Consider the following 55882-nt stretch of genomic DNA (forward strand, 5'->3'; position numbering starts at 1 on the left):
TGGCACAAAGCCGCAGCACGGTGCCCTTCATCGCCGATGACATTATGGAGACCTTCGACGACGACCGCTCCGGCGCCGCTTTCACGCTGCTCGCCGATATGTCGCGCGTTGGCCAGGTGATCTATCTGACCCACCACCGCCACCTTTGCGACATCGCAAAGTCGGCTTGTCCGGATGCAAATATCATAGAGCTGTAGCCGCAAAGAGAGACCATGATGCCCGATGATCTGCACGCCATCGCCCGGGCCGACACCCCCGGCCTGATCCTGCATCCCGTCCTCGCGACAAAGGTCAATTTTGCCACCGCCCAGAACGGCGTGGCGGTCATTAAGCGTCTCTCAATCGAAAACCCCGGCCCCGATCCGGTCGCCGGCCTGCGCCTCACGCTAACGGCAAGCCCCGCGATCTTTCGCGAAAAGACCTGGACAATCGACCGGATCGCGGCGGGCACCACGCTCAATCTGAGTGACCTTGAAACCCCGCTCGACAATGCCCTCCTCGGCGGGCTCGATGAGGCGGAGATCGGCCAGATCGCCTTTCGCCTCAGCGCGGCGGGTCTGGAGGAAGTGACCGCCCCCCACCCCATTGAGATGCTGGCGCGCGACGAATGGGGCGGGCTGGCCGAGATGGATAATATTCTCGCGGCCTTCGTCTCTCCCAATCAGCCCATGGTCGCCCGCCTTCTGAAAGAGGCATCACAGCTTCTGGAGGCCGCAGGCCAGTCCGGCGCGATGAGCGGCTATCAGTCGAAAGATCCGCTGCGGGTCTGGATGATGGCGGGCGCAATCTGGTCGGCGGCGACCGGGCTGGGGCTGACCTATGCCGTGCCCCCCGCCTCTTTTGAACGCAACGGACAAAAGGTTCGCGACCCGGACCGGATCGTCTCGGAAGGACTGGCCACCTGCCTCGACAGCACCCTGCTGCTGGCCGCCGCTTTTGAAGCTGCCGGTCTGAACACCGCGGTCCTGTTCTCACAGGGCCATGCCTGGGTGGGTGTCTGGCTGGTGCAGAAAGATTTCGGCCGCCTCGTTGAGCCGGATGTGGTCACCGTCCGCAAAGCGGTCGTGGCGCGCGAATTCGTGACGCTGGAGACGACGCTTTTGACAAAGCGCCCTGGCATCGGCTTTGAAGAGGCGGTGCAGACCGGCCGCGATCACCTGTCTGAGGCGCGGGAGAGTGAATTCATTCAGCTGGTGGATATCAACCGCGCCCGGGCGGCCCGCATCCGCCCGCTCGCCAGTCACCGCGCCCAGGAGAGCGCCGCGACCGGGCAGATCAGCGCCGCGCCTGCCGCTTTGCCACGCCCGCTGGATCTGGGGCTGCTGCCGGGGGAAATGGTGGATGAGACCCCCGCCACCCCGCTTGGCCGGGTGGAGCGCTGGCAGCGCAAACTGCTGGATCTCTCGCTCGGCAACCGCCTGCTGAATTTCAAAGATACCCGGGGCGCGATCGCCATGGTCTGCCCGGATATTTCCGCAACCGAAGACCGTCTTGCCAATGGCGAGACCTTCCGGCTGCTGGCGCTGAAAGATGAGAACGCGGTCTCGGGCCGCGATGTGCCCGCCGAAGAGGCCCGGCAGATTGAGCAGGCGCTGGCGCGCGATGCTCTGGCACGCGGGCAGATCCCGGTGCCGCTGACCGCCCGCGAGATGATCAACCGGCTGACTGAGCTTTACCGCAAAGCCCGCAGCGATCTGGCAGAGGGCGGCACCAACACCCTCTTTCTTGCCGTCGGATTTCTGCGCTGGAAGCGCACCGGGGGGGACAGCCGGTCTTACCGCGCGCCGCTGCTGCTGCTGCCGGTGCGGCTTGAGCGGCGCTCGGCGCAGTCGGAATTCCGCCTGAGCCAGCTGGAAGATGAGGTGCGGATCAACTCGACCCTGCTGGAGATGCTGAAGCGCGATTTTGAACTGCGCCTGCCGGAGCTGGAGGGCGAGTTGCCGCGTGACGCCAGCGGGCTTGATATCGCCCGCATCATGGAGATCCTGCGCCAGCGGGTGCGCGATGTCGCGGGCTTTGAGATCGTTGAGGAATTCGCCCTCTCCACCTTTTCATTCGCGAAATATCTGATGTGGAAAGATCTGGTCGACCGCACGGGCTCGCTGCGCGAAAGCCCCATGGTCGCCCATCTGATCGACACCCCCGCCGAGGCTTTTGCCGGGGCCGGGACCGCCATGCCGCGCCCCTCAGATATCGACCGCAAACATGCGCCGGGCGATCTTCTGGCGCCGCTTCCCGCCGACAGCTCGCAACTCGCCGCTGTGCTCGCGGCGGCTGCGGGGCGGGATTTCGTGCTGATCGGCCCGCCCGGCACCGGCAAAAGCCAGACCATCACCAATATCATCGCAGACCAGCTGGGCCGCGGCCGGACGGTCCTTTTTGTGGCCGAAAAATCCGCCGCCCTTGATGTCGTGCACCGCCGTCTTGAGCGGCACGGGCTGGGCCATGCGGTGCTGGAGCTGCATTCCAATAAAGCCGACCGCAAAAGCGTGCTGACGCAGCTTGGCCGCTCCTGGGACCGCGCCACCTCGGCTCAGGCCGAGGACTGGATCCGGGTCTCAGAGGATCTTCGGCTGACCCGCGATCAGCTGAACGCCTATGTCGACGCGCTGCACCGCCCCGGCACCCAGGGCTTCAGCGTCTATCAGGCCATCGGCCGCTGCGCCGGACCCGCGCCGGGCTTTGCGCTGCGCTTTGAGAACAAAGACTGCCATGATCCGGCGGGCTGGCACCGGCTGTGCAACCTGGCCCGGGAGCTTGGTGAAAGGCACCGCATCGTCGCCGACCTCGATCAGGGCGGGCCGCTGTCGCTGCTCGATCAGGGCGAGTGGTCCTTTGGCTGGCAGGACCGCTGTCTGGCCGCCGCCCGGGCTTTGCGGGAGGCGCGCCAAAGTGCGGCGGATGCGCTTCAGGCGCTGGCCACAGGGCTGGGCCTGTCGTCGGGTCCCGCAGCAGAGGCGGATGCCGCGGCGGCCCTGACATGGCTGGCAGAGCAGCGGCTGAACCGGCCGGGCATTGCGCCTGAGGCCCTGAAGGATCCGGCAGCCGCAACCGCCGCCCTCGACGGTCTGACAAACGGGCTGGAGCGCGCGGCCCAGGCGCGGGCCGCGCTCGCAGCGCAGTATCCTGATGAGGGGCTGGACGGGATGCCGCTCGACGCGCTGGAGCTGCAGTGGCGTGAGGCGCAGAGCCGATCCTGGCCCTTTGCCGGAATGGCACAGAAAAAGCTGCGCCGCCTGTTGCAAAGCTACGCCCTGTCAGGGACCTGCGAGCCGACAAGCGATCTGGCCGCGCTGAAAAAGCTGCTGCAGGCGCGCCGGGACATCGCAGCCTCGCCGCTGCGTCCGCTGCCGGGGTTTGCACAGGAGGCGAGCGATATCGCCCGCCTGCGCTCAGAACTGGAGGCCGCTGCAGAGTTCCTGGCGCTAGAGCGCCATCTGCGCGCCGCCGGTCTGCCCGAGACCCTGCCTGAGACCTACCGCGGAGAGCTGTCGCGCGCCTCGGGCGGTCTCTTCGCCCCGCTTTTGCAGGCGGTCAGCCAGACCGCCCAAGCCGCAGCCGCAGCCCAGGCGGACTTCACAGCGACCGGCGGCGCCCCGGCGCAGGGCCGCGAAGATCTGCTGAGCGGGCTGGAGCCGCTGCAGCACCGCTTTGGCGACTGGCTGAAATGGCGCAGCTCGCGCGCAAAAGCCATCGGCGCGGGCCTTCAGCCCCTCGTGCTGGCCCTTGAGGACGGGCAGCCCCTGGCCGATACCACCCGCGCCTTTGAGCAGGCCTATATGGGCTGGTGGCTGCGCCTTGCGATGGACGCCGAACCCATGCTGCGCGGCTTTGCGCATTGGCAGCATGACGCCCTGATCCGCCGGTTCCGCGAGCTTGATGATGCCCTGGCCGGTCTCGCCTCGGGAGAGGTGATGCGGCGGCTGGGCAATGATCTGCCGCTGCGCGATTCCGTGCCGCGCGCCTCTGAGCTGGGCGGCCTGCGCCATCAGCTTGGCCTGCAGCGGCCCACTAAAGCGATCCGCACGCTGATCGGCGATATGCCGGGAAGTTTCACAAAACTTGCCCCCTGTGTGCTCATGTCGCCGCTGTCGGTGGCGCAATATCTTCCCGCCGGTCAGGCGCAGTTTGATCTGGTGATCTTTGATGAGGCCTCGCAGATCTCCACCTGGGATGCGATCGGCGCGATTGCGCGCGGGCGGCAGGCCATCATCGTCGGAGACCCAAAGCAGCTGCCGCCGACGAATTTCTTTGGCCGCAGCGACGAGGGCGCGGAGGACGGCGCAGAGATCGCCGAGTATGAAAAGGACATGCCCTCGATCCTCGATGAGGTGGCCGCCGCGGGCATTCCGACCCATCGGCTGAACTGGCACTACCGCAGCCGCGATGAGGCGCTGATCGCCTTTTCAAACCATTTTTACTACGATGGCGGGCTGGTGACCTTCCCCTCCCCTCTCTCCGGCAGCGAGGCGGTCCGGCTGCACCGGGTTCAGGGCGTCTATCAGCGGGCAAAGGGCTCCACCAACCCAGAGGAGGCGCGGGCGATCACCGCCTTCATCCGCAAACGCCTCGAAGCCTGGCTGAAGCGGCCCGAGGCGGCGCGCCCCACCCTCGGCGTCATCACCTTTAACGTGCAGCAGCAAGGGCTTATCCTTGATCTTCTGGACGCGGAGCGAAAGGCCAACCCCGCGCTTGAGTGGTTCTTCTCAGATGATCGTGAAGAGCCTTTGATCGTCAAAAACCTTGAGAATATTCAGGGCGATGAGCGCGATGTCATGCTGTTTTCGATCACCTTCGGCCCGGATCAGGCCGGGAAGATCACCATGAATTTTGGCGCCATGAACAAAGACGGCGGCGAAAAACGCCTCAATGTGGCCGTGACCCGCGCGCGGGCAGAGCTGCATGTGTTCGCCTCGCTCAGCGCCGATCAGATCGACACCAGCCGCACAGCGGCGCGGGGGGTTGCGGACCTCAAAGCTTTCCTCGACTTTGCAGCCCGGGGCAGCGTGGCGCTTGCGGCGCAGGATAGCGGCTCCGCCGGCCCCGCGGATTCGCCTTTCGAAGAGGCCGTCAGAGAGGCTCTGCGCGCGAAAGGCTGGGACGTTCACAGCCAGATCGGCGTTTCGGGGTTTCGGATCGATCTCGGCGTGCGGCACCCGGATCACGCCGGCGCCTGGCTGGCCGGCGTGGAATGCGATGGGGCGCGCTATCACTCCTCAGCGACCGCGCGCGACCGCGACCGCATCCGCCAGGCGGTGCTGGAGGGGCTGGGCTGGACCATCCTGCGGATCTGGTCGACCGACTGGTTCCGCGCCCCTGAGGCCACGCTTCAGCGGGTCTGTGACCGCCTCGCGGAATGTCTGACGGCAGACCGCGCAACCCGCGCAGCCGCCGCAGCCTCTGAGGCAGAAAGCGCCGTTCCTGACTCCCCGGCCGCATCCGAGGCTGACACCCTGTCTCCGCCGCTTCAGCCAGAGCGTGCGTCCCAGGCCCCCGCCAGAGAATCTGAGGTGGAAAGCGCCGCCCCGGACCTCCCGAAAGCCTCGCCGGCATCCGAGGCCGAGACCCTGTCTCCGCCGCCTCAGCCAGAGCGCGCAGCCCACGCCTCCGCCAGGGAAGCTGAGGCGGAAAACTCCGCCCCTGACCTCCCGAAAGCCTCGCCCGCATCCGGGGCCGATACCCTGTCTCCCCCGCTTCGGCCAAAGCGCGCAGCCCACGCCTCCGCCAGGGAAGCTGAGGTGGAAAGCGCCGCCGCTGACATCCCGACAGCCCCGCCCCCGTCCGAGGCCGGGGACGGCACCCCTGCCCTCGCTCATTGCGGTCCGTCAGGGCCCGAGGGCGGATCTGTCCCGCCGGGGACTGCGGCCCTTTCTGATGGCGAAGTCCACCCGGCGCCGATCCCTGAGCCGGAGCGTTTCTTTGATGCCGCCTATACGCCGCAGCTGACAGCGCTGATGGCCGCGGTTGTCGCCTCACAGGGACCACTCCCGGAAGCGACGCTCGCGCGCAAAATCTCGCAGCTTCACGGCTGGCAGCGCACCGGGGCGCGCATTCAGGCGCGCATTGCCTCTCTGCAGGGGGTTTTTGACACCAGCGATGAGGGAGGGGCCGCCTTTTTGTGGACCCCTGGCAGCCTCAGCGACCGGGTGCCCTTTAAAGGTCTGCAGGACCGCGCGCTGCGGGAGGTGTCCCGCGCCGAGATTGCCGAGCTGATCGACCGGCACGCCGCACGGATCGCTGCAGCAGAGGACCCCGACCTTGAACTGGCGCGGCTTATGGGGATCTCCCGCCTCACGCGGGATGCGAGAGACTACCTCAGCTCCTGCCGCGCCTGGCGCGGGATCGCCGCCCCGACCGCCGCAGAAGACCAGCATCACGCCGAACATTAACGGGTTTGATGGTTTGCCATGACGGCGTCCCGCTTTCCCTGCACCCCGCTTTGGGTGGGTGCAGGGGTGACGAAGGATATGCAGTGCAGCCTCCCCCTGTCGCCGCCGCGTGACAGAAGGCCAGCTCACCACCAGACAGAAGCCTGTTGCGATCTTCGCCATGCCGCTGACCAGCCCATCGGTGACCGTCTCTATCTGCATCCTTTGGGGTGAGCCTGTGTCCAATGGCTCTAAACATGTGGCTTTCTCCGCCCCCGAAACACGACGCTCCGGTGCGGCTCAGGACAAGGCGGCGGTCGAAGATAATCGCTCGTCAGGTCGTGAAAGCGGATCACCAGGAGATCCTGTGGCCCCGCCCTGCCTCTCAAATTGCTCTGGTGGACCGTTCTGAAAGCCATGGTTTTGTCCGCTGAGACCGTCACAGGCGCTGAGGGCGGCCCCATAGCGCGGCAGGCGGCAGGGGCGGGCCAGGCAACCCCGGTCACTGCGGAGCTTTTCATTTGAGATCAGCAAAGAGAGCCAGACAGAACCGCTCTGCCGGGTCCCGAGGGACACTTTGCTCCCCAAAGCCCAGGCCTTCAGCCGAAGACGTTCTGCAACAGCCCCTTGCGGGGAATCCACGCCTTGCCCGGCAGCCTTCAGGATCCTGTCATAGTTCCCGGCCCTGGTGTCAATCGGGGTTCCCGGGTCGGAAAGTCCGCCACCCCCGCGCCAGGCTGGCTCTCACGCACAGTCGCTGGCGGGATGTTCTGCTCCCCCTGACTGCTGCACCTTAACCCTGCAGGATCCTTTGGCACTGACCCAGGGCGTCATGACGGGTGCAGTTCCGGTCGCGTTGGCGGTCTGCAGCCGCAGGTGAGCGGGGGGCACGGGGTTCCGTACGCATATCAGAGGCAACGCGGCCTCTCGTCGGGGCAGGGTTATGTCTGCTCTCTGCGCATTCGGGCCTGCAATCTGCATGAACGTCCATTTCACGCCCGGGGGTCGGATCCGCGCTTCAGTCGGCGGTCCGCCTTCTCCGTCACCTTCGTCAGGCGCCTCGATGAGGGCGTCTGCGCCATATTGCGAGCGCCGGTTATAAAACTCCGCAGTGCGGATCCGGGGTTGGCTGCAAAGCGCGGATACAGCCACGCCGCCCTTGGCTTCCCCCGGCGCAGGCAGGATCTGCGGTTCGGTGAGCCTGGGCCCCTTTCATGGGGCTTTCCCCGATCAATGCCTGACGAAACCGCTTTCTTCAGACCGGATTGAGATGAGAGTGCGGGGGGGCCGCCATCCTTCTCCCGTCCCATGAAAAGATCACAGCATCAGCCCCTGAGATCAGACAGCGGGCACAACCTTCCCTGATCCGAAGCTGCCTGCCCTGCCAGTCAGCCGCGGCAGACCCTTGCGTTTGCGGCTTCAGTCTCAGTCCGGCTGTGACGATCCGGCTCAGCGCCTGTCCTGACGCTGAGAGCTTTCCCGTCCGGTGTCTGACAGCACCTGTGTCAGGCATGCAGGCGGCAAGAGCGCATCATTCGGAAGGAAAATAGCGCTCAGGAGCCGTCAGACAGGATCAGCTGCGTGGCGGCAGATGCGCCGGACCGATGGCCGGATCTCGGAAAGGCCAATGCGCAGGATGTCACTCTGACGAAATCAGCACATCATCGCCTTTGCAGCGGCAGGTCTGATCGGCTCAGGGCATATGCCACGGATCCGCAGGCCCCCCCTCTCCGAACCGATGAAGACGGCAAGCCCGGGTGACGCCTTTCCCTGGCCCGGCGCAAACGCCTGTTCGGAGGCAAACCGCAGGCGCGCCCCTCTCACCCCCCCGGAGCCAGGATGCCGCGTCTCAGACCTGCCCGCGGATCGGGCATTGCGCTGTGTCCTGGCTGCCCCATGCCGGGCTTTTTCGGGTTGCGTCTTGCACTTCCGGGGGCGGCGGGGGATGCCTGCTGCGAAGGGAAGCCGGAATGAGACTCACAGATTATCTTTACGGTCAGCGACCCGCCGTGGTGCTGGCGACCTATGCGCTTGGTCTGGCGGGGAGCCTGATCGCCATGGCCCTCGGGCTGCCGCTGCCGATGATGCTCGGCTCGCTGGTGGCGGTGGGGCTGGCTTCGGCGCTGGGGGTGAGGTTTTTCGGTGCGCATCCGGGCGTGCCGGAGAAATGGCGCATGGTGCTGCTGCCCATCGTCGGCACCGCGATCGGCGGCGGTGTGCCGGAAGATTTCATCGCTCAGCTGATGACCTGGTGGCCGACGGTTCTGGCGGTCTTTGTCTATGTGCCCCTGGCGCATTACCTCGGCTATCAGCTGTACCGCCGCTTCGGGCGTACCGAGCCTGCGACGGCCTATTTTGCCGCCATGCCCGGTGGCTTTATTGAAGCCATGGAGATGGGCCAGGAGCGCGGGGCTGATATGGCGATGCTCTCGATCCTGCAGTTTTTGCGGCTGATCCTGTGCATCCTTCTGGTGCCGATCCTGTTTTCGCTGATCTCGGGCCATGCGGTGGGATCTTCGGCCGGGGTGCAGATGCCGGGATCGGCGGCCCCTCTGGGGCTGTGGGACATTGCCATCCTGGCCTTCTGCGCCATCGCGGGCTTTTTTGGTGGCCGCGCCATCGGGCTTCCGGCGGCGGTGCTGGTGGGGCCGATGGCGCTTTCGGGGATCGCTCATGCCATGGGGCTGACGGCGGCGGTGCCGCCGGGCTGGACCATTCAGCTGACGCAGTTTGTGGTGGGCACCACGCTGGGGATGCGCTTTGCGGGCTTTGCGCTGCCGCGGATCTGGGCGGCGGTGAAGCTTTCCTTCGTCTATATCGTCATGACGCTGGCGCTGGCGCTGATCCTTGCGCTTTTGCTGGCTCCGGCGGCGGGGCAGCCGGTCTCGGCGGTGGTGCTGGCCTTTGCGGCGGGCGGCGTGACTGAGATGGCGCTGGTGGCGATCTCGCTGAACCTTTCGGCGGTCTATGTGACGCTGCATCATGTGGTGCGGATCATCGTGACGGTCTTCTTAGGCCGTTTTGGCTGGTCACTGCTGCGCAAAGCGGCGGATTAAGCGCCGCAGGTCCGGAACATTGGGGGAACGCGGGCTTCCCCTTGGCGCATGACGCGCTATATTGGCGATAACAAGCCGGGATAAGCCAATGACCGAGACCTCTCTGCCCCTCAGCCAGCGCGCCATGATGGCGCAGCGCCCTGCCCCCTACCTTGAGGGGTTGAACGCCGCCCAGCGCGCCGCCGTTGAGGCGCTGGACGGTCCGGTTCTGGTGCTGGCAGGCGCGGGCACCGGCAAAACCCGGGTGCTGACCACCCGGATCGCGCATCTGCTGAACACCGGCAAAGCGCGGCCCCATGAGGTGCTGGCGGTGACCTTCACCAATAAAGCCGCCCGCGAGATGAAAAACCGCATCAGCCGTCTGATGGGCGAAGCGATTGAGGGGATGCCCTGGCTTGGCACCTTCCACTCGGTCGCGGTGAAGATCCTGCGCCGTCATGCCGAACTGGTCGGGCTGAACAGCAGCTTTACGATCCTTGATACCGACGACCAGCTGCGCCTGATGAAACAGGTCATCATCGCCCGCGGCATTGATGAGAAGAAATGGCCCGCCCGGCAGCTGGCTTCGCTGATCGATCACTGGAAAAACCGCGGCTGGACGCCCGAGCAGGTCTCGGCGGCGGAATCGACCGAGTTCAACCGCCTCGGCATCACGCTTTACAAAGATTACCAGAACCGCCTGAAAAATCTGAACGCCTGCGATTTCGGCGATCTTTTGCTGCACTGCCTGACGATCTTTTTGCAGCATCCCGATGTGCTGGGGCGCTATCAGCAATGGTTCCGCTATATTCTGGTGGATGAGTATCAGGACACCAACGTCGCGCAGTATCTTTGGCTGCGGCTGCTGGCCCAAGGGTATCGCAACATCTGCTGCGTGGGCGATGACGACCAGTCGATCTATGGCTGGCGCGGCGCAGAGGTCGGCAATATCCTGCGCTTTGAGAAGGACTTCGCCGCCGATGAGGACAAGGGCCGCGCCGGCCCTCAGGTCATCCGGCTGGAGCAGAACTACCGCTCAACCCCGCATATCCTGGCGGCGGCTTCCTCAGTAATTGCCGGGAACCGTGAGCGTCTGGGCAAGACCCTCTGGACCGATCAGGCCGAGGGTGAGAAGGTCCGCCTGATTGGTCATTGGGACGGCGAGGAGGAGGCCCGCTGGATCGGCGAAGAGGCCGAGGCCCTGTCGCAGGGTCGCCGCCCTCAGGGCGTGGTGGGGCTGAACGATCAGGCGATCCTCGTGCGCGCCTCGCATCAGATGCGCGCCTTTGAGGACCGTTTCCTGACCATCGGCCTGCCCTACCGCGTCATCGGCGGTCCGCGCTTTTATGAGCGGCTTGAGATCCGCGATGCCATGGCCTATTTCCGCCTTGCGATCACGCCCTCGGATGATCTGGCCTTTGAGCGGATCGTGAATACCCCCAAGCGCGGTCTTGGCGATAAAGCCCAGGGCCTGATCCGCGATATCGCCCGCGGCCATGAGGAGCCGCTGTTGTCTGGCGCGCGCCGTGTGGTCGATGGCGCAATGCTCGGCGGTAAGGGCGGCGCGGCTTTGCGCAAATTCGTCCAGGATATGGACCGCTGGCATGATGAGGTGCTGAGCGCGCGCCCCGCGATCGCAGAAGACATGGTGATTGAGCCGGTGGTGCCCGATGCGGCGCCGCACCGCGATCACAACCACATCCGCCTGGCTGAGCGGATGCTGGAGGATTCGGGCTATATCTCGATGTGGCAGAACGACAAAACCCCCGAAGCCGAGGGCCGTCTGGAGAACCTCAAAGAGCTTGTGAAGGCCCTTGAGGAATTCGACAGCCTGCAGGGCTTCCTCGAACATGTCGCGCTGATCATGGACAATGAAAAGGATGAGGCTTCGGAAAAGATCACCATCATGACGCTGCATGGCGCCAAGGGGCTGGAATTTCCCGCCGTCTGGCTGCCTGGCTGGGAAGAGGGGATTTTCCCCTCGCAGCGCTCGCTGGATGAAACGGGAAATCGTGGCCTCGAAGAAGAGCGCCGTCTGGCCTATGTCGGCATCACCCGGGCAGAGCAGCTCTGCACGATCTCTTTTGCGGCCAACCGTCGGGTCTTTGGTCAGTGGCAAAGCCAGCTGCCCTCGCGCTTCATCGATGAGATTGCCGAAGAGCATGTCGATGTGCTGACCGCGCCGGGGCTTTACGGCGGCGGCTATGGCGCGGCGGCCCCCTCTTACGGCAAAAGCAGCGTTGAGACGCGGGCCTCTGAGGCCAATGTCTATAACTCCCCCGGCTGGCGCCGCCTCCAGACGCAAAGCGCAAAGCCCGCCACGCCGCCGCGCAAAATCACCCCGCCCGCGGCGCTCAATGGCGAGATCCTGCCCGATTTCGATCCCGGCGCGCGGGTGTTCCACCAGAAGTTCGGCTATGGCACCGTGGTCTCCGCCGATGGCGACAAGCTGGGCGTTGAGTTCGACAAGGCGGGCAGCAAGCATGTGATGTCGTCTTACGTCGTGGCCGCCGATGCGGCGAGCGACGTGCCGTTCTGACCGGAGCCCGCCGGAGTTTCGGTCCGGCGCTGATCCGGATGTGCAGACGTTCGGCTACGGCGTCGTGACCTCCGCCGACGGCATCGTCCCAGCTGCGGTGCCATCCGCCCTCCGGAAGACCGCCCCCGCACCGGGGGCGAACTCCCGGCCCGACGGCAACCTTGACGTGATGTCAGAGCCTATCCGTGATCCCATCTGCAAACTTCTCTCATCCCGCCAGATCGCCTAAAAGGTTAACGGACCACAGGAGACTCGCCTGTGAGGATCTGATCGGGGGAGACGGTTATGGAGACATTCGGAGGCATTGTCCTGTCTCTCGCGGCACTCGGCGCAATCTGGTTTGTCCTCTCGCTTCTGACGCGTGAAAATCGCAACGAAAGCCCGCCTGAGCAGCCCGCCTCCTGGTCGCAGCCAAAACCTGCGCCCCGGCCCGCGCCGCGACCCGCAGCGCCCGCTCCGGCCCGTGTCACCCAGACTTCTGATTTCCCGCCCGAGATCCTTTGCGGCAGGGCTTGGGTGGTGGACGGCGATACGCTGAAGATCCGCAACCGGCCGCTGCGCCTCTTTGGGGTGGATGCACCCGAGATGGACCACCCCTATGGCATCTCCGCGCAGCGCGCGCTGAAAAAGCTGTGCAGCGGCCATGAAGTCCGCGCCGCCATTGTGGGCTGTGATGACTACGGCCGCGAGGTTGCGAAATGCAGCCTGCCCGACGGGCGCGATCTCTCGGCAGAGATGGTAAAGCTTGGGCTGGCGATTGACTGGCCGAAGTTCTCCGGTGGCCTCTATACCCACCTCGAGGTCGAGGGCCTGCGCAAAAAGCTGTGGCTGGCCGATGCGCGCCAGAAGGGCCGGATGCATGTCTGGGAGAAATATGCCGCGGACCAGGCCCGCAAAGCGGCGGCCAAAGCGCGGGGCTGACGGAGGCCTGGCTGCGTCAAAATGTGTTAACGAATCCGTTCAAGCCGCCTGGGGTGGTCTCATTTAAGACAACTGATGAGACATAAATGCGTTTTCTGACCCTGACGGCTTTTGTCTGCGCCCTGCTTTTGCCCTCCCTGGCATCGGCCCATCGCGGTGGCTGCCGCAAATCCTCTCCGCCCGGGCAGTGCTGCCATATGGACAACCGCGCAGGCCGGGTGCACTGCCATTGAAAAGGGGCCCCGCGGGGCCCCTGATCCACCCTGATCAGTCGGTGCGATCGGGCGATAGCAGCGCATAGGCCAGACAGCCAAAGCCCAGAATCAGCGCCAGAAAGCCAAAGATCGCGTGAAACCCCGCGACCACCCCGCCTGAGGCCAGGGCCGTCTCATAGATCGGACGGGTCGCAAGCTGCACCAGCCCGGTCGAGCCGATGCTGCAGAGGTTCAAAATCGCCACCCCCCGCCCGACCATATGGGGCGGAAAGAACGCCCGCCCATGCGCCATGATCAGCGCAAAGGCCGTGCCGAAAAAGCCGCTGAGCGCAATCAGCGCCACCGCCATGCCAAGGCCCGGCTGCGGGTTCCACCACAAAAGGGCCAGGGCCAGAAAGCCCATCAGATTGCCGCCAAGGATCACTTTCTTGCGGCTTTTGACCAGCCTCTCCAGCGGCCCATAGAGCAGGCTGCCGAGTGTCATCGCCACGCCCATGATCAGCATATAGGTGCCGGTCGCGGCGGCATCCGCCTCATAAACCTTTGTAAAATAAGGTCCGCCCCAGATACCGCGCAGAGTGGCTGCGGGCGCATAGCCCACCGCGATGATAATCAGCACCCCCCAGAGCGCGGGCTGGCGGAAGATCGCGCCCCAGCTGCCGCCGCCTGCGGGCACTTCAGCCTTTGCGGGATCGCGCACAAAACACAGCACACCCAGCGCCGCAAGTGCAGTGACAACGCCCAGAATGCTCATCGCCTGCCGCCAGCCCAGCGCCTCAACCGCCAGCGACAGCGGCAGGGCCGCCCCCAGATTGCCAAGGCTGCCGACCCCGATCAGCAGGCCGCTGAGACTGCCAAAGACCGCCGCCGGAAAATTCCGCGCAAAGATATACATCGAGCCCATCAGCACCGGCGCACAGCCCGTCCCGATCAGCAGCATGGCGATATAGATATCCGTCGCACTTCCCGCCAGCGCGAACCAGAAGGCCCCTCCTGCCCCCCCGATCCCGAGCAGAAGAGAGACGGTCAGCCGCGGCCCGTAGCGGTCAAGCCCCAGGCCCACGGCGATCTGCATGGCCGCAAAGGCCAGAAAAAAGAAGCTCGACGCGGTGGCCAGCTCCCCCTCGGTCACCCCCGGATCAAGGGCCAGCGCCGGGGCCAGAACCGACAGAAAAGCACGGTAGAACTGCGACAGCACATAGCCCAGAACCAGGGCAAGTATCCCCATTTTCATAAAGTTGTTCCCCTCTCCGACCGGGAGAGTGGCGGCGGCACCGGGGCGATGCAAGACAAAGCGCGCAGGGACGGCGCGGAAGTTCAGAGCCGCTGTGGCTCCGAAGTGACGCCGGTCAGTGCGGGGGGCCGACCCGCGCAAAGAGAGGGTGCCTGCCCTGTTGCGGCGCATCGCCCTGTCGGCATTTCTATGCTCAGAATGTCCTGCTGCTGAGAGCGGCACTCCGCACCGCAAGCAGCTCCTGGCTGGCACCCCCGGCAGTGAACTCTGCCTTCACCATTCTGCACCGGACGGGCAGGAAAAACCCCCTGATCTGCGCAGCACTGCCGCCGCGGTCGAGGCCGCCTCGCAGAGGGGCCGGCCCGACCGCAGGGCAGCGCGCAAAGCGTTCCGGCAGCAATCTGTGGCCTGTGGCAGAAACGACTTCATCTGCCCGGCTCTCTGAAACCAAAGCCGATGGGCCAGGCACTGACCTCTGCCGCCGCGCCCCGGCTCTGTCGCACCCGCGAAATGCGGCGGCGAGCAGCCCTGGCCCGCAAGACGTCAGAGCCCTTCCCCTGCAGAGGCCGCAGGGGAAACACTGTCCGCAGAGGCGGGCGCTCAGAGAGACGCGCGGGCCGCCGCAAGCGCCTGAGGCAGCGCGGCTGCCAAAGCCGCATGATCGGCCGCGGTGCCGCAGCTGATCCGGATGCAGCGGTCATGCGGGGCGACAAAGGGCATGCGGATAAAAACACCGCGCTGCCCGAGTTCGCGCACGATCGCGCGGGCCAGATCACCGCCCGCACCGCAGTCGATGGTGACAAAATTGGTGGCGGAAGCCAGCGGAGCGAGGCCGTTTTCCCGGGCGATACGGCTGATCTCGGCTTTTGAGGCGGCCACTTTCGCGCGCACCAAAGGGATCCATTCGGGATCTGACAGCGCGGCCAGCGCTCCGGCCTGGGCAATCCGGCTCATGCCGAAGTGGTTGCGCACCTTGTCAAAACTGCGGATCAGATCCTCATGCGCGATGGCATAGCCGACGCGCGCGCCCGCCATGCCCTGCCCCTTCGAGAAGGTCCGCATCCGGATCACGCGCGGATCGCCGGCATCAATCGCGGGCGCCGTGCCTTCGGGCGCCAGCTCAATATAGGCCTCATCGAGGACCAGAAGGCTGCCTTCGGGCACCGCATCGATCATGGCCTGAATCACCGGCGCTTCATGCCAGGAACCCATGGGATTGTCAGGATTGGCGAGGTAAATCAGCTTCGCTGAGACCTCCGCCGCCTTTGCGACCAGCGCCTGCGGGTCTTCATGATTGCCCGCATAGGGCACCTTGTGAAGCTGGCCGCCAAAGCCCGTGACGTGGAAGTTGAAGGTCGGATAGGCGCCATCCGAGGTGACAACCGCATCGCCCGGCCCCACCAGCATCCGCGCCAGATAGCCCAGAAGTCCGTCGATGCCCTCGCCCACAATGATATTGCTGCGCGAGACGCCATGTTTGGCGGCCAGAGCTTCGCGCAGCTCAAAGTTCTCGGGATCGCCATACATCCAGCAGGAGGCAGCGGCCTCTGCCATGGCCGTCACGGCGAGGGGCGAAGGGCCGTAGCCGCTTTCATTGGCCCCAAGGCGGGCGGCAAAACCCGCGCCGCGCGCACGCTCCTGGGTTTCGGGACCGACGAAGGGCACCAGAGAGGGCAGCTCTGCCACCAGGGGGGTATACCGCGGACCACGCATTGCCTTACTCCATCGCCTGTACGTCAGCGACTTTTGAGCAAAATTGCCGCCCGCTGCAAGGCCTGGCTCAGAGGTCCTCGCCGATCAGCGGCGCGCCTGCGCCCTTCCAGCGACGGTGGATCCAGAACCACTGCTCGGGGTGCTGCCGCACCAGCGCCTCCAGGCTGTCGTTCAGCGCCTGGGTCATCACTTCGGGGGTGGTATGCGGGATCGGCGCTTCCACCACGATCTGAAAGTTCAGCCCGTCGGGCTGACGGATGCCGTAGGTCGGGATCAGGAGCGCGTCATATTTCAGCGCCATCTCTGCGGCAGAAAGCGCGGTTTTCGCCTCATGGCCGAAAAAGCCCAGCGTGATGCCATGCGACATATGGTGATCGACCAGCATCCCCAGCACACCACCGCCGCGCAAAAAGCGCACCATCTGCCCCAGACCGCGCGGGCTGCGGGGGAAGAGCGGGCGGGAAATATTGCCGATCGCCTCTTCGTAATGCGCGTTAAAGAGCTTGTTCACCATCGGCATGTAAAGTGCGCCGACCTGAATGCCCCGCGCACCCATCGCCGCGCGGGAGGCATCGTAATTGCCGAAATGCCCGGTCACGAGGATCACCGGACGCCCCGCATCACGCGCCGCATCAAGGGCCGCAACGCCCGCGCCCACCGGGGGGACGGCGGCCGTGCGCTCAATGAACTCTTTGCCGGAATAAATCTCGATGATGGTGCGGCCGACGTTGTCGGGCACCTCGCGCATCAGCCGCTTCACCTCAGACTTCGGCAGTTCCGGCCAGACGAGGGCCAGATTGTCGCGCACCCGCCGCGTCCATCCGGCGACCGGCGCCACGACCCGCGAGACCACCCAGCCGAAAAGCGGCACCCGCATCCGGTAAGGCAGCGCCAGCGACAGGCCGATCACCGCCCGCAGAACTGCGTTCACTACCCTGTGCTTAAACTTCGGCATACTTACGTCCCATGCGGCCCGCCCCGCTCAGTCGCGCACTCGGGCGCTGCGGGTCTCACGGTGCCACACATAAATACCCGAGACCACGATCACAAGCGCGCCGACCCCGGTCCAGAGATCGGGCATCTCGCCAAAGAACAGCCACCCCCAGAAGGTTGCACAGAGCAGCCCGACATAGGCGAAGGGCGCAATCACCCCCGCCTCTCCGGTGGTGAACGCCCGGATCATGAACAATTGCCCCAGCGAGCCGATCACCCCGATCGACAAAAAGGCCGGCAGGTGTTCGAAGGCGACCGGCGTCCAGACGGTGGGCAGCGTGACGGTGGTGATCAGCGATCCGGTCAGCGCGGCATAAACGAGCGCCGTCCAGATCGGATCTTTTGCGCCCATTTTCCGGGTGATCAGCGCATTGGCGGTATAGCAGACCGCACAGCCCAGCGGCAAAAGCGCCGCCCAGCCAAAGACACCGGAGCCGGGGCGGATGATGATCAGCGCCCCGATCAGCGCCGCCAGCACGCCGGCAAGGCGGCGCGGGCCCAGCTTCTCGCCTAAAAAGATCGCCGCGCCGAGCGTGATCAGCACCGGATTGATATCAGCAATCGCCGTCGCCTCTGCGAGGCCGATATAGGGCATCGCGAGAAAGAAAAACGCCGTCGCCGCGAACTGACAGACCGAGCGGATCAGATGCGAGGCCAGATGCTGCGTGCGCATATATTGCAGCAGCCTTGGTCCAATCAGGCAAAGCACCACCACCACCTGCCCGGTATAGCGCGACCAGACCACCTGCATCGGGTGATAATGCTGCGCCATGGTCTTGGCGACGGCATCCATGAAGGAGAAAACCGAGACCGCGAGCAGCATATAAAGAATAGCCTGAGCCTGTCGGCTGGCGGGGAAAAACATCGTCAGGCTCCGGGGTCAGAGGCGGTCGGCACAGGTCTGCGGAGGCCCGCAGAGATTGTCAATGCCGCAGCCCCCGGGGACTGCGCGCGCAGGCTCTCAGACAGGACTGCGCGACAGCCAGGGAGCTCTGCCCGACCTGCGGGCGGGTCCCGAAGCACGAAGAAAGCAGGCCTGAGTAAGAAAGCCCCTCACGCACCGGGCCTGCCCCCTGTGCCTTTAAGAAGATCGTGTCGGGATTTGCAAAATTGCAGCCCTGGCAGGGTGCTGAAAGCAGTCGACCGAGGAGGGGAGTTGTCTCGGAAGTGCGGAAAGTCAGCCGTCGTTCAACCGCTTCAAATAGGTTTGGCACTGAAGTTCACTTTGACTTCGGGAAGATTTCTCCGAAAGCCCCGCCCGGAAATACGTTTTCAGCAGCCTGCCAGGCATTGGCGGGCTGTCCCCCTTCCAGGGCATTTTCCGTCTGATCCCCTGTCATTCGGGCCGAAGCCAGGGCGATCTGCCTGAGCCCGGGTGACCTTTCCCCGCGCGATGGGCTCAACGGGCAGGTCAGGGCCCCGATGCAAAATTGAGGGCGGCCCTGTCACAAGCGGAGCGGCGACAGGCGGAGGGTTGCGCCTGTCGCAGGCCCCGGGGGCTGACGGCCCCCGGACCCCCGTGAGTATTTTTAAAAGCCAAAGACTGCCCGGCCTGTCGGTCTGAGAGGCGGAAGGGATGAGGAACGAAGAAAGCCGCCCCCGAGAGGGGGCGGCCTTTGCGCGATATGGAAAGGTTCAGACGCCGCGCGAGAGCGCTGCGACACCGGTGCGCGCCACTTCAATGAGGCCGAGCGGGCGCATCAGTTCGGCGAAGGCGTCGATCTTTTCGGGCGTGCCGGTCATCTCGAAGATGAAGCTTTCCAGCGTGCTGTCGACGACATTGGCGCGGAAGATCTCGGCCAGACGCAGGGCCTCAATGCGGGCCTCGCCTTTGCCTGCGACCTTCAGAAGCGCCAGTTCGCGCTGCACGCTCGGGCCCTCGACGGTCAGGTCATGAACCTCATAGACCGGGACCAGACGGGTCAGCTGCGCCTTGATCTGTTCAATGACCTGGGGCGTGCCGCGGGTGACCACGGTGATGCGCGAGCGGTGGCCGGTGTGATCGACCTCGGCCACGGTCAGGCTGTCGATGTTATAGCCGCGCCCCGAAAAGAGGCCGATGACCCGGGCGAGGACGCCCGATTCATTGTCGACGATCACCGCCAGGGTGTGGCTTTCGATGATCTCACCATTGGGGTCGCGCAGGTCATAGGCCGAATGGCTCGATGCGCCTTTGCGGATGTTCAAAGCTGCCATGATCTCTCTCCCTGCCCTCAGACCAGAACCGCGCCGCCGGACTGGATGGCGCCCGAGGTTTCCGCCTCACCCAGCAGCATTTCGTTATGCGGCTTGCCCGAGGGGATCATCGGGAAGCAGTTTTCATGTTTCTCAACGAGGCAGTCGAAGATCACCGGGCCGTCATAGGCCAGCATCTCGCGGATCGCCTCATCGAGATCATCCGGATCCGAGCATTGGATGCCCTTGCAGCCAAAGGCTTCGGCCAATTTCACGAAGTCCGGCAGGCTTTCCGACCAGGAGTTGGAATAGCGCTGGCCATGCAGCAGATCCTGCCACTGGCGCACCATGCCCAGACGCTCATTGTTGAGGATGAACTGCTTGACCGGGGCGCGGAACTGCATCGCCGTGCCCATTTCCTGCATGTTCATCAGCCAGGAGGCTTCGCCCGCCACGTTGATGACCAGGGCTTCAGGATGTGCCACCTGCACCCCGATGGAGGCCGGCAGACCATAGCCCATGGTGCCCAGCCCTCCGCTGGTCATCCAGCGGTTCGGCTGATCGAAGCGCAGATATTGCGCGGCCCACATCTGGTGCTGGCCCACTTCGGTGGTGATATAGCGCGCCGGGTGGTCTTTGGTCAGCTCCTGCAGGCGGTGCAGCGCATATTGCGGCTTGATGACCTTGCCGGTCTGGGTGAAGGCGAGGCAGTTGACCTTCTTCCACTCTTCGATCCGCGCCCACCATTTCGCCAGCCCCTCGCGGTTGACTTTGCGGCCGCGCGATTTCCAGATGCGCAGGGCATCTTCAAGCACATGGGCCACATCGCCGAGGATCGGCAGGTCAACGCGGATCACCTTGTTGATCGAGGAGGCGTCGATATCGATATGCACTTTGGTCGAGCCCGGCGAGAAATCCGCCACGCGCCCGGTGATGCGGTCATCAAAGCGCGCGCCGACGTTGATCATCAGATCGCAGCCGTGCATCGCGAGGTTGGCCTCATAAAGGCCGTGCATGCCGAGCATCCCCAGCCAGCCCCTGCCGCTGGCGGGATAAGCGCCAAGGCCCATCAGCGTCGAGGTGATCGGAAAGCCGGTGGCATCCACGAATTCACGCAGCAGCTGGCTGGCCGCTGGACCGGAGTTGATCACGCCGCCGCCGGTATAAAAGACCGGGCGTTCTGCGGTTTCCATCAGCTCGACCAGGCGGGTGATCGCTTCCGGATCGCCCTTCACCCTGGGCTGATAGCGCTGTTCTGCCAGCTGGCGCGGGTCGGTATAGACCGCTTCGGCGAATTGCACATCTTTCGGGATGTCGATCAGCACCGGGCCCGGGCGACCCGAGGTCGCCACATGGAAGGCCTGATGGATGGTTTTCGAGAGATCCGCGGTGTCTTTCACCAGCCAGTTCATCTTGGTGACCGGACGGGTGATGCCCACGGTATCGGCCTCCTGGAAGCCGTCGGTGCCGATCATAAAGGTCGGAACCTGGCCCGAGAAAACCACGATCGGGATCGAATCGAGCAGCGCATCCACGATCCCGGTCACCGCATTGGTGGCCCCGGGCCCCGAGGTCACCAGCACCACACCGGGCTTGCCCGTTGAGCGGGCATAGGCCTCGGCCATATGCACGGCGGCCTGCTCGTGGCGCACGAGAATGTGGCGGATGTCATTTTGCTGAAAAATGGCATCGTAAATCGGTAGGACAGCGCCACCCGGATAGCCGAAAATTACCTCGACGCCCTGATCTTTCAGGGCCTGAACGACCATATTGGCTCCGGTCATCGTCCGCGACATGGTATCCTCGCTTCTGCCTTGGCTTGTGCCTGTGGGAATGCCTGCAAATCAAAACGCCCCCGGGGGTATCCGGGGGCGCATGGGTCCGATCTGGTTCCGTTACCGGTCCATGCGCCTGTTGTGCGTCTCTACGACAATAAGAAGCATCATCCGACCCTCCGCCTGCATCCGGAGGCGACATTATGAGCGGGTGCCAGCCGCGTCAACCGCGCATCGTCGCAAAATATGTCGCGTGGGTGGTATATTTTGATATTTTATAACCGAACATCGGCAATCCTGGAAATATTCGATAGATAGGGCCCTGTATGGGGCGAATCCGACAGGTCAAACCGGCAAAGTTTCGCTGCCCGCGCGAAATAAACCTGCCCAATTCCTTCAAACGCCGCAATCAACGCCCTATCTTCGCCACAAACCGGCATTAGAAAAGTGGTCACAGGCGGGGACTCTGCCCGATCTGAAGCTGACTGGAAGGCATATAAATGACACCTGCTCTGCTCATTCTTTCCGGCGCTGCCGTGACCATCGCGGCCGTGATCGCGCTGTTCTCAGGCGTGTCTTTCGGGATGGTTGCTGCGGGCTATCTGCTGGCGGGCCTTCTCTTCTCGGCGGTGATCATTCTGGCCGGGGCTTTGCGCTACCGCCACAGCTCGCGCGATGCGCGCTACTATACGGAAGTCGAGGCGGAGATGATCGCGCTGCGCGAAAGCGCCGCTCTCGACGGCCGCTTCGGCTCGGGCAGCCCTGAGGCGCTGTCGCCGGTGCTGCACCGCACCCTCATGGCGCGCGAAGAGGCCATTGACCGCGCCAACCGGGAAGACAGCGAACTGCTGATCCGCGTTCGCCGCTGATCTCCCCCCCTGATCGTCAACCGCCCGGACCCTTCGTCCGGGCTTTTTTTGTCCGCATCCCGCCTCTTTGCGCAAACTCCAATGCCCGCTGGCGCGCGTCCCGGGCTGTCGCTATACCGACCCACGCTGAAGAAATGCGCCCTCCCGACCCGGGCGCGAGGAGGGAAGTATGACCAGCCATGTTCTGACCGTCCGTTGCCCGGCACGCCGGGGTATCGTTGCTGCCATCTCGGGCTATCTTGCTGAGCAGGGCTGCAATATCACCGACGCCGCGCAATATGACGATGTGGGGACGCAGAGCTTCTTTACCCGCATCAGCTTCACCCCCGAGACCGGCACCCCCCTTGAGGGGCTGCGCGAAGGCTTTGCCGCTGTCGCCGCCCCCTTTGAGATGGACTGGGCGATCCATGACGGTCATCACCGCATGAAGGTGCTGCTGATGGTGTCGAACTTCGGGCATTGCCTGAATGATCTGCTCTATCGCTGGCGCATCGGGGCGCTGCCGATTGATATCGTGGGCGTGGTCTCGAACCATCTCACCTATCAAAAGGTGGTGGTGAACCACGACATCCCCTTCCACCACATCCGCGTCACCAAAGAGAACAAGGCCGAAGCCGAAAAGCGCATCATGGATGTGGTGTCCGAGACCGGCACCGAGCTGGTGGTGCTGGCGCGTTATATGCAGATCCTCTCGGATGAATTCTGCGCGAAGATGTCGGGGCGGATCATCAATATCCACCATTCCTTCCTGCCGAGCTTCAAGGGGGCCAATCCCTATAAGCAGGCCTATGAGCGCGGCGTGAAGCTGATCGGGGCCACCTCGCATTACGTCACCGCCGATCTCGACGAAGGCCCGATCATCGAGCAGGACACCATCCGCGTCACCCATGCCCAAAGCGCGGAAGATTACGTCTCGCTGGGCCGCGATGTTGAAAGTTCGGTCCTGAGCCGCGCGATCCACGCCCATATTCATCACCGGGTGTTCCTCAACGACAGCAAGACCGTGGTCTTCCCCGCCAGCCCCGGATCCTACGCCTCGGAACGGATGGGCTGAAGCCCGCTCTGACAGCCCCGCCCGCGCGTTATTCGCGCGGGTTTTTCTTTGCCGGAAGGACGGGTTTTGGAACTCTGGATCGTCATCACCATCGCTGCGGCCTTTTTGCAAAACCTGCGTTCGGCGGCGCAGAAGCATCTCAAGGGCGTGATGGGCACCACCGGCGCCACCTTCGTGCGCTTTGGCTTTGGCATGCCCTTTGCCTTTTTGTTTCTCGCGGTGCTGGTCTGGGGCCGGGGCGTCACCCTGCCCGCGCTGAACGGTGAATTTGCGCTTTGGGTCATTGCCGGGGCCTCGGCGCAGATCGGCGCGACCTTTCTGCTGATCCATCTGTTTTCCTTTCGCAATTTCGCCGCAGGCACCGCCTATTCCCGCACCGAGCCTGCCCAGGCCGCGCTTTTCGCGCTGATCTTTCTGGGCGAAACCGTCACCCCCGGCGCCATTGCCGCCATTGCGATTTCGGTTCTGGGGGTGATGCTGATTTCCGTGGCCCATAGCGCGCTGACGCTGAAAAGCCTCGTGACTTCGGTTTTTCAGCGCAATGCGCTGATCGGGCTGGCATCGGGGCTTTTGTTCGGCATCTCGGCGGTGGCTTATCGGGCGGCCTCGCTTTCACTCGGGGGCCCGGATTTTATGACCCAGGCGGCGGTGACGCTGGTCTGCACCATCACGCTGCAGACCCTTGCCATGGGGGGCTGGCTGCTTTGGAAGGACCGCTCAGAGGTGGCCCGGATTGCAAAGGCTTGGAAAATCTCGCTTTTTACCGGGGCGACCGGGGCCTCAGCCTCATTTGGCTGGTTCATGGCGATGACGCTGCAACAGGCGGCGGTGGTGAAGGCGCTGGCGCAGATTGAGATGCTGTTCACCTTTGCGGCCACGGTGTTTTTCTTTCGCGAAAAGATCACCGCGCGTGAGGCCTGGGGCTGCCTGCTGATCGTCGCGGGCATCCTGGTGCTGCTGCGTCTTGGGTGACGCACAGCGCCTGCGCCCTCGCGCCCCCTTTGCGCGGCGCGCTTAAGGGGTTATCTCTGCCGCAAGACGCCGGAACAGGAGCCGCCATGCATCAGTATCACGACGCCCTCAGAACCGTTCTGGAGAAGGGCACCCCCACCACTGATCGCACCGGCACCGGCACTGTGGCTTATTTCGGCCTGCAAAGCCGTTATGACCTGTCAGAGGGCTTTCCGCTGGTCACCACCAAGAAGCTGCATCTGAAGTCGATCATCCATGAGCTTTTGTGGTTTCTCTCGGGCGAGACCAATATCCGCTATCTGAAGGAAAACGGCGTCTCGATCTGGGATGAATGGGCCGATGAGAACGGCGATCTGGGCCCGGTTTACGGCAAGCAGTGGCGCAGCTTCTCGGTCACCGGCGCAGGCCCGACCGGCCCGGTCACCCTGCCCGAGGGCGGCGTCGATCAGATCGAAAAGCTGATCGCGCTGATCAAAAACAGCCCCGACAGCCGCCGCATGATCGTCTCGGCCTGGAACCCGACCGAGACCGATCAGATGGCGCTGCCGCCCTGTCACACCATGTGGCAGCTGCGCGTGCTGGGCGGCAAACTGCATCTGCAGCTTTACCAGCGCTCGGCCGATATGTTCCTCGGCGTGCCCTTCAACATCGCCTCTTATGCGCTGCTCCTGGAGATGCTGGCGCATGTGACGGGCTATGAGGCGGGGGATTTCATCCATACGCTGGGCGATGCGCATATCTATTCCAACCATATGGATCAGGTAAATCTGCAGCTCTCGCGCAGCCCCAAAGCGCTGCCGAAGCTGAAGATCAAACGCAAAGTCACCTCGATCTACGACTTCAAATTCGAAGATTTTGAATTTGAGGGCTATGACCCCGATCCGGCGATCAAAGCCCCGGTGGCCGTCTGATGCTGACGATCATTGTGGCGCGCGCGAAAAACGGCGCGATCGGCAAGGGCAATGATATCCCCTGGTATGCCCCCGAAGATCTCGCCTTCTTCAAGCGCGAGACCTTGGGCGGTGCGGTCATCATGGGCCGCAACACCTGGGAAAGCCTGCCCTTCAAGCCTTTGAAGAACCGCGACAATATCGTGGTCTCCTCGTCAATGGAGGGGGATCACGTCGTGCCCTCCTTCGCGGCCGCTCTGGCGCGGGCCTGGGATCAGGGCCATGCGCGCAGCTATGCCATGGGGGGCGCTTCGATCTACCGCGAGGCCCTGGCCCATGCTGAGCGCCTTCTGATCACCGAAGTGGATCTTGAGATCCCTGATGCGGATGTCTTCTTCCCGGAGTTTGATCCCGCAGAGTTCCGGCTGATCTCCACGCGCGTCCTGCGCGCGGCAGAGCCGCGCTGCACGTTGACCGAATGGCTGCGGATCCGCTGAGGCCGGGCTGCGCCGGGGGCTTTCACTCCGGCGCACTTTTCTCCCGCCGCAGGCCTGCTAAAGTAGTCACCTGACCCTTTTCAAGCGGAAGACACTCATGGCACTGCGCTATCTTCACACCATGGTCCGGGTTCTCGATCTGGAGAGCTCACTGGCCTTTTACAAACTGCTCGGTCTGGAAGAGACCCGCCGGATTGAGAACGAACAGGGCCGTTTCACGCTGGTGTTTCTCGCCCCGCCCGGCCAGCCGGAATGCCCGGTGGAGCTGACCTATAACTGGGACGGCGATGAGGGCCTGCCCTCGGACAGCCGCCACTTCGGCCACCTCGCCTATGAGGTCGATGACATCTATGCCACCTGCGCCCATCTTGAGGCCAATGGCGTGGCGATCAACCGCCCGCCGCGCGATGGCCGCATGGCCTTTGTGCGCAGCCCCGACAATGTCTCGATTGAGCTCTTGCAAAAAGACGGCGCGCTTGCCCCGGCAGAGCCCTGGACCAGCCGCCCCAACATCGGCCACTGGTAAGCCCTGCCCCCCGGCCCCGATCAGGGGCCGGGAATTCGGCCAGCCCCGGCCAAAGCAGATGGCCTTCGCCGCTTCAGAGAGATCAAGGGCCATCTGCCGCCTGTGCAACGGCGCCTTAAACCTGGCCCTGCCACAGCCCCCCGGATCGGAGAGTTCCTCCGACCCCGGCCCGATGGAAAACGGATTGTTCCAAAAAAGTTAACCCAACCATAATTTTGCCCGGATCCGGGCCAGTCTCGACCATGATGCGGGGCCATAGAAGGGTAAGCCCTGTTTAAGCTCCGGATTTTTCATGCCGACCGATCTCAAGTCTGACAGCCCTTCTGCCCCTGGCGCGGCCAGCGCGGCCTGGTTGCAGCATCTGTGTGATCTGACGGAAACCGAGGGCTTTATGGAGCCTGCGGGCCCTGGTCATCATGCGCTGCATCTCGAAGGCGGGCCGGATCTGCTGATCTGCTTTGCCGATCTGCCTGGCCTCAGCCAGCGGGCCCCGGGGGACTATCCCACGTCCTGGAAAACTGCGCGGGAGGCGGGCTGGTCGCTGCTGGTGCTGATCTCAGAGCGGGACGCCTGGTTCCGGGCTCCGCCGCTCTGGGAGTGGCTGGATGCCCGGGCGGATGAGGCTTTTTTTGAAAATTTTGACCGCGTGCTCTTCTATGGCTCTGGCCCCGCCGCGCATGCCGCCTGTGCGTTTTCGGCTGCGGCACCGGGGGCATTCGTGCTGGCGCTGTCGCCGGTGGCCACGCTTGACCCCGATCTTGCGGGCTGGGACAACCGCTGGCCTGAGATGCGCCGCAGCGATTTTCGCAACCGCTACGGCTATGGTCCCGACATGCTGCGTGCTGCCGCCCGGGCCACGCTGATCCATGACCCGGAAATCCCGGAAGACGCCATGCATTCAGCGCTTTATCGGCAGAACTTCGTGCAGCGGCTGAAAATGCCGGGGGCTGGCCGCGCGCCCGAACGTATCCTCGAGGACTGCGGTTTACTGCCCTCATTTCTGCACGGCGCGCTGGAAGGCAGCCTGAGCCCCGCCACCTTCGCCCGCCTCTGGCGGCAGCGGCGGCACTCGGTGAGCTGGCTTCAGGGCCGCGCCGCGCGGGCCGCCGGAAGTGAGCAGCCCTGCCGCGAGGCTCTGGTGCTGGCCCATGCACTCGCGCTTTCACCCGACCAGCCAAAGCTGCAGCGCCGCTATGATCTGCTGACCGAGCGCTATGAAGAGGAACTCGCCGAGGCCAGATCGCGCTGGAAAGCCGCGCCCCGGTAAGGTAAGCGGGAGCCTTATGACACAGTCCATTACGCTCCGCCGCCCCGACGACTGGCACCTGCATCTGCGCGATGGCGCGATGCTGCAAGGCATTCTGCCCGAGACCTCCCGCGATTTCGCGCGGGCGATCATTATGCCCAACCTCGTGCCGCCGGTGGTGACCGGCGCCGATGCGGCTTCTTACCGAGACCGCATTCTCGCCGCCCTGCCCCAGGGCGATCAGTTTGAGCCGCTGATGACGCTCTATCTGACCGAAGGCACCGACCCGGCGGATCTGGCTGCGGCTGCGGCCTCAGGCCTGATCAAAGCGGTGAAGCTTTATCCGGCGGGCGCGACCACCAATTCCCACGGCGGCGTGCGCGACTTTGATAAGGTCCGCGGTGTCCTTGAGAAAATGGCCGAGATCGGCCTGCCGCTTTGCATGCATGGCGAAGTGGTCGATCATGAGGTCGATATCTTTGACCGCGAAGCCGTTTTCATCGACAAAGTGCTGGAGCCGATCCGCCGCGCAACCCCCGGTCTGCGCGTGGTGATGGAGCATATCACCACCCAAAACGGCGTCGATTACGTGCGCTCGGCCGAAAAAGATCTGGCCGCGACGATCACCACGCATCATCTGATCATCAACCGCAACCACATCCTCGTGGGCGGGATCAAGCCGCATTACTACTGCCTGCCGGTCGCCAAACGCGAAGAGCACCGCCTGGCTTTGCGCGAAGCGGCCACTTCGGGCGATGCGCGCTTCTTCCTTGGCACCGATTCAGCGCCGCATATTGATGCGCTGAAAGAGCATGCCTGTGGCTGCGCGGGCTGCTTTACCGCCACCAATACCATGTCGATCCTCGCGCATGTCTTTGAAGAAGAAGGCGCGCTTGACCGGCTGGAGGCCTTCACCTCACTCAACGGTCCGGGCTATTACGGCCTGCCGCTGAACGAAGGGCAGCTGACCCTGGTCAAAGGGGATGAGCCGGTGGCCTATCCCGCGAAGATCGAGACCGGCGCTGGCCCGGTCACCGTCTTTGACCCCGGTTTCCCGCTTTACTGGCGCGTGGCCTGACCGGCTTTCGACACCGGATCCTGAAGTTCAAAGGCCGCCCCTCGGGGCGGCCTTTTGTCACTCTGGCGCAGTTTCCCGGCGCAGCCTTTGCAGATCACTCAACTCATGCAGGCCGCGGCCGACCAGATCGGCCTCCTCAATCAGCCCCGCGCCACGCAGCCGCCCGGCGAGGCGCTGCAGAGAGCGGATCAGCGCATAGGTATCGGTGCGGCTGACGCCCACCCGTTCCAGGGTGGCGGTGATCGCGCGATGCAGGCTCGGGCTCAGGCCCGCGCGCTGTTGCAACCCGCGCAGCATAAAGACGATCTCGGCCAGCTCCATCGTCACCAGGCCCTTGCGCATGGTCACGGCCTCGCGCTCATAGCGGCCCTGCTCAATCGCGGCCCAATGCGCGATGCGCTGAAAGCGCCCGGCAAAGCTCTGCCGCCAGTCATGCGCGGTGACCGCAAGGCTGCGGCTGACCGCCGTCTGCTGCATATCGGCCTTAATCATCCGCCAGAGCGCCTTGCGCCGCTCCCGCGCATCGGTGGGAAAGATCACCAGGAAGGCGAGATAGCCCAAAAGCGAGCCGCCGACCGCCATAGAGGCCCGCAGCGCCGGGCTGTAAGTCTCGGTATAGGGCAGATAGCCCGGGCTCAGCAGCAGGAAGACCACGATCGCGTAATCCGGTGCCGAAAGCGAGGTAAAGCGGTGCGCGCGCAGAAAGCCAAAGATCAGCGCCGCCGGGATCAGGCACAACAGCTGCCCGAGCGGCGTCGGAAACAGCGGCCAGAGCAGCATCTCAACCAGCACCGCCACCAGACCCGCTGCCGCCTGGCCTTTGATCACATCGACCATTTTGCGCCGCGGGGTGACCCCGGTGGTCGCCAGCGCGACACAGATCGCGGCAGAGACCAGCGGATATTGAAAGAGCGCGCTTTCACTCAGCAGCCAGCCCAGCGAGATGAGAAAGAGCACAAGGAAAATCCGCAAAGCCCCCTGCGCCGCCCCGCTCCAGTCCAGCTCATAGCGGTGACGCTCGGGCGTTTTCAGATCGAGCCGGCTGCGCGGATCCTGCAACCCCTCAAGGCTGACAGAAAGCGCCGTCAGCGCCTGTTCAAGCGCGCGGTTCTCGGTCAGGCCATGGCTGCGGCGCAGCGCGCGGGCCAGCCCGTCGTAATCGCTTTGACCGCGCAGCCGGGTGCCCAGCTCTTCGAGTTTTGCGCCAAGCGCCTCATTTTGCGGCTCCTGCCAGCAGGCGATCAGCAGATCGGTCAGGCTCGTCAGCATCTGCTCAATGCGGCGGGTGCCGCTGAAGCGGCCATTGGCGGTCAGCGTGTGCAGCTCATCGCGCAAAAGGCCCGCCGCCGACATCAGACGCCCGAAGTCGGCGATCTCGCGGCTGTCCGGGTCGCGCAACGCCTGGCCCGCACGTTGCAGGGTATCGGCTGCGAGGCGGCGGGCTTTCAGCCCGACCTCAGTTCCGCCGTTCTTCATCCCCGAGACCGCTGCCCAGAGCACCGCCGCCAGCGCGCCGATCAGCACCGTCACAATGCGGTCACCCGCGACATCCAGCACGGTTTCAGGGTTAAAGGGGTTCAAAACGATCACAATGATCGCCGAATACCCCGAGAGCAGCGTGGCGTAAGACCTGTAAGAGCGCATGAGCGCGCCGGTAAAGGTCATCGCCGCCGACCAGAAGCAAAGCGCAAAGAGCTCAAAAGCCAGATTGCCCTGCCCCGCCCAGGCCACCAGCGCCCCAAAAAGCGAGCCGCAGAGGGTGCCGATAAAGCGGTAGGAGGATTTCTCAACGATCTGCCCGCGCGTCGGCTGCAGCGTCAGGAAAACGGTGATTGCGGCCCACTGCGGATGCTCCAGCCGCAGGCCCCAGGCGATGCATAAAGCCGTCAGCGCGACCAGCGCGACCTGCAGCCCAACAACCAGCTTTGGCCGGTCAAACCCAAATGTCTCGAAGACACGAAAAATGCCGGTGACCCAGATCATCCCAGAACCGCATGACTTTCATGATAATGTCAGGCCTTCGCCTGTCCGCCCTGCGGGCGGCGTCCAGCCGATATCGCGCGCAAAGCCTCAGCGATACTGCGATCACGAAAACCGCCCTGCGGCAGATTGCCCCTCAAAGATGGCACGGCGCATAGCGGCCTTTTGGGGAGATATCCTTTGGGGTTCCTGTGATTGGCAGGGCGCGTCAGCGGTGTTGCAGACGTCTCCCGGGGCTGGAAGGCACTTCGCAGGCTGCTGAGACCGTATTTCGGGGCGGGGCGTTCGGAGAAATTTTCCCGAAGCCAAAGTGAAATTCAGCGCCATACCTGCTTTAAGCGGGTGAAACGAGGCTGATTTTCCGCATGTCAGAGACAACCCACCGCTTCGGTCGAGGTTTTCAGCACCCTGTCAGGGGGCCCCTGGGGCTAATGGCCTGAGGTGTCGCGACCTGATCCTCGTCCGCGATCGGGTGAGGAACCGAAAGGCACCTAAGGGGCATTGTCGCAATCGGGTTCGCTGCTGATCCTGCCGGGGCTGTTGCGCTATCCCCTGCGGGTCATAGCGCAACAGCCCCGGGAGTCATCCGGCATATTGAACGCTGGCCATGCTGAGCCTTCGCCGTTTTCCGGACGCGCGGGTCAGGCGGTTGAATATTCAATGAAAATCCCGGCTGTTAAAGAGCTTGCACGGGGGGCGGGGGCGGCTCGGGCGACTGGGACGCTGGCTTTCGCCCCCCGTGTTCTGCGGTCACACCCAGGACCGGGTGGCCCATCAGACCGAGGCGTTCGCTGATGTCTTCCACCTGTTCCGCCAGCAGATGGGTCACTGCGCCGTCACGCGGGATCCTTCCCGTTATATCAGCAGGCGTCCGGGTATGAGCAGGATAAGCATCTGATCCGGGGGATCAAATGCCCTGCGATTGGATGAACTGCCTCAAACAGCCCGGCCAGAGGTTCATGGCCATGGCATTCGACAGGCAGGTCGCAGACGTCCAAATCCGTGCTCTTCGCAGTCGCTCTCGGACCGATGGCCTTCGACGGCTCAGTCCTGAACCGCGTCACAGCACCCGGCACGCCGACGGCCATCCCTGTTCCATAAAGCTGAGCAGGTTTCATACTAAAGCCGATTTGCGCAACAGACCCGGGTTCTGCGCTCCGTGGCGGGTATTGGTCCGGTTTGTGCCAGCCTTCTGCCCGAACTCGGCCCGTGACGGCTGGATGGCCCCGACAGCGGCCCCTGAGAGGACGCCGTATGATCCGTCGGAGGGCGAAAAGATTTGCGGCAGGCGCTGTTTCAGGCAGCGCGCGCGGCCCCCTGCACACTCCTGCTCTGCAGGCGGCCGCCCAGCGACTTCGCGATGAGGGAAAGTCCATAAAGTCGTAATGAGTGCAATCGCCAGGCGGCTTGTGGCGATTGCGAATGCCAACCTCATATCAAGCAAGATATGGATCGCCTGAGCAGCCTGGAGACAGGATTGCCGGATCAGCTGCTCACAACTCCCCCCTCAGAATGCCGACAGCAGGTTCAGGGAGACCCGGCTCAGGCTGTCGGAGGGGCGTGCCGCAAGCGGACGGGCGAGGTTGACATTGATCACCCCCAGCGGGCTTTTCCAGTAGAGGGCCACCCCGGCTGCGCTGCGCAAAGAAAACCCGTCGTCGATCAGACCTCCCGCCCCCGAGGGGCGGCCATCAAGGCCCCAGGCGCTGCCCGCGTCAAGAAACACCCCGACCGAAAGCGGGCCGCGGGTATCGCGGCGCAGCTCAAGGCTGCTTTGCAGATAGTTGCGCCCGCCCAGCGCGGTATCGGTCACGCCGGCGAGATAATCGCGCGGCCCGGCCCCGCCTGCCGCAAAGCCGCGCAAAGACCTGCCGCCGACAAAGGCGCGGTCGTGCAGCGACACCGCCTGCCCGGCCCGCCCCTCAGTGGTGCCGCCGCTGACCCTGAAGCTGAGCGCCCAATCGGGGTGCAGACGGCGCGCCAGCAGCGCCGAGGCCTCAAACGCGCGAAAGCGCCGCTCTCCGGTCAGGGCCGCAGTCACCGTCAGATCCAGCTGATGCCCGACCCCTGGGAGCGTGGCGTGATCCACCCGGCCGAGGCGCAGAGCAGCCTCAAGCCCGGCGGCATCCGAATGGCCGGTCTCGGCCGCGACCACAGGGGATGTGGCGCTGCGCAGATTGGAAAGGGAATTTTCCTGCCAGAAGAGCCCGAAGTGATAACCCGCACCGGGACGCAGCTCTGCGCTGATGCCAAAGCCCAGCCGGGTGCGGGCGGTGTCATAGCCGTCGTTCTCCCAGTCCGAGCGGCTGTGCTGGGCGGTGATCACCCCCCGCGTGCTGCGGCCAAAGGCGGTATCGCCCAGATCATGGCGCCAGCGCAGGCGCAGACGGCCCTCTTCTCCCCGGGCGCCGCCGCGGTAGTCGATCTCTGCATCAAGGCCGGATTTCAGAATATCCTCACCGCGCAGACCGATGCTGCCGATGGCCCCGCGGGTGGAGGACCAGGCCGCGCCGGCGCTGAGCATCGCGCCGCCGGAGGGGCTTTGCGCGGCCAGCGGCAGGGCGCTGCTGAGCCCGGCAAGGGCCGCAAGCGCAAGGGTTTGTCGGGCGGTCCGGATCATGGCAGCGGCTCCTTTCAAAGCGCGGGCGTCAGCAGCCTGCAATCAAGCCCCGGAAGCAGATCCGGTGCGCTGAGGGTGTAGAAAAACGAGATCGTCCCGGAGGACATATCCGCCGCGGCTGCGGCGTAATCAAAGATCAGATCGCGCGGACTGCCGCCGATCTCGGCGCGGTGCCCGGTCCGCGCCAGAAGCGCGGGGGCTTTGGCGGCCGGAACCCAGGCCTCGACCCGCAGGGGGTCGGTGACGATGATCACGGCAATGGGCTGCTGGGCATCCGGGGCCTCGCCGGGATTGATCAGCATTTCGCCGATCATGCCGTCGACCGGGCTTTTCACCTCGGATTTATCGGCCATCACCGCAACGCGCGCGGCCTCAAGGGCGGCAAAGCGCAACTCAGCCTCGGCGCGGGCCAGCTCCCCCCTGGCAAGATCGAGCTCAAGCCGCGCGGTTTCTTCCTCGGCCTGCGAGACCGCGCGGGATTTCAGCGCGCCCTGCAGCCGCTCGTGGCGCAGGGCCATCCCCGCCACGCGGGCGGCGGCGGTATCGCGGACGGAGTGATCTTCGGCCCTGGCCTCGGCCAGAGCCAGCTCAGCCCCGATCAGCCGCATGTCAAAGCGCGCGAGCACATCGCCCTTTTTCACCTGCTGCCCCGGACGAACCTTCACAGCCTCCACAACCCCCGAGACCGGGGCCGCCACCTTCACCTCACGTGAGGCGCGCACGGCACAGCTGATGCTTTGCGTGGCCGCCGCAGCCCCGGCCTGAAGGGGCTGCGCCAGCGGAAGAACGGGCGCGGGCGGCGGTGCGGTGAGGCCGGTGAACCCGGCGGCTTTTTCAGCCACTGCCGCGCCCGCGCAGAGCCAGAGCCCCCCCGCAAGCAGCACAGCCTGTTTAGCGCAGGACATTCTTGGTCATCGCCCCGGTCAGATACTGCAGCTTTGCCCAGGCGCGCAGATATTCAATCTGCTGGACCTGAACTTCCATCTTCAGCCCGCTGGCCTGACGCTCACGGGCGGCGAGCAGCAGATCATTGGATTCCCCCGAGCTCATCCGCTCGCGCTCGGTTTTCACGTTGCCCGCCGCATTGCCATGGGCCTGCGACAGCCGCCCGATTGAGGCCGTCAGCTGCTTCATCCGCTCCAGCGTCATGGTGGTGCCGGTATCGACCTGACGGCGCACGGCGTGGAAATCAACGATCGCGGCGCGCAGATCCACATTGGCATCCAACGTGCGCAGACCGTCCCCCCGGGCGTTGAAGATCGGCAGAGTGACCCGGATCCCCGTGGTCGTCTCTTCCGTTTCCGATCCGCCGCCAAAACGGCTGCCCGCGCGCACTTCGGTTTCCATCGACATGAAGAGATCGATCACCGGCGCGAAATCCGAGGCAATGGCCTGTTTGCGGGCCAGATCCGCCTGGACCACCGACATGGCGATCCCGGTCAGCTCCGGGTTGGCGCGGCGGGCGGCCTCTTTGGCGGCCTCGGCAGAGATGCGGCGCTCGGTGCCGAGCACGCCCGAGGGGACCGAGATCGCCTGGACATCCGAAATCGCGGTGCCGCTGAGATAGGACAGACGGCTCAGCGCTTCGTTCAGGCGGGTGATCTCCATGGCGAGATCGCTTTCGGTGCGGGCCTGTTCGGCCATGATGGCGCGGCGCGAGGTGTCGTTTGAAAGCCCCGTCTCGGTCAGCGCGGATTCCGCAGTGGCCTGGCGCGTCAGGCTGCCCGAGCGCTGCTTCAGTTCGGCGATTTTGACCTTGCTCTGGCTCGCTTCGAGATAGGCGTCGAAGGTCTCATAAAGCGCCTTCTGGACGGTGGCGATATAGCGCAGCTCCGAGGCAGTGCGGGCCGTGCTGCCCAGACGGATGCCATAGATACGGCTCATGTCGAGAAGGGGCTGGCGCAGCTCCACCGTCATGGTGGTGACCGGATAGCTCGCGGTGCCCAGCTGGAAGACAGCGTTGTCGGAGGCGACAACCGCCGTGTCCACCGTCGTCGAGGTATAGCTCAGGCTGACCTGCGGCAGATAGCCAAAGAGCGCGCGCAGCCGCTGCGCATCGGCGCGGTTGATCTGCTGGGCGGCGCGGCCGATGTCGGGGTTGCGCTTCAGCGCCGCCTCCAGCATCTGGCTGAGCGGCTGCACACCGGCATTGGCCGTGGCATCCTCACCAAAGGCCGAGTTCAGCGCCGCGATGGAATTGGCCCGCGCCATGGTTTTGTCGAACTGCGCGGTCGCGGCGGTGAGGCGTTTTTCGGCCACACCGTCCTCCACCAGGCCCTCCAGCCGCTCGGGCGTGGCCTTATTGGACATCCCGTCACAGGCCGACAGGGTGAAGGCCGATGCCAGGGCAAGCGCGCCTATGACACTCTTTTGCATGGTCTGATCTCTCAATATTCTGCGGCCTGTGACCCGCTGTTGCGTTCAAGCCTTTGTTGCTTTTCAGCGATTTCGGCGTTTCTGAATTCGGAAATTTTGCCTTCAACCCAACCGGCGAGATGCCTCCAGCCGGCAATCTTCCCAAATACAAGACGAACCTGGCCCGCGCCCGTTTCCACCTCTCCGGCGGTGAGGGGCGCGGTTACATGCAAAGTGAAACTACGGCCTGCGCTGCCGCCTGAGGCATTGTCGTGGCGCAGTTCTTCGGCAAGCCGCAGGGCGGCTGGCTCAAGGGGGTGGTAGCGGCCATCAAGGCGCAGCTCGGCGCCGATCAGGCCGCGGTCGAAATGCTCAACCCAGCCTTCGGGCATGGCCGCGACCAGGCTGAGGGCCGCGCCTTCGGGCATGAAGCGCCCGGCCACCGAGCCCGCGGCCAGATGCTCACCGGGCTTCATCTGCTGCGTCAGGGTGAACCGGCCCGCGGCGGGGGCGGTCAGAAAAAGCGCGTCGCGCTCGGCTTTCAGCAGGGCGTGCTGTTCCTGCGCCAGCTCCAGCTGATCAAGGCCGCGCTGCAGCCCTGCCGCGCCGCTGGCCGAGCCGATCCGCACCAGATGCTGCGCCTCAGCAAGGGCGAGAGAGGCAAGGGCCAGACGCGCGTCCAGCACCGAATCCACCAGCACGACCAGCGGATCTCCGGCGGCGCGCAGGCCGTCTCCGGTCGCATGTCCGGCCACGAACCCCGGCTGCGGCAGGCTGAGGGCATAATGCCCGAAGCTGTCGGGCACCACATCAAGCACCACCCGCGGCGCGATCGGCACAAAGAGAAGCGCGGTCAGCCCAAGGCCCAGACCCGCGGCCAGAGCTTTGCGCCAGTGGCTGCCCGGGCGCTCGCCCCCTTCTGCTCCGGCACCGGGGGGCGCGGGGGGCGGCGTCATCGACAACCGGCTGAGGGTCGGGGCCGCCAGCATCATCCAGCCGCCCCAGAGCCCGAGAAACAGCCCGAGCCCAAGGTAGCGCGGCAGCACCTGCCACACGAGGGTAAAGAGCACAAACCAGCGGTAGAACATTGAGCTGACACCATAAAGCGCCAGCCAGGCCTCATAGCCGCGCCCGAACTGCCGGGGCGTGGCCGAAAGCCCCAGCGCCCCGCGCCAGCCACGCTTCAGCGCGGCCGTGGCATCGGTGCCCAGATTGCGGTGGTTCAGCGCATCGGCGAGCAGAAAATAGCCATCCATCCGCATCAGCGGATTGGCATTGAGCAAGAGCGAGCTGAAGACCGCAAAGACAAAGGCCCGCCCCACGACCTGACGCAACTCTCCCTCCGGCAGCAGATGCCAGACCAGAAAGAGCACAAAGCCCAGGACGATATCCGTGACGATCCCCGCGCCGGAAATCAGCATCCGCTGGCGGCGTGAGGCGGTCAGATCCGCCTCTGAGCAATCGACATAGGGGATCGGATAAAAGCCGATGATATTAACCCCGGCCTGGCGCAGCCGCACACCGCAGGCGGTCGCGGCCAGCACATGGCCGAACTCATGGAGGATCTTCAGAAACGGGGCGACAGCGCCAAAGGTCAGCAGCGCTTCAAGGCTGAAGACCTCGTTGAACTCTGCCATGATCTTCCAGTCGTTGCGCACCCCCAGCACCGCGGCGAGGGCCATGAGCCCCAAAAGCACCATCAGCCCCGGCAGACCAAAGACATGCGGGGCGAGGGGGGCCGCAAAGGGCTGGATCCGGGAGGCATCAAAAAGCGGCAGCTGCAACGACATGGGATTGAAGGGCTTTTTGCGAAAGCGCACCGCGTCGCGCAGCTGGCGCACCCAGGCCAGCGCGCCAAAGCCAAGCCGGGCCTCTTCCGGGTCCAGCGCCGCCGCGCCCTGCCCGCCCCGTGCCACCACCTCTGCCAGCCCGCGATAGCCAAGCGCCGCCCGACGGCTGAGCCGCAGGATCTGCCCGCTTACGCGGTCCGCCAGCAGATAGCTGAACCCCCGGCCCTCCGCCGAGAGATGCAACTCGATCTGCTTTACAAGTGCAGGCCGAGGTAGGTCCAAATCCGGGTCCTTACATATTCGATAAGATAATGGCTCAGCCCCAGCAGGCGCGGTCGGGTCTCACCCTCCAGACGGGCATAGCCGCTCAGACCCGCCAGAAGCCGGTCATCGGGATCGCTGAGGCGCGCCACCAGCTGCAGCGTGTCGCGCCCGCTTTGCGGATCGCGCACCAGAGCAGGCGGCGAGATGACTTCGATGGCATACTCCCGGTCGGTCAGCCCGCGAAACATCGCAAGCCCCGTCATACCGACCCGAAGGCGGCGGGCATCGACATTGGAGGGCATCAGCTCCATCAGGAAATCCTGACCGGTCTGCACGCGCACAACCTCGCGCCCGGTCGGGAAACTGCCGCCGGTGACATGCGGCGGCAGCGCTCCGACCACGCGCCCCGCAGCCGGAGCGGTGACCGTGAGCCGCGCAATGCGGGCTTCGGTATCGGCGAGCCGCGCTTCCGACAGGCGGCGGCGGCTTTCGTGCAGCTGCACCGCGCCATAATCATTCTTAGCCATCGCCCCTTGGGCATTCAGGTCTTCGACGGCGATATTCAGCCGCTCCTGGGCGGCGGCTTCGGCCAGTTGAACAGAGCGGAACCGCGCAACGGGCTGGCCTTCCCCGACCAGATCGCCGACGCGCACCAGCATGGCCTCCAGCACCGCATCGCTGCTGAGAGCGGCGACCTTCGCGTTTTCGGGCTCTGCCGTTCCGGTGAGGGTGATTTTTTCGGGCACCGGCCAGGCCAGGGCCAGAAGAAGCGCCGCTCCTGCCACAAGAGCTGCCGGGCGCAGAAAGCGCCACAGCCCCCTGGCTTCGGTTTTCCGGCTCAGGGGGTGCATCACCTGCATCAGCGCAGGCACCGTGGCGGCAAAGCCCGCAGGCTCTTCCGCGGGCTCAAAGATCAGCGCGCCCCAGCCATCCTGCGCCTTCTCGGGCAGATGCAGATCCATCCGCGCAAATCCCAGACGCTGCAGGATCAGGGCCGCCTCCGGCCCCGGCGCATCCTGGCTCTCCGTGGCCACGTCAAAGCGGCGGGGGGATGTGACCTCGCCCCCTGCAAGCACGGCGGTGATCAGGTTTTTCAGCAGATCCTGCACCCGGCTCAGAGCCGTATCTGAAGTCAGCAGGGTTTTCACCCGGCCTTTCTTCAGCGTGAAAACCACAAGCCCGCTGGCCTGACCGCGCCCGACCAGATGCTCGCCCAGAAAACCCGCCAGAAGTGCGGGCTTTTTCAGCGGGGCTTTCAGCGCCTGGGCCAGGGCTGCGAGTTCGCCCGGATCGGACTTCGCCGCAGCCGTCGCAGCCCCTGCGGCCATCAGCCCGCCCGTCAGCGCCTGAGCGCGCGTCATAAGCGGCCCGAGACCCGAAAGCGGCAAAGCCCCCTCCAGGCACCAGACACACCACTGCCCCCCCGCCAGCGGGACCGAGAGCGCAAGCCCCCGGGGGATCTTCTGCGCAGCCGGACGCTCCAGGCGCAGAGCGGCCAGGGCGGCGTGGACTTCGGCAGGGGGCGCCTCTCCGAAAATGCGCAGCACAGAGCTCTGCGCATCTGTCAGGAAGACAGATGTGGCCTGGTCGAGCACAGCTTAACTTTCAGATCAGATGTCGATCTTGCCGAACTGATCCTCATAGGCCTTGATCGAGGCCGTGAGGATCGCCGCAAAGCGCTTTGCGGCATAGGGGTTCAGCACCACACGGGTATTGAGGCTGACCTCAATCTCGCGGGTTTCCGAGGCGTTGCCGCGCCAGTTCTGATGGGTCCCGAAGAGAAAGTAGAACTCTTCGCGATTGGCGGTCGCCGTGCCGATATTGGCATAAAGGCTTTCCATCTTCTCGTCGTTCCAGGTGATGGACATGCCGTTCATGGTGGTGGTGTGCTTCGGCTTGGAGCTGGCGGCCTCAGACATTGGGTCTTCCTTTTTCGTTTAAGTCTTATTCAGCGGCAAGCGGCAGGGCATCGCTCTGCCTCAGGGCCGCATCCACATGCATCTGCAACACCTCTGCGAGGCGTTCGAACAGAAGTTCAAGCGTCAGCGGATCGATCGTGCCCGAGATCAGCCCGGCTTCGATGAGCGTCGTCAGCATGCTGTCGGCCATGACCTCAGGGCCTGCGCCCATGGCAATCATCCGCGCCAGCCCGTCAAGCATATCGGGCTCATCAAGCTGGTCGACGACCGTGCGCCACAGGTCAGGGTCCCCCGCAGAGGTGCTGATCTGACGCAGCGCCACCACGCGGCCCGCACCGCTGCTCAGATCATCGTTGCGCCCGTCGAGCGGATCGCCGATGGCGGCGTTCTGCTGCGCGTTCGACACCACATCCACCGCGCCCTGTCCGGCGAAGTTCGAGGTATAGAGGTAGCGCTGGTTGTTCTCTGCCGGGCCCTTGAAGGACTGCGGCAGCCAGGCGCGGAAGAGCCCCGCATAGGCATCCGAGAAGATCGCATCCGAGGCGGTGTCGCCGTAGAAAAGATCCGGTCCAAGGTTGCCGATCATGATATCGGGCCCCGCCTCGCCATAAAGCGTGTCGCGCCCGCCCAGCTCAAAGGCGTAGTTGGTGTCGATGGTCAGCCATTCGGTCAGACCGCCTTTATCGCTGTCCTCCCAACGGCGGGTGATGATGGCGGAATCGCCGATCAGGATGTCCTGGCCCTCGCCGCCATAGAGCAGATCCGCGCCAAAGCCCGCGATGATGATGTCATTGCCGTCATTGCCATAGAGCAAATCCTCGCCCTCGTCGGCCTGCATTTTCACGGATTGCACGAGCAGCATACGGTCCGCTGCGGTCTGCCCCTCCAGCGCCTCATCGGGATGCAGGAAGCTAAAGAGCGCATTATCGCCCAGGATCACGTCATCGCCCGCGCCCGCGCGGATGGTGTCATTGCCCGCCTGGCCGAGCAGGATGTCATCGCTGGTATCGGTCAGATCGACCTCAATGAGGTCGTGCCCGCCGCGCTCAATATCCGTCAGCGTCAGAGAGACCAGATCGGTTGCATTGACAAAGGTCGCGGTGCCGCTGTCGCCAAGGACCAGATCCTCGCCGCTGCCGGCGTGAAGCGTGTCATTGCCCTGACCGCCGATCAGGATGTCATTGCCGGTGCGGCCATAGATGACATCATGGCCACCCTGCTCGCCCAAAGCCGCCGTCACGCTGCCCGCAACTCCGTTCAGCGGGGCCGCCCAGGCGCCGTTGTCGCCCAGAAGGATGTCATTGCCTGCACCGCCGTCGATGGTCTCATGGCCCGCGCCCCCCATGATCACATCATGGCCGGAGCCGGTGGTGATGTGGTCATTGCCGCCGCGGTTGATCTCAAGGCTCTCCATGGTGTCGCCTTCGTCATCGGCGAGGCCAATCCAGGAGACATGGCCCGCATCCCCGATCACCCGGTTGCCACCGTCGCCGAGCTCCGCGCGGTCATCGCCGCCGCCGAGCACAACCCGGTTGCGGCCGTCTCCGCCCTCAACGGTGTCCATGCCGTCTGCTGCGGTCCAGTGGCCGGTGGCCTCGCCGGCCAGGATCTCGCCGGTATCCCCGATGATGACGTTATGGCCATCCGCGAAGGTGATGCGGTCATTGCCCAGACCACCGATGGCGCGGTTGTTGCCACTGCCAAGGCTGATGACATCATTGCCGGTGGCCGTGCCGGTGCCGGTGAGGATGGCCGTGACACTGCCGTCGGTCTCACCGAGCAGCCAGATCACCCCGTCATCGCCGATCACCGCATCATCCCCCTCACCGGAGGTGATGCTGTCATTGCCGGTCCCGCCAATGATCAGATCGTTCCCGCCCCCGGTGGTGATGGTGTCATGCCCGCCCATGGCATCGGTGCGCGTCTCAAAGGAGGTGATCCCCTCATTCAGACGGGTGCCGATGACGATGCCGAAATCGCCAAGAACAATGTTATTGCCGTGAAGATCGCGGATGGTCTCATCGCGGCCGCCACCGATCAGGATGTCATTGCCCTCTCCGCCGTCGAGCCAGTCATTCCCGGCATTCTGAGAGCTGTCGAAAATCGTCTCCACGCGCTCTGCGACCAGATTGGCCGAGAGTTTGACGCGGCCAAAATCACCGAGCATCACATCGACGCCCTTGCCGCCTTCCAGTCGGTCGGCCCCGCCGCCGCCCAGCAGAATGTCGTCGCCGCGCCCCCCGAGCAGCGTGTCATTCCCATCGGCCAGATCCTGAACCGCGAGATAGACCGCTTTGTTGAAGCCGGTGTTGCGGTCGTAATCGCTGAGCTGAACGGTGCTGCCGTCTTTCACCGCAGTGATCTCAAACCGCCCGCCGGTGATCAGATCAACCCCGCGGCCGCCTGCCAGCAGATCCGCCCCAAGGCCGCCTTCGATCACATCATTGCCCATCTGGCCATAAAGGCTGTCGGCGCCGTCGCCGCCGATGATCAGATCCGCGCCGTCCTGGATCGCAAGGCGGTTGATCCGCGAAGCTGCATCAAGGAGCTCGCGGGTGACCTTCGCCGCCGCGGCTTCGGTCTCAGCCCGCAGCTTGTCGGCGTCCTGCTGTGACAGACCCGCGAGGTTTTTATCGGCTTCGGCCCAAAGGGCCTTCACCGCGGCCGCGATCTCTGCGGAGGAATCGAGCTGGCCGTCTTCCCCGGCCGCAGCCCCCCAGCCCCAGACCTCTGAGCTGGCGGTGGTATGGACCCTGATCACATCCGATCCCGCGCCGCCTTCGACATAGGCGTGAAGCCCGCCGACGGTGATCTGATCGTGCCCGGCGCCGCCATAAACGCGCACCTCACCCTGCCCGCCGATCAGCACCGGCTCCGGCGCAGCAAAGGTCCCCATCATCGCCCCGATCCGGGCGCCCGGCGTCGTCTGCGCAGCCCCTCCCTCGCGGGGGGCGGTCGGATCAAAGGCCATGCCCGCGCGGATAACGTCATTGCCGCCACCGGCAAAGACCATAGCATTGCCATTGCCGGCGATGATCCTGTCGGCGGTTTTCGAGGCCTTTTCCTGCGTGAAACGGGTGTAATCTTCGGCAAGACCGGCCAGCGTCACACGCTCAGCGAGGCCCGCAGCGCTGGTGACATTATAGCTCGCCCGCGCCTTGCCGCTGGTGTCGATCACCCCCTCGCGGGTGATGCCCAGCAGCTCGGTCACCGCCTCAAAGGTCAGATCTTTCTTCGCATCGCCGGTGTTGCTTTGCGCAAACTCATGCAGGAAGAGATCGCGCAGACCGTAATCGCCATCGCCAAAGAAGACCACATTGCCGCTGGGCACATCGATATCGTCGTGCCCGCTGCCCCCGAAGATCACATAGGTGCCGGTGGCATTGGCGCTGCCGCGCACCACATTCTGCCCGTCCCCGAGGAAGACCACCACAAACCCCTGGTCGGGCAGCGTGACCACATCATTGCCTTCATCGGCATAAAGCACGATCGGAATATCAAGGCCGAGGCCCGACATATCGATGGTGTTATTGCCCTTGCCCGCCGGAATGATCAGCCCGCCGATGTCGCCCGACATCATGCCGCTCATCGCGCCCTGCTCGTTGCCGAGATTGACCTGGATGCCGGGATCCGAAGCCCCCGTCATCATCCGCGCCGCGGGGGCGCCGAAGGAGACGACATCATCGCCGTCTTTATCCATATCGGTCAGCGAGCCGCCGATATTGGAGCCGATCGCCAGCGTCGCGGTGCCACCGGGCTTTTCGACTTTCGGCGCCGGACCGGTCGGCAGCGGCAGGCCGCCAAAGGGGAAGCTCTTTTCAATATCAACAACGGGGATGTCCAGATTGATACTGATGATTCCGAGATTGATCCGCACCCAGACGTCGAGGAAGAATTTGACGTCAAATTTGCCCTCGAAGATATAGCCAAGCATATTGCCCGGATCTTCGGCACTGGCATTGATGATGGCGATCAGCTCCGTGATGCGCATCTTGCCGTCGTCGTTCGGGTCATTAAAGCCCAGCTGCAGACCCGCGCCGCCGCCCACCGTCAGGCCGACAATGCCAAGGTTCAGCGCAATCGCCAGCTCAAAGGAGACGTCGATAAAGGGCTTGGTATCCATGAAGATACCATCGAGCAGCCGCAGCGGGTCTTTGGTATTGACGAAATTGACGATGCCCGAAAGGTCATAGCCCACCGAAATCCCGGCGTAGGCCTTGGCTCCGATTTCAAACTGCAGGCCCAGCGAGACAATCTTGCTGATAAAGCCCGGCAGACCCATCATCTGCACCGCCAGATCGACGAAATTCGTGCGCGGCAGGTTCAGGTTCAAAAGCGTGAAGTGAACCTTGACGAGATCGACCTGATCGAACTTTCCAAGCAGCAGGTTGATCGCCGAGAAAGGATCGCTCAGCAGCGGGATTTCCAGCGCAAAGCCGCGCGTCAGGCTGCCGAAGACGCCAAAGGGCTTCTCCTCCCCGCCGAGGAAATTCGCCGTCATCGGACGGTCCAGGGTGGCCGATGCGGTGTCGATCTTTCCGACCTTATCCTCACCTTTAAAGGAATTGGTGAAATCAAAGCTGCCGAAGACATATTCGCCACCGGATGCGTGCAAAGTTGCCACGAAGTCCGAGATGTCTTTGACCACCTGCAGCACATTGTTGACGATGCCAAAGATCGGGAAGGCCTGGGACAGCGCATCCACGACCAGGCTGAAGGGCGGCGACTGCATCCAGCCAAGCGCATCCGCCAGCGGCTCAATAAAGGCCATCAGCGGCTCGACCACCGGGCGGATGATGGCGTCGTAAAGCACGCTCGCGTCGATGCGGACGTTCTCAAAGGCCACGCGGTCAAAGACAAACCCAAGGCCATTGGTGCTGTCAAACGCGCCCTGGATCATCAGCTCAGCTTTCGCCGAAGGGATGATCTGATAGCCGCCGATCAGCAGCGGATTGAAGCCCGTTTTCGTCGGATCAAGGATATTGGCAATCAGGCCCAGCTGGATATCGACATCCACATTGAAGGCGAATTTCACCAGGTCTTTGCTTTTGAGCTTGCTCAGATAGATCAGCCGCTCAAATTCCAGCACCTCCCCGGTGCCATCTTTCAGCGCAATGCCGCTGAAATCCGCCTGAATATCCCCCGCGCCGGCGGTGACATCCCTGCCGACAATCAAAAGGCCCTGCTCGCCGTAAAGATCAACGCCCAGCTCCCCCTTGACCACCGCCGTCCCCTCGGCGGTGCCAATACCGGTGAAGCCATCCTCGGTCGCCGTCACGGCGTCTGCAGAAATCCCCAGCACTCCAAGCAGCTTGGCCGAGCCCTGGAAGCTGCCGGCATCTGCGCGAACCCCGATGCGGATCTCTTTGGCATTGGTGTCGTTCAGCAGGAAGAAGCCGTTTTTATTGAAGCCAAACCCAAGGTTGACGCTGTAATCGAGCGCAATGCGGATGCCCGAGCCTTCTTTCACCGCCAGCTCAAAGCCCGGCAGACCCAGCTCAAAGCCGATGTCGAGCATCTGATCGAAGATCACGGCGCTGAAGTTAATCGCACCATAGATATAGCTGTCGCTCATCCCGCCTTCGGTGTTCAGGAAGGCTTTGATGAATTCGATCTTCTCGCCACCGGGATTGAACAGCTCATTGAGCTTGTCGTTGAACCAGCCGGTCAGCAGATCCACCGTCGTCGGCAGCGTGCCGTCTTCTTTCGGGGTATTGGCAATCTCGCGCGCCTCGGCCAGCGCCCCGAGGCGGAATTCGGTGAAGAAGGTCACCGCCGAGCCGATGGCATTGCCGACCACCGGCAGTTTGATCCCGGCCAGATATTGATCAAACAGATCCTGCATCCGGCCGAGGATCATATCGAGACCGTTCAGCACCTGCGCGGGATTGTTCAGAAGCGACAGGATGTTGAAATCATCAAGGAAGGAAGTGAGCTTGCTGATTTCCGGCAGTTTCAGCTCATATCCGGTGAGCGTGCCGTTATTAAAGAGCGTCACCAGATCGCCTGAAAGCGGCGCGCCGCCCTGCAGTTTCAGCAGATCGGCCTTATAGGTAAAGCCGTGCTCTTCGGGATCAAGCAGGCCCAGGCTGTCCTGGAAGGGCAGATCGACATAGATGCCGATGCCAACCTCCACCTCGAAGAGATCCGCCAGCGACCGCTCGTCGCTGGTGAGGATGTTGAAGATGTCGCTCAGATCATACTGAGTGTCATCTGTTCCATCGATGTCATTGAAACCGATGCTGATAAAGGCCGGATCGGTGCTGCCTGCTCCCGCCGTGATCAGGGCCGCGCCATCGACCACCGCAATGGAGATCGGGCCAAGGCCCAGCTTCAGGTTCAGACCCTCTGCCGCACCGGCGGTAAAGCTCAGATGCAGACCGGATTTAACGGTGTCGAGGTAAAGACGCGGGGCGCCTGTCTTCCGCTCGCCTTCCAGCTGTTCAGAGACGACCGCGCCTTCAAAGACCTGGCCCTTCACGTCAAAGCCCAGAAGCCGCGCGGCGTTAGAGCCGCCGATCTCCAGAATTTCAAAGGTCACCGCATGGCTGATATCCACGCCGGAGACCGCAAAGACCAGCGGTGCAGCACCGATGCCTGAGGCGAAATTGGTGCCGACCAGGGTGACGACATCGTCAACCACCACGGCACGGACCAGTTGTCCGGCCGGAAGGGTCCAGCCCCCGACCCAGCGCGAGGAGACTTCGCTGCGCGCAATATCCGCCGCCGCCAGCGCCTCATTGATCGCCTGTGCAAGGCCCTCTGCGGTGCGGCCCGCTTCTGCCGGGATCGCAAGATCGGTGCCGTCGCCAAGGCTGTCTGCGTCTTTGCCAAAAGCGATATGGAACTTCATCGCAGCGGCATAATCCACCGGCGCACCGCCGGTCTCAGCAAGCAGTGCCAGGCTTGTGAGCTGATCGGCCACTTGCGAGACCACGAAGTCCGCGCCGAAGAACGTCTTCACATCACTGCTGTCGATCTTCTCGCTGTTGGCATCAAAGAGGGTGATCAGACCGGTCGCCTCATCCAGCGTGAAGCTGACGTGTTTGCCGACGGCGGTCTGCAGCGCCTCATTGATGCGTTCGACCGCATCGCCCAGCGTGGTCGCGCCGTTCAGATCAATATTCACCGCTTTGCTGGTGCCATCGGTCAGATCTTTCCAGCGGATCCGCAGATCCTCTGCCCCCTCAGAGGAAAAGACGAGGGCACTGACGCTGGAGAGATCTGCAAGCCTGGTCTCAGCCTTTGCGATGGGCGGATCGGCCAGAACGCGGCTCAGGTCCAGACCGAAGTGGAAGGACATCGTAAGATCGGGGTCAAAGACCAGATTTCCGTCGCCCTGCACATCGGCGAGGTTCGTCAGGATCTTTGCGGCCTCCGGGCCCACGATGTCCGCCAGCTTATCGCCGATCAGCGCATCGAGATCGAAGTTGAACGGCAGCGACAGCGCGAAATCTTTGAGGAAAGAGAACTCCAGCCCGAAGAGCAGCGTTTTGGCGGCGCTGTCCCACTGCAGATTCACAGTGTCCTGACCAAAGACGTCTTCAAGCACCGATTTCAGCCGGTTCAGCCCGGTCTGCGGATCGTCGCGCAGTTCCTGCACCTGCGCGGCCAGCTCTTTGGCGAAATCCACCGCATCCAGAACCGAGAAGTTCAGCAGCGGAATATCCTGCGCCAGGAAGGGCAGCTTTTCCTTCAGCGCCTCGCCGGTCACGCTGACCAGGTTCAGGATGGTGCTGAAACTGTCGAGGATATCGCCCTCGCCCAGCGTGCCAAGCGCCTCAATCGCTTCGGCGCCATCGCCGATCAGCCGGAAATTCGCGCTTTCCAGCGGATTGGTGAGGTCATCCACGCTCAGCGCGATGCCGTCGATGATGCCTTCATTCAGCCCCGAGATGCCCGCGACATTCAGGCGGACATCGCCAAGCTGCAGATAAAGTTGCGACAGCACGTCGTCGGGGCGCAAAGTGTAGCTATCCGCATCGACAATCTGCAGCCCGGCGCGTGTGCTGACTTCCTTCCCCTCAGCATCGAGGGCTGTGCCCGCGCCATCCGTGACGATACCGCCCTGCAGGTCGGTCCGGCCCACAAGTTTGTTCAGCCCGCGCAGGACATCCGTTTCCCCCGCAGCATCGGTGTTCAGGAAAGCATCGAGAATATTCTGCAGCGAGACACGGTCTGAGAATCCGGCCGCAGCGCTTCCCCCCACGAGGGTAAAATCAAACTGCGTGTTGATGGCCAGGAAGTTCTGGCTCGGATCGTCAAGACCGATCGACAGATCCATCAGACCAAGATTGGCAAAGCCTTTGATCTGATCACCGAAGGCGGCGATTTCTGCCTCAAGGGCGAATTTGTTGAAGAAGATGCTGTCGAGCATCGCCTGACCAACGGATTGCAGCCCGCTCGTCTCTGCGTCCAGATTGCGGCGCGCCTCAAGCGCGTTACCGGCCTGCGATTCCCCCATCAGCGAGCGGGCAAAGCCCACGACGTCGATGCCGACGCCGAGGCTGAACTCAGCCGAAAGCGCCGCCGACAGCCGCGCAGAGAGCGAGAGGTTCGACAGATCGCCCATCCCCAGATCATCCAGCGAGAAATGCCCGCTGGTGGTGGCATTCAGGCTGACTTTGGGAAAATCAAAGATCAGCGCGCCGTCTTTCGTGAGGGTCAGGGTCGCGCCCGCCATATGCGCGCTGGTCGCCAGCTTGCCGTTGACCCAGCCGATCAGCGAGGTCAGATCAAAGGCCCGGGTCAGCCGCTCCGGATTGACGCCGAATTTCAGATCGAGAGGTTCAGCCCCGGCGGCCTCAAATTTGAAAGAGGTTTTGCCCTCTGCGACGGAAGCGGTGACCGCAATCTCCAGCCCCGCGCGCTCAAAGGCCTTTTCAATCCCGGCCTGCAGCGTGGTCATGGAGCCCCAGCCATCCGCAGGCTTCAGAACCGGCAGCAGGATCTCCTGGCCATTCACTTCCGCGCTGAAGGTCAGCCGGTCCATCCCCTCCAGTTTCGCTGCGAAATCAGCAGGGAGCGTCCAGGTGAAGCTGCTCTGCGCGGTCAGCATCAGGGCGGGGATATCTGTGGTATCCTTGCCAAAGACATCGCTGACCTCAATCAGGGCGCTCTCATCAAAGCCGAGAACCGAGAGATCCCAGGGAACCAGAACCGTTTCCTGAACGGTCTCAGTCCCGCCCGTCGGCTTGCCATCCTCATCAAGGATATCAACCACTTTGTCGACGATCACCGGATGCTTCGGCCCGGTCAGCGCCAGAGCCCAGGTCGGGGCCGCGCCGCCGATGGTGCCCAGCCGCAGCTGACCGCCGGCGGAGGTGGCGGTAAATCCATAGGGCTGCAGCGCGGGTGCCAGAAGGGCGGCGAGGGCGGCGGTGCGCGCCTCAAGCGTGGCGGTCACGTCATGCAGCGCATGATCGCCGGTCAGATCGACCACAACTTCCTGCAGATCATAGATGACTTTGGTGGCATCTGCCGGATCGACGGTCTGGGTGCTGAGCGTGAAGCGCAGCTCGGTCATCCCGGCCAGGCGGCCGGGATCAAACAGGGCCTCACGCCCGGTCACTTCGGTGGCGATATGACCGTCAAGCCCAGTGTTAAAGCCCAGCTCCGAAGGTTTGATGACAAAGAGATCATCGAGCTTCGAGAAGACATCCGCGATTTCGCCCAGAACATCCGACAGCTCAATATCCGTGAAGGGGATCTCAAAGTTCAGCATCGAGCTGCGCAGCAGACCCGCGAGGCTGTCCCCCACATCGCGCAGGAAGCCGGTGATCTGGTCCATGCCCATCGCGGCCAGACCCTCGATGGTCTCCTCAAGGACGCCGCGCAGCTCCTCATGGGCCACCGCGCCCGAAAGATCGACGTCAAAGCCCAGCTGCGCCTCAGCGATCACCCGCTCCATCCGCGTGGCAAGGCCGGGGTTTGCGCCATCCTGCGTGCTCAGCAGCACCGAATTCATCGTCATGCCGATGCCAAAGGGCAGCCCGTTTGCGCCGGTCACCGCCTCAAAGAAATCGAGTTTGCCCGCAAGGCCGAGAGAGATCAGCGCATAGCTTTTATCGGCTTCAAGCGTGACGAAGGGCCGCTCGGCGGGCGTCACCGCCGGCAGCGGCCCGCCGTCCTGAGGATCCGCCGGGGCGGCGGGGGCGTCCTCTCCCACTTCGCGGATCTTCAGCCCGGCGCTGAGGCTGAAATCGGTGTTCAGCCGCTCATAGTCAAAGCCATCCGCCGATCTGACCATCCCGAAGCCCAGATCGGTGCCGCTGGCGAAGCCGAGGGTGAAGGCGATTTCGGCAAATTGCAGGCTCTCGACCGTCAGGCTCAGCAGGCCAAGGTTCACTCCAGGTGTTCCGGGCAGAGCAATGCTGCCGCCGATGCTGACCAGCGGATCGAAGTCAAAGTTCTGAACACTGAGCCACAAAAGGGGATCGGTTTCCACCGCCCCGCGGCCCGCCACCAGATCGAAGGTCATCGACCCGGTTCCGTCGTTCAGCGTCACGTCAAAGGGCAGAGCCACGCCGCCAAAGGCCCAGGAATTCAGCCCGTCAAAGACGTTGTCGATCAGCCCGTTCAACCCGGAGCCAAAGCCCGGCAGTTCAATCTCAACGGTAACGCCGGGGCCGTCCGCCTTTTCGCTGAAGGTGACCGACTGACCGGTGTCGGAGACAATGTCTTTCAGCTCAACGCTGTAGGAGGAATTTCCTGCCAGCACCGAGTTTGCCGCCGTCAGAATATCCGCGGTCAGCGCGGCCTGGTCTTTTCCAGCCCCCTGCCCCAACTCGAGAAGCTCTCCGGCGAGGGTGCCTGCGCGGGCCACCACCTCATTGCGGCTCAGCGCCTCAAAGCCAAAGACGCTGTTCAGCTGATCAGGGCTGATGACCCCTGCCCCCAGAACGCTGTCCATCGCCGCCAGCAGATTCTGGCCGCGCGTGCTGCCCTCGGTGTCAGAGGCCAGCGCCCTCAGGCTGAGTTCCGAGCCGGTGCGCAACTGCTCCATCGCCTGCGACAAAAGCCGGGTGATCTCCTGGATTTTCGCGGCCGAATCGCCCTCGCCCGCCGGAGCGAAGCTGTCGAGAACCGAGAGCGCCGGTTCGGTGAATTCGGTGAACTGATCCAGCACCGAGCCAAGGCCCGCCAGCTGCGCTTCGAGCATCTGATGCACGCCCGAAACCATTTCCGCAAAGCCGCCCAGGCCACTCAGGTCCCAGCCAAGGCTTGCATCCATCAAAAGGCGCGGCTCAAGCGGGGTGAAATCCGGAAAAACCGGAGAGACCGGTTCAGACAGGCTGTGACGCGCGAAAGAGGGCAGCAGGCGGTTCATCTTTGCTCCGGGTTATCAATCGGGAAAAGCACTGATACCAGGAGACTGGTCGCAGCCCTTCAGGGCTGCGAAGCCGGCTCCGCACTCGTCGAGAGGCATGAATTCAACCAACAACCTAAAGTTTAATAACCCCTCCTGTTTACCACTCAGCTTTGTTCCCTGCCAGAAAAATCCAAAGGTAAGTAAGGTATACCATACCTATAAAGGCTGATTTTGGCCTTGCCATGCGATTTTCGGGTGAAAGTTGGCGAAAGACAGGAGCTGCCTGCGCAACTTTCAGGTTACGCAACCGCGCCGTTCCGGGCAATCCCTGCGCAGCCCGCAGCACCTGGGAAACCTGCCTGCGCGCGCCCTTGTACCAGAGGTAATCTTCGGGTTCCATTTCTGTCGCCATTCACCCGCAGGGCGAATAATGTGCCGGGAAACCGGTCGCTCCGGCCGATCATTCACTGTCAGGACTTTCATAGACACACTCGCCAGCCGCCAGGCCATATCGTCGTTTCTGTTTTTGCGCGAGGAGCCACAGCCTGTTGATCTTGCGTTCGTTTTTGGCAGCCCGACCCTCAGCTCCCTGCAGCCGGCGATTGCGCTTTATCAGGCCGGGCTGACGCGGCGCATTCTGATCAGCGGCGCGGGGAAGGCTCCGGGATTTGCGACAGAGTGGCAGTTCTATCAGGCCGCGGCCATGGCAGCCGGGGTGCCGCAAAGCGCGCTGATCCTTGAGAAAAAGGCCCGCCATACCAGAGAAAACGCCGCCTTCGGGGCGGCGCTGATCGCGCTTGATCCGGGATGGGCGCAGGTGCGCAGCATGGCGGTCTGTGCGAAGCCCTTTCACATGCGGCGCGCGGTGATGACGCTGCGCCGGCATCTCCCGGAAGGCATCCGCCTGATCCCGCAGCCCCCCTCGGATCCCGCGGATCTCGCCGCTGAGACCTGGTGGCGCACGCCCCAGGGGCGGGAGCGTGTGCCGGGCGAACTCGGGAAAATCAGCGACTACGCTTTGAAGGGTGATCTCGGTGATTTCTGAGGGCCGATCGGCCTATATGATGGGCATTGGCGGCACGGGTATGCTGCCGCTCGCCCTTCTGCCGCGAGAGGCCGGGCATCAGGTCTCGGGCAGCGACACGGGCTGCTCTGCTGGGCGGCGCGCGCTGCTGGCGGCCGCAGGCATTCAGCCCGCAGCCCGGCTCTGCGGCCCGCAGATGGCACAGGCAGATCTGCTGATCGCAAGCCCGGCCATTGCCGGCACCCACCCTGACGGCGGCTGGCACGGCGGCAGGGCCAGCGGATCCTGAGCCGCGCCGCCGCGCTTTGCGCGCTGATCTCGGGTCGGGAGACGGTCTGCATCGCCGGAAGCCACGGCAAATCAACCACTTCGGCCATGCTGATCCATATCCTCGCACAGGCCGGGCTGCGCGACTTTGGCTATATGCCTGGCGGCAGTTTTCAAACGGCGGACCTCTCCCCTGCGCGGTTGAATGCGCCCGGGACCCTTTTCGTCACCGAGGCCTGCGAGGCCCATGGCGCGCTCGGCGACTGGCAGCCCGGGCATATCATTCTGACCAATGCCGATGACGATCATGCCGATCACTACGGCGGCCCCGAGGGGTTGCGGCAGGCTTTTGCCACTTTTCTCGCACGGCTGGCCGCCGGGGGCAGCCTGCTGGCCTGTGGCGACGATCCCGGGGTTCAGTCTCTTCTGGAGGCTGATCCGCGAAAGGCGCTCACCTATGGCTTTGGAAAGCAGAACCGGCTGCGCGCCGAGGCGGCCGGGACGGATCTTTGGCACATCCGCTTTGAGGATCAGGATCCGGTCCTGCTGCGCCTCAGACTGCCGGGCAGGCATAATGTCCTCAACGCGCTCGGCGCTCTGGGCATGGCCATGCGACTTGGCGTGAACCTGAGCACCGCGGCAGAGGCGCTGGCCGGTTTCAGCGGTGTCAGCCGACGCCTTCAGCCGCTGCAAACCAGCGCAGCGATCACGCTTTATGATGATTTCGCCCATCACCCCACGGAGATCCGCGCGGCTCTTTGTGCTTTGCGTCCGGGCGCGACGGGACGGCTGATCGCGGTGCTGCAACCGCAGCTTCACAGCCGTGTCTCTGCGCGCGCCGATGCCTTTGTCGAGGCGCTGTCGCAGGCCGATCTGAGCTATCTTTTGCCCGTCTCGGCGGAGGGTGAGAGCAAAGGTGACGGCGATGCCGCCCTGCTGGCCGCGCTGAACCGACGCCAGATCCCCTGTCAGCCTGTCGCGGGGCGAGAGGCTCTGCTGGCGCAGTTGCAGGAGGATCTGCGCCCCGATGACACACTGCTTGTCATGGCCGGAACCAGCGGGGCCCCGCTTGCGCCCTGGCTTGCGGCAGCGCTGCAACCGCCCCGGGAGAGGCGCCGGGATTTCAGCATTCTGCACGGACCCGAGCGAAAGATCGACCGCGATCTGCTGGCAGAGATTGCCGGTCACTGCCGCCGCAACCCGACCGCTCCGGCCGTCGAAATCGGCAGCCGCAGCCTGAGCTACGCGGATCTTTTGCAGCGCGTCGAAAATCTGGCCGCGCTGCTGCGGAAATCCGGGGTGAAACAGGGCCTGAGCGTTGGTGTCTGCCTTGGGCGCAGCCTTGATCGGCTGACCTCATTTCTGGCCATTCTGCGGCTTGGCGCGGTCTATGTGCCGCTTGATCCGCAGCTCCCGCGGGAGCGGATGGCAAAGATGATGCAGCAGGTCGCGCTGCGCCATGTGGTGGTCAATGCGGCCAGCCCTGCGGTGCCCGGATGGCGCAGGAAAACCATCAACTGCGGTTTTCTGCCCGACCCCGCCTCTCTCGCGGCTTTTGACTGGGCGCTGCCGGAGTTTGATCCGCAAAGCGCGGGCTATATCGTCTTCACCTCAGGCACCAGCGGCACGCCAAAGGCGGTGGAGGTGCCGCGCCAGGCGCTGACGAACTACGCCTTTGACGCGGCGGAGGCCTTTGGCATCACACCGACGGCCCGGGTCTCGCAGCTCCACAGCTTTGGCTTTGATGTGGCCATCGGGGATATGATTATGGCCATGGCGGGCGGCGCCTGCCTGGTTCTGCCGACCGATCTGACCGCAAGCCCCGGCGCACCGGTTGGCCGCTTCATCGCCCGGGCGCGGATCACCCATCTGAGCCTGACGCCCTCAGCGCTCGCGTTGATCCCGGCCGGAGAATGTCCCGATCTGACCCATGTGGTCGTCGCCGGAGAGCCCTGCCCCTCGGCACTTGTCAGCCGCTGGAGCCATATTCCGCAGTTCATCAATGCCTATGGCCCCAGCGAGGCGACCATTGAAGTCAGCTATGCCCGCTGCCATCCGGAGGGGCCGATCACCATCGGGCGGCCTTTTGCAAATTGTGGCATCTGTCTTCTGAATGCCGGGCAAAATCCCGTGCCCCAGGGCGATGAGGGGGAGATCTGGATCTTCGGAGAGGGCCTTGCGCTTGGCTATCGCGGCCAGCCTGAGCTGACCGCAGAGCGCTTTGCCACCGTCACGCTGCCGGGCCTTGCCCCCCGGCGCATGTACCGCAGCGGCGACCGCGGGCGTCAGTTGAAAGACGGGCGCTTTTTGTGCCTCGGCCGCATGGACAATCAGGTCAAATTCAAGGGCTACCGCATCGAGCCCGAAGAGATCGAGGCCCGGATCTGCGCCTTCCCCGGCATCGCCGATGCCGCCGTCAGCCTGCTGAAACCCGAGGGTCTGCCAGAGCGGCTGATTGCGCATTTTGTCATGGCGCCGGATGCGGATGTCCCTGAGATTGCGGCGCTTCGCAGCCACCTCTCCCGCTGGCTTCCCGCCTATATGCTGCCCGCCTTTTTCCTGCCGGTGCAGCAGATCCCGCGCAGCCTGAACGGCAAGCGCGAGCGGAGCAATCTGCCGCTGCCGCCGGGCCTGCAGACAGCCCCCGCCCCGCGCCGCAGCGGCACCCCGACCGAAGAGAAGATCATCGCTCTGGTGGAAGCACAGATCGGCCACGGGGCGCTGAACGGGGTCCGGGACCCTCTCTCTGATGCGGGTCTCGATTCAATCGCCATGGCCAACCTGCTCTTTGCCCTGGAGGAGGCCTTCGACGTCCGGCTGATCAGCCCGGAAGATGAAGCTTTTGAGACGGTTGAAACACTTGGGCTTTTGATCGACACACTTCTCGCCCAGCCCGCCGGGACAACCGAAGGCGGCGGCAATTTTGCAGCCCGGCTGCTGCCGCATGTTGCCCGCTGGCCGGGCACAAGGATCGGGTCTTCGGGCCTGTTGTTCCGCATCAAACCCGGGCCGCAGATGCCGGGGTCGTCGCTCTTCTGGTGCTTTCAGTCCGGGGGCGAACTGGCGGCTCTTCACGAAGCGCTCGGGCCGCAGGTTGCGCTTTATGGGCTGCGCTCGGGGCATCTTGCGGTGGACTATACCCCCGGGACGCTGACGGCCATGGGGCAGCTTTATGCCCGGCTCATCTGTGAAGCGCAGCCCGAAGGGACGCTGCATATCGGCGGCAATTGCCAGGGCGGTATGGTGATGCGCGCCGTCGGCCTTGAGCTGATCGCCATGGGGCGTGAACCTGCCATGACCATCCTGATGGAGCAGGGCCGCTTTAGCCCCTACCCCGCGCCGGTGACGCTGCTCTTTGGCGAAAGGAGCTATCTGAACCCCTATGCGCAGCTTGCGGATCCCGATCAGATCTTCCGCCGCGCCTATCCGGCCGGATACAGTGTGGATATTCTGCCGGGCGCGCATGGCAGCTATTTCACCCCGGATCCCGTCCGGGCCCTCGCGGCAGCCATCTCCCGAAGCCTGTCACGCCCCGGGGGCGGCGCAGGCAAAGCGCCAGAGCTGCAGGCCAGCCAATGACGGCAGGCCGCGCGCTCTCCCGCAAATTCGCCCGTCTTCGCCGCAGGGTGAGGCCGGGTCTGCGGGCTTTGCGGGATCTGCCGATGGCCCTCACCTTTCCGCTCGCCCTGATCCCCCGGCCCCCGCCGTCAGACCCGCTGGAGCGGGCGGTCGCAGATCTGCTGCTGCTGGGCTTTTATGGCAAAGACCCGCGCGCGCTTCCGGCGCGTCTGCTGGCTCGCCAGATCCGGGACGGGGAGGTGGGCGGCGTGTTCTTCGTCTCTGACAATGTCGCAAAACCTGAGGCTCTGCGCGGACTTGTGCAGATGATGCAGCCACCCGGCCGCCAGCCTTTGATCGCGATCGACCACGAAGGCGGCCTCGTGCAGCGGCTGAAGGCAGAGCATGGCTTTTCGCGCCTGCCCTCTGCCCAGGACATGGCCAGATTGCATAGCCCCGAGGCCGCGAGAGGGCTCTATGCCGGGGCCGCAGCGGAACTGGCCGCGGCCGGCTTCAACCTGAGCCTTGGCCCTGTCCTCGATCTCTGTGATCCGCAGAATGTCGCCATCGGTCAGGCGGGTCGCGCCTATCATGAGAAAGCGGATCAGGTTGCCCGTTACGGCGCGGCCTTCACTGAACCGCGCCGGGGTTGCCGGAGGCTGATTAGGGTTAGTTACGCGGCCATGGGCTCAGT

General features: G+C 64.0%; 32 protein-coding genes (1 of these 32 running past the window's edge). 17 read left to right on the forward strand and 15 right to left on the reverse strand.

From position 1 onward, the window contains the following. The 5 genes from EG244_RS12195 to EG244_RS12215 all read left to right on the forward strand — a co-directional run. Positions 1-197 carry the end of an ATP-binding protein gene (locus tag EG244_RS12195; RefSeq protein ID WP_124965272.1) on the forward strand. Its footprint begins 3214 nt before the window's first position, so only the last 197 of its 3411 coding nucleotides appear in the window; the start codon falls outside the window, past its left edge; the stop codon is at positions 195-197. Between the two features lie 18 nt (positions 198-215). Beyond that, a complete protein-coding gene (locus EG244_RS12200) occupies positions 216-6389 on the forward strand; it encodes a DUF3320 domain-containing protein (protein WP_124965273.1) in 6174 nt (2057 codons plus the stop codon). Between the two features lie 1949 nt (positions 6390-8338). Continuing rightward, on the forward strand, positions 8339-9424 hold the full coding sequence (locus tag EG244_RS12205; protein ID WP_124965274.1) for an AbrB family transcriptional regulator: 1086 nt from the start codon (positions 8339-8341) through the stop codon (positions 9422-9424). Positions 9425-9512: 88 nt separating this feature from the next. Continuing rightward, positions 9513-11942, forward strand: coding sequence for an ATP-dependent helicase (locus tag EG244_RS12210; RefSeq protein ID WP_124965275.1), 2430 nt, complete (start codon positions 9513-9515; stop codon positions 11940-11942). A gap of 285 nt (positions 11943-12227) precedes the next feature. Beyond that, a complete protein-coding gene (locus EG244_RS12215) occupies positions 12228-12863 on the forward strand; it encodes a thermonuclease family protein (RefSeq protein ID WP_124965276.1) in 636 nt (211 codons plus the stop codon). 267 nt (positions 12864-13130) lie between these two features. On the opposite strand, the gene EG244_RS12220 is transcribed toward EG244_RS12215, so the two are convergent. From EG244_RS12220 to EG244_RS12245, 6 genes are all read right to left on the reverse strand, one after another. Then, on the reverse strand, positions 13131-14312 hold the full coding sequence (locus tag EG244_RS12220) for an MFS transporter (RefSeq protein WP_124965277.1): 1182 nt from the start codon (positions 14310-14312) through the stop codon (positions 13131-13133). 600 nt (positions 14313-14912) lie between these two features. After that, positions 14913-16025: a pyridoxal phosphate-dependent aminotransferase gene (locus tag EG244_RS12225; protein WP_124965278.1), complete on the reverse strand. Its 1113-nt coding sequence runs from the start codon at positions 16023-16025 to the stop codon at positions 14913-14915. Positions 16026-16092: 67 nt separating this feature from the next. Beyond that, positions 16093-16980 (reverse strand): lysophospholipid acyltransferase family protein, encoded by an 888-nt coding sequence (locus EG244_RS12230; RefSeq protein ID WP_124965279.1) that lies wholly within the window; start codon positions 16978-16980, stop codon positions 16093-16095. A 27-nt stretch (positions 16981-17007) separates the two neighbouring features. Then, the gene (locus EG244_RS12235; RefSeq protein ID WP_124965280.1) at positions 17008-17883 is read right to left on the reverse strand and encodes a DMT family transporter; all 876 of its coding nucleotides are present in this window, start codon (positions 17881-17883) and stop codon (positions 17008-17010) included. A 770-nt stretch (positions 17884-18653) separates the two neighbouring features. Next, on the reverse strand, positions 18654-19214 hold the full coding sequence (gene ilvN / locus EG244_RS12240; RefSeq protein WP_124965281.1) for an acetolactate synthase small subunit: 561 nt from the start codon (positions 19212-19214) through the stop codon (positions 18654-18656). 17 nt (positions 19215-19231) lie between these two features. Beyond that, a complete protein-coding gene (locus tag EG244_RS12245; RefSeq protein WP_124965282.1) occupies positions 19232-20989 on the reverse strand; it encodes an acetolactate synthase 3 large subunit in 1758 nt (585 codons plus the stop codon). A gap of 479 nt (positions 20990-21468) precedes the next feature. On the opposite strand from EG244_RS12245, the gene EG244_RS12250 reads away from it, so the two are divergent. The 8 genes from EG244_RS12250 to pyrC all read left to right on the forward strand — a co-directional run bounded on the left by EG244_RS12250 (position 21469) and on the right by pyrC (position 28100). Further along, positions 21469-21837, forward strand: coding sequence for a hypothetical protein (locus EG244_RS12250; RefSeq protein ID WP_124965283.1), 369 nt, complete (start codon positions 21469-21471; stop codon positions 21835-21837). Positions 21838-22006: 169 nt separating this feature from the next. Beyond that, on the forward strand, positions 22007-22891 hold the full coding sequence (purU, locus tag EG244_RS12255) for a formyltetrahydrofolate deformylase (RefSeq protein ID WP_124965284.1): 885 nt from the start codon (positions 22007-22009) through the stop codon (positions 22889-22891). 66 nt (positions 22892-22957) lie between these two features. Then, the gene (locus tag EG244_RS12260) at positions 22958-23863 is read left to right on the forward strand and encodes a DMT family transporter (protein WP_124965285.1); all 906 of its coding nucleotides are present in this window, start codon (positions 22958-22960) and stop codon (positions 23861-23863) included. Between the two features lie 86 nt (positions 23864-23949). Further along, a complete protein-coding gene (locus EG244_RS12265) occupies positions 23950-24774 on the forward strand; it encodes a thymidylate synthase (protein ID WP_124965286.1) in 825 nt (274 codons plus the stop codon). Beyond that, on the forward strand, positions 24774-25250 hold the full coding sequence (locus EG244_RS12270) for a dihydrofolate reductase (protein ID WP_124965287.1): 477 nt from the start codon (positions 24774-24776) through the stop codon (positions 25248-25250). The genes EG244_RS12265 and EG244_RS12270 overlap by 1 nt, the downstream gene beginning before the upstream one ends. Before the next feature lie 97 nt (positions 25251-25347). Then, the gene (locus EG244_RS12275) at positions 25348-25776 is read left to right on the forward strand and encodes a VOC family protein (protein ID WP_124965288.1); all 429 of its coding nucleotides are present in this window, start codon (positions 25348-25350) and stop codon (positions 25774-25776) included. Positions 25777-26068: 292 nt separating this feature from the next. Further along, positions 26069-27043 (forward strand): hypothetical protein, encoded by a 975-nt coding sequence (locus EG244_RS12280; protein ID WP_124965289.1) that lies wholly within the window; start codon positions 26069-26071, stop codon positions 27041-27043. Between the two features lie 16 nt (positions 27044-27059). Further along, positions 27060-28100: a dihydroorotase gene (pyrC, locus tag EG244_RS12285; protein WP_124965290.1), complete on the forward strand. Its 1041-nt coding sequence runs from the start codon at positions 27060-27062 to the stop codon at positions 28098-28100. Positions 28101-28157: 57 nt separating this feature from the next. Here pyrC and EG244_RS12290 read toward each other — a convergent pair whose 3' ends face one another. The 9 genes from EG244_RS12290 to EG244_RS20680 form a co-directional block, all read right to left on the reverse strand. Continuing rightward, the gene (locus tag EG244_RS12290; protein WP_124965291.1) at positions 28158-30083 is read right to left on the reverse strand and encodes an FUSC family protein; all 1926 of its coding nucleotides are present in this window, start codon (positions 30081-30083) and stop codon (positions 28158-28160) included. Between the two features lie 1504 nt (positions 30084-31587). After that, the gene (locus EG244_RS12300) at positions 31588-32700 is read right to left on the reverse strand and encodes a BamA/TamA family outer membrane protein (RefSeq protein ID WP_124965293.1); all 1113 of its coding nucleotides are present in this window, start codon (positions 32698-32700) and stop codon (positions 31588-31590) included. A gap of 14 nt (positions 32701-32714) precedes the next feature. Next, positions 32715-33605 (reverse strand): efflux RND transporter periplasmic adaptor subunit, encoded by an 891-nt coding sequence (locus EG244_RS12305; protein WP_124965294.1) that lies wholly within the window; start codon positions 33603-33605, stop codon positions 32715-32717. After that, on the reverse strand, positions 33592-35076 hold the full coding sequence (locus tag EG244_RS12310) for a TolC family protein (RefSeq protein ID WP_124965295.1): 1485 nt from the start codon (positions 35074-35076) through the stop codon (positions 33592-33594). Before EG244_RS12310 ends, EG244_RS12305 begins: the two co-directional genes overlap by 14 nt. An 11-nt stretch (positions 35077-35087) precedes the next feature. Further along, entirely contained in the window at positions 35088-37127 is a 2040-nt protein-coding gene (locus EG244_RS12315; protein WP_124965296.1) for a site-2 protease family protein, read from the reverse strand. Further along, a complete protein-coding gene (locus tag EG244_RS12320) occupies positions 37100-38656 on the reverse strand; it encodes an efflux RND transporter periplasmic adaptor subunit (protein ID WP_124965297.1) in 1557 nt (518 codons plus the stop codon). The genes EG244_RS12315 and EG244_RS12320 overlap by 28 nt, the downstream gene beginning before the upstream one ends. 63 nt (positions 38657-38719) lie before the next feature. Then, positions 38720-39028, reverse strand: a complete 309-nt coding sequence (locus EG244_RS12325) for a DUF3467 domain-containing protein (protein ID WP_124965298.1) — start codon at positions 39026-39028, stop codon at positions 38720-38722. A 25-nt stretch (positions 39029-39053) separates the two neighbouring features. Further along, complete coding sequence (locus tag EG244_RS12330; protein WP_124965299.1) at positions 39054-50357, reverse strand: calcium-binding protein; 11304 nt, start codon at positions 50355-50357, stop codon at positions 39054-39056. A 139-nt stretch (positions 50358-50496) separates the two neighbouring features. Beyond that, positions 50497-50739, reverse strand: coding sequence for a hypothetical protein (locus EG244_RS20680; RefSeq protein WP_199737954.1), 243 nt, complete (start codon positions 50737-50739; stop codon positions 50497-50499). Positions 50740-50865: 126 nt separating this feature from the next. On the opposite strand from EG244_RS20680, the gene EG244_RS12335 reads away from it, so the two are divergent. The 4 genes from EG244_RS12335 to EG244_RS12350 all read left to right on the forward strand — a co-directional run. Further along, positions 50866-51384, forward strand: coding sequence for a YdcF family protein (locus tag EG244_RS12335; RefSeq protein WP_233589001.1), 519 nt, complete (start codon positions 50866-50868; stop codon positions 51382-51384). Further along, positions 51374-51652 (forward strand): Mur ligase domain-containing protein, encoded by a 279-nt coding sequence (locus tag EG244_RS12340; RefSeq protein ID WP_124965300.1) that lies wholly within the window; start codon positions 51374-51376, stop codon positions 51650-51652. The genes EG244_RS12335 and EG244_RS12340 overlap by 11 nt, the downstream gene beginning before the upstream one ends. A gap of 86 nt (positions 51653-51738) precedes the next feature. After that, positions 51739-55209 carry an amino acid adenylation domain-containing protein gene (locus tag EG244_RS12345; protein WP_124965301.1) on the forward strand — a complete coding sequence of 1157 codons (3471 nt, stop codon included), beginning with the start codon at positions 51739-51741 and terminating at the stop codon, positions 55207-55209. An 83-nt stretch (positions 55210-55292) separates the two neighbouring features. After that, the coding region (locus EG244_RS12350) for a glycoside hydrolase family 3 N-terminal domain-containing protein (RefSeq protein ID WP_325050391.1) at positions 55293-55882 on the forward strand (590 nt) is incomplete at its 3' end.

The sequence above is a fragment of the Falsigemmobacter faecalis genome (genome assembly GCF_003863335.1).
GTDB classification, from domain to species: domain Bacteria; phylum Pseudomonadota; class Alphaproteobacteria; order Rhodobacterales; family Rhodobacteraceae; genus Wagnerdoeblera; species Wagnerdoeblera faecalis.

Coding starts and splice junctions, on each gene's coding strand:
- EG244_RS12280 (WP_124965289.1), top strand. CDS start 26,069: ATGCCGACCGATCTCAAGTCTGACAGCCCTTCTGCCCCTGGCGCGGCC.
- EG244_RS12205 (WP_124965274.1), top strand. CDS start 8,339: ATGAGACTCACAGATTATCTTTACGGTCAGCGACCCGCCGTGGTGCTG.
- EG244_RS12325 (WP_124965298.1), bottom strand. CDS start 39,028: ATGTCTGAGGCCGCCAGCTCCAAGCCGAAGCACACCACCACCATGAAC.
- EG244_RS12345 (WP_124965301.1), top strand. CDS start 51,739: ATGCTGATCCATATCCTCGCACAGGCCGGGCTGCGCGACTTTGGCTAT.
- EG244_RS12265 (WP_124965286.1), top strand. CDS start 23,950: ATGCATCAGTATCACGACGCCCTCAGAACCGTTCTGGAGAAGGGCACC.
- EG244_RS12310 (WP_124965295.1), bottom strand. CDS start 35,076: ATGCAAAAGAGTGTCATAGGCGCGCTTGCCCTGGCATCGGCCTTCACC.
- EG244_RS12225 (WP_124965278.1), bottom strand. CDS start 16,025: ATGCGTGGTCCGCGGTATACCCCCCTGGTGGCAGAGCTGCCCTCTCTG.
- EG244_RS12245 (WP_124965282.1), bottom strand. CDS start 20,989: ATGTCGCGGACGATGACCGGAGCCAATATGGTCGTTCAGGCCCTGAAA.
- ilvN (WP_124965281.1), bottom strand. CDS start 19,214: ATGGCAGCTTTGAACATCCGCAAAGGCGCATCGAGCCATTCGGCCTAT.
- EG244_RS12235 (WP_124965280.1), bottom strand. CDS start 17,883: ATGTTTTTCCCCGCCAGCCGACAGGCTCAGGCTATTCTTTATATGCTG.
- EG244_RS12270 (WP_124965287.1), top strand. CDS start 24,774: ATGCTGACGATCATTGTGGCGCGCGCGAAAAACGGCGCGATCGGCAAG.
- EG244_RS12215 (WP_124965276.1), top strand. CDS start 12,228: ATGGAGACATTCGGAGGCATTGTCCTGTCTCTCGCGGCACTCGGCGCA.
- EG244_RS12230 (WP_124965279.1), bottom strand. CDS start 16,980: ATGCCGAAGTTTAAGCACAGGGTAGTGAACGCAGTTCTGCGGGCGGTG.
- EG244_RS12330 (WP_124965299.1), bottom strand. CDS start 50,357: ATGAACCGCCTGCTGCCCTCTTTCGCGCGTCACAGCCTGTCTGAACCG.
- EG244_RS12220 (WP_124965277.1), bottom strand. CDS start 14,312: ATGAAAATGGGGATACTTGCCCTGGTTCTGGGCTATGTGCTGTCGCAG.
- EG244_RS20680 (WP_199737954.1), bottom strand. CDS start 50,739: ATGGAACCCGAAGATTACCTCTGGTACAAGGGCGCGCGCAGGCAGGTT.
- purU (WP_124965284.1), top strand. CDS start 22,007: ATGACCAGCCATGTTCTGACCGTCCGTTGCCCGGCACGCCGGGGTATC.
- EG244_RS12300 (WP_124965293.1), bottom strand. CDS start 32,700: ATGATCCGGACCGCCCGACAAACCCTTGCGCTTGCGGCCCTTGCCGGG.
- EG244_RS12250 (WP_124965283.1), top strand. CDS start 21,469: ATGACACCTGCTCTGCTCATTCTTTCCGGCGCTGCCGTGACCATCGCG.
- EG244_RS12200 (WP_124965273.1), top strand. CDS start 216: ATGCCCGATGATCTGCACGCCATCGCCCGGGCCGACACCCCCGGCCTG.
- EG244_RS12305 (WP_124965294.1), bottom strand. CDS start 33,605: ATGTCCTGCGCTAAACAGGCTGTGCTGCTTGCGGGGGGGCTCTGGCTC.
- EG244_RS12210 (WP_124965275.1), top strand. CDS start 9,513: ATGACCGAGACCTCTCTGCCCCTCAGCCAGCGCGCCATGATGGCGCAG.
- EG244_RS12290 (WP_124965291.1), bottom strand. CDS start 30,083: ATGATCTGGGTCACCGGCATTTTTCGTGTCTTCGAGACATTTGGGTTT.
- EG244_RS12275 (WP_124965288.1), top strand. CDS start 25,348: ATGGCACTGCGCTATCTTCACACCATGGTCCGGGTTCTCGATCTGGAG.
- pyrC (WP_124965290.1), top strand. CDS start 27,060: ATGACACAGTCCATTACGCTCCGCCGCCCCGACGACTGGCACCTGCAT.